Below are 40,517 nucleotides of genomic sequence, written 5' to 3'. Positions count from 1 at the left end.
CGGCTTTTCTTTTCTCTCTCGCTATTTCCTGATTTGCCACTTTTACATGCGTATAAAAAGCAAGTTCATTCACTAACTCATCAGCCGTAAGAAGCTGATTTTCAAAATTTGTCTTTCAGAAATAGTCATTTCGTTGCTTAAATATTTTTCAATTTGTGCTAACATTTGCGTTATTATTTAAGTGGTTAGTATTGACAGAATTATGGATACAATCTGTGTTCAAACTAGGAATAATTTACAAAGAGAGAATTTCAAAATCATTTTCGTTTAGTTGCTGGTTCATCGGCCATTTCTATATTTTATACAACTCTTTCAATTTATCCATACAACGTAAACGACTAACTTTTACTACATTGGCGGTTTGATAACCCAAATCTTCCGCAATTTTACTATCCGCAAAACCTTCACCCCAAGCCATCAACATTTGCTGACATTTTTCGCCCAACAATTTCACTTTATCTTTCATCACGTTTACTTCGTGTTCAGAGATAAGTTTTTGTAAGGCATTTTTAGTATCATCGGACATGTATAAAACCCAATCTTGCATGGGTTGGGTTTCGTGCACGCTCATTTTGTTAGTCGTGGTTTTACGAATATAGTCAACACATTTATTAGAAAATATTTGATATAGATATGTTTTTAGCGCAGATTTTCCCTCAAAACGGTTGTTTTTAACGTTTTCGATAAATGCCAGAATTGTGTCAGTGTATAAACTGGCCGCTTCATCTTCCGAAAGTTTGTGTTTGAAAGTTGCGTCTTTGATGAGGTAAAAAAATTGCTCATAAAGTTTGTTTTCGGTGGTTCTTTGGAGAATTCCATCACCGATAATCCCTTTTAAAATAGCTTCATCAGATAGGGTAACACGACTAAAAATATTCATCAGCACAAGGGTTTAAATTGGGTTATGATTTATTTAGCGGTACTGATGTAAATATAGTAGGTTTGAATGATTTGGACTAATCCCTTTTCAAAAATTTAGGCTTCAATGCATTGATTTTAACGTAATTTCCAGAGACCGTGGCATTATTGCCAAAACCGCAATCATAACTATCCGCCACGTATTCTACATTGGCTCCATTTTGAAGAAATGTAATTTTAAACTTACATTTTCCATATTCTGTATTACTATAAACTACTTGATTACCAGACAATTGAATAACAGTTTTGTCAATCGTTGCCATATTATAAGAAGGTCCTCCACGAACACAATCGAACGTAATGGCAACTTTATTTTTCCCAATTTGTTGAACGTCCAATAAACCACTTCCGCCGTCATTGCCATAAAAATAGCTGTACGAACCCGTCACATCAGGAATTGCAGTTTTAGGTACCGTTGTTTCTGATACTTTTTTCAGCGAAACGGATAGTTCTTTTCCATCTATTTTGCCAACTTCATACCAGCTACCATTCATTATTTCATCTTTAAGTGTAACAGTATAAGCACCAGTAGCGTGTCCATCTTTCAAAAGTTCGGTGAAAAATAAAGTGCCATCAGCGTCTCTCTTACCAATTAAATTGATGGGAACGCCTTTCTTTTTGTAAACTACGCTACCCGAAACCACATCATTATCGAAAGTGAGGGTAATTATTACGGGTATTTTTTTATTAAGCGTACCCTCAAAAACCTTTTGGGTTAAATTCTGAGAAAATGCTAATGTGCTGATAAACAGTTAGGTGAGGATTATAAATAGCTTTTTCATGTTTGTGGTTTTTGTGTGGTTTGGGAAATATTAGGACTTTAATTTTAATAAATAGTTGGTGCGTTGCTTACGCAAAGGTGTTTGAAGAAAACTCCAACGACGGCGTTAAAGTTTTGTAATATCTATTTTTCATAGTAGGCCATCTCCTCTTCAAATGATAACCTGTAAGGTTTAAAAAATACAGGGTTAGCACCCTTTAAAGAAAAATAATCATCTTGATATTTACTTTTCATCTTACTAAAAAAACCCAAAGAAACGAGGCTTTTTAATATGACATAGATTTCATCTATTTCATCAAAATTTCCGAGGTCATTGTTGAATTTTGAGTTAGATTTAATATATTTCAAGATAGACCAAGGTTGAAAAGCATCAGTCCTACCCTTACTATAAAAATCACAGTCAACCTTTTTTTCTGGACTTCTTAGATAAATTCCTATTCCATGAAATGAATAATAAAGTGTTTTTTCTTTATCAAAATACTCTATTATTTTATAAACCTGATACCCTTTTATATTTTCACTTTGTTTGTTCATTAGTTCAGTAAAAAATTGGACATCTTCAACATATTCCCTGATTAAATTCAAGATTTTCAGTTCGTTTTCTTGCATGTTGGTTCTTCTTTTTATTCAAAGGTTAAAATTATTTTTTAGTTTAAACCATTCCCCTTAACCGCCTCAAAATCAATCTCTTCCAAAATTACCCCATTCTCAAAAACTGTCCGCAAAATATCTTCTCCGTCTTCGTGGAGGGCTTTTGTGCTGTATTTTTCGTTTTCTTTTACCAATTTCAATCTACCTCTTTTGCTCTTTTTATCATGGTCGGTGATGGGGTCTTTATACACGGCTCGGTCTTCTCCATTGATGGTGGCACAACTACATTTGAAGGCAAATTTTTGGGTGTCTCGGTGTACCTTTTGCAATAATGCCCCTCCCATCCCAAAAGCAACATTATCGGCACTCCAACCGTGTTTTTTTAAGTGTTCCAAAATCTCGCCGATGCTCTCATAGTTCACGCCATCGCCTTGAATAATTCTAATTTTTGGATTTAGCACTTTATACCCTTTTTCGTTGACAGTAAAGCCAATTTTTTCGCCCAAAATCTCCGTACATTTTAAGACAACATCCTTCGGTTCACCACTGTCTGGACGAACAACTAAGGTGCCATTTCTTCCCAAAATCTCCGCCTTTAAAACCTCTCCCCAAAGGTGTTCACAGGCGTTATAAATATCGTAACTATCACTCACCACCGCCACTAATCCATCGGGATATTGCGTTAGCATATTTCGGTACGCATCTACCTCATTTTCTTTGCCCCAACTCGTAATCGTACTGTGTTCAGCGGCAGGAATACTGAACCCAAACATACCGTCAGTATTGTAATATTCCTGAATAAAAGTTAAGGCAGCAACCGTGTCAGTTCCCATAAAATTAACTAAATGAGCCGCTCCACCAATGCCAGCACTTTCAACACTACTAACGCCTCTAAATCCAAAATCGTGGAGTTTAAAATCTATCGTTGTTGGGTCACCAGTTTCAGTTAAATATTTGGTAATCAAAACCTTAACTTCTCTACTAATCGTAGCTACGGTGCAAGGATACCATAATTGAAGTAATAAAGTTTCCAAGAAATTAGTCAGCCAAAAGCAATTTGGGTCGGTATTTTCGATGGTCAACATCACGTTATGCGTAGGAATAACCGTTCCCTCTGGCACTGCTTTTATGCGGATGGGAAGGTGTCCATCGTGGGTGTGTAAGATATATTCCCAGCCTTCTTTATTAAACAGTGTTGAATTGCCAAAATGAGCCGCATATAACTTAGCAGCACGGTCAATTTTAGCTTGACTTACTACTTTTCCTTGCAAATATTCCTTCAATAAATACTGTAAACCAAAGAAAGTTACACCCTCAAATTCGCCTCCACGACTCTCGAAATAACTATAAATTTGACTTGTTCCCGCAGGATATTGTTTGTAGTGGCTGAGCTTGTAGCTGTCAGTCAAAAGCATGATGTTTGGTTGCATTTTTTTAAAATTTTAAATTTTATTTCTCTGTATAAATGATTTCACATAAAACTCATTATTTTTGTATTACAGAGAGATTATACTTTTATATAATAGAAAAGAAAATGGTAGCAGAATATAATTCAGTCTATGATGAGCTTGCATTTTTCCTTGCGAGCCTTTCTCCACGTCGTGTTATTTCTTACAAGTCTTCTGTTAAAGCACAAGAACGAGTAAATTTATTATTAGAAAAAAACAAAGTGGAAGGTTTAACATCAGATGAAAATTCCGAGATGGAACGATTCATGACCGTTGAACATATTGTCCGATTAGCTAAAGCAAAAGCCCTTCAAAAACTAAATTCCTAATGAGTACATATATTTCTCGTGCTACTCGAAAATTAGTAATGGCAAGAGCAGGATACCGTTGTGAATATTGTCGTATCTTGGAATATTTATCAAGTTTTGACTATCATATTGATCATATTATTGGTATTCAACACGGTGGATTAAATTCACTTAATAATCTTGCCTACGTTTGCTCTACTTGTAATTGGAAAAAAGGTCCAAATATTAGTACGATTCTTCATATTGATGGTCCATTAATTCCATTGTTTAACCCAAGAACTCAAGACTGGTTTGAGCATTTTGAAGTTAAAAAAGGAATTTTAGAAGCAAAAACAACAATCGCCAAAGCAACTATTAAATTATTAGAACTAAATCAAGATAACAAAATAGAAGAGCGCTTCGAAATGATGCTTGCTGGCTTTTATCCTTAATTTAAAAGAAATTTCCACTTCAACAATCCCCACAAAACCCGATGCTCAACCACGAAATCCTCCGCCGTTAAATCATTGATTTTAGACCATTTGATTTCAGCAATATCATCCTGAGCAATGGCATCTCCAGCAACATAATCGGCTGTGAATAAAGTAGTTATAATTTTATCTACTTCGTGTCTATATCGCCAATCGTCAATTCTTGCGGTACCAACGTATTGCAAATTATCAACTTCAACGCCCGTTTCTTCTTGGGCTTCTCGTTGGGCGGCCTGCTCAAAATTATCATCAGTTGGATCTACGAAACCGCCAATAAATCTAAATAAAATTTGATGAGATTTGCGTCCCAAAAGCACTTCATCGCCTCGCATAATGGCCACATCCACCGTTGGAAAAACCTTTGGATATTGATTATAAGCCGCAAAAATTACCCCTGCCCGAAAATCAGGACTTGCCTTAGTTTCCAGACTTACCTCTTTACGCATTTCGGTACCCGAAAAATTGGCAATTTGTTCAATTTCAGTCGTATCAAAACTTCCAGAATAAGCGCTTCTAAAACTATCTCGCCCACCGTATAAAAGTGCCTCTCCAATCGGAAAAACTTCTCTAATTCGCTTGTCTAATTCTAAACTCCAATCCGAATCATTGGGTTTATCGGGCAAAGCCAAAATGGTAATGTTAGGAAATACTTTCAAAATCATTTCCTTACGAGTAATGAAATCAAGCGGGTTTTTCTTGGTAACCAGCACGGGTGTAACGCCTAAAAAAATGGCCACTCGTTTATGATTATCCACCACTCTTTGAATTAATTCTACGTGTCCAGCGTGCAACTCAGGTACTTGAAAACGTCCGACGATAACGCCTATTTCTTGGGTATTTTTCATATTTATAGCAATGAGTGATGAGCTTTGAGCAATGAGATTTAAGAAAAGTATTCAACGTTTTTAGCTCATTGCTCACGGCTCAAAACTCATTGCTTATTAAACTAACTCCAAATAAATTCCTTCTGTCATCAAAACCTCATAACGTTCTTTATCAAATTCGTAATAAAAAGCCGCTTTATGCGCTACATTTTGTTGTTTTTCGGGTAATTGTTTCAGAATCTGCATGGATAATAATTTCTTTCTAAAATTACGCCTGTCAAGTGATTGTCCCAGAATGGCTTCGTATAATTGCTGCAATTGTGGCAGGGTAAACTTAGGGTTCATCAGTTCAAAACCAATGGGCTGATACCTAATTTTACCTCTAATTCTATCAATGGCCGTTTGTAAAATTTGCTGATGGTCGAACGCTAAATCGGGTATTTCTTTCACGTCTCGCCATTCGATTTGCAACTCGTCATTCCCTGCAATTAATTCAAAATCAGCCGTTTTTACCAAACCCATGTACGCTACCGAAATCACTCGTTCACGGGGGTCACGGGCGGGATTTCCAAACGTAAAAAGTTGTTCTAAATACACGCCAGAAATATTACATTCCTTCATTAATACTCTTTCGGCACAACTTTCTAAGGATTCAGCTTCATCGATAAATGCGCCTGGTAAAGCCCACATTTTTGCGAATGGCTCACTTTTCCGTTGAATAAGCATCACTTTTAAATTTTGTCCATCAAATCCAAAAATAATGCAATCAACCGTAAGCGCAGGATGGGGATATTGATATGTATAAATGGCTTTTTTCATCTCTTTGTGTAATTATAACACAAAGATTGAGAATTAATATTTGACTTCCAAATATCAATGCGTAAATTTTACATAATGTATTTTAGAAACAAAAAAACTACCATTTTACAATGGTAGTTTCAAAGTAGTACAGGTTTCTAACTTGCTTATATATTTGATGCCAGAAAAGGAATTAGTCTTACATTTTTACTGCAAAAGTTTATCACCACTTTTTGCAAAAATAATCTTCAAACCTGGATCTTTTGTGGTACTCACATTTTGAAGCAATAATTCATTATCTGTTCCTGCTAATTTCCAAACGGTCATTTTTGAGATGCCTTTTCCTATTCCATATTTTTTATCAAAATAACCTTTAAATTCATTCATCAGACTATCAACAGAAGCTTGTTTTTCAATAAAAACATCTACCGAAATAGCCCCAATTTTATTTTCCGAATCATTTACATAGAGAATATCCGCAAAATTAAGGTCGGTATCGTCAAAATATTCGGTATAACTTTTCCCTTTATCAGGTTGTGTTTCTGAAAGCGGAGCAGATTCTACGATTGAGTTCATTTCATCCCCAATACTCAAACCACGAACCATTCCAGCATCCGTTTTAAGAATCGCATTAAAAGCAGCGCTATAATTTTCCAAGGAAGGAATATTAGACGTTGAATCTACCCTAACGGAAGTAGTTTCGGGAGTTTGTTTTTTATCCTGACAAGACGTTAAAGACATCACAAGAAACAACAAGGCAAAGTAAGCGTAAGAGTTTTTCACGGACTAATGGATTTTAAAGAGTTTACGACCACATAGAAATTAGAGGAAACAGCAGAAAAAATTTTGAAATCCTGATAATGAAACTTAATTATAATTTTCCATGTCTCTTCTATGTTGATGTGGTTACAAAATTATCAAAAAAATAGCAAAATGTAAGTTTATACCTTACGCTATTCTATTATTTTTAATATCAACTATAAGGAAACTCAGTTTTTATATACCCTAATAATATTGATCTGATTGCAAAATATCACCCAATCATGTGATACCGAAACATTAATATTTTTTGTAATATTGTCATACAAACGCAAAGAAACTTTGCTCACCACATGAACCCATCCGCAATAAGAATAATAGTTTATGAAGATAATCCTGATTTAAGAGAAAGCCTTTCAGTATTATTGCGTGGTTCGATGGGGTTTGAATTGATTGGCGCATTTGTGAATTGTGAGCGAATCGCAGAGCAAATGGTGGAACTTCATCCAGATGTTGTTTTAATGGACATTGATATGCCCGTTGTAAATGGATTAAAGGGGTTGAAAACCATTAAACAAATCGCACCGCAGGTAAACGTATTGATGTTTACGGTTTTTGAAGATAATGAGAATATTTTTGAGGCAATCTGTTCAGGAGCAGTGGGTTATCTATTAAAAAGAACACCTCCTGTTAGACTTTTAGAAGCCATAAATGATGCTTATAATGGTGGAGCTCCTATGACTTCCAGCGTTGCTCGTAAAGTTTTACAAATGTTGCCACCTCAACCAAGAGTTGCTGATAACGTTTCGTACAAATTAACTGAACGTGAAACAGAAATTTTAAATTTATTAGTAAAGGGAAATAGTTATAAAATGATTGCCGACAAATGTGGTATTAGCATGGATACAGTGCGATCTCACATCAAAAAGATATATGATAAATTACACGTTCATTCGCAGACTGAAGCAGTAGCAAAGGCAATTCATGAGAATATAGTTTAGAAATATCACCTTATCATGTGATTGTGTAGTATAAATAAATCTTGCAACTTTGCATTAACACTAACCACAACGATAGATAATATTTATGTAACTAAACTGAAAACTATCATGGTAACAGCCTTAACTAATGTGAACTCTTTTGGAATTTCAAATATTAAAAGGGATTTTAACGCTTATACGAAAGAAAATTTACCTCTAAAAGAAGCCAGTATTTCATTACCAATTTCGTGTAAAAAAACAATTTTAGTAGCCTGGAAAGATATTAGCCATCTCGAAGCCATAAGCAATTACACGATGTTTTATTTCAACAACGGCAAGAAATTGCTCGTTTCACGTACGATGAAGGATTTTTTAACAAGATTAGATGCGGAGTTATTTGTAAGAGTTCACAAATCGTTCGCCATCAACTTGAACTACTTAATCCAGTTTGACGTTAAGGAAGAAATGTTTGTACAACTGAAAGATGGTAAAAAAATTTCAGTATCGAGAAGAAAGAAAAAAGATTTTTTAGAAAAAACTAAGAGTTATTTAGGGAATTTAGACTTTTGTTAGTTAATATTGTGTTGTGAAAGCACAATAGTCAAAAAGAAATTAGTGGTTAGGTATTTAGGAAACGGGGGCAACCTTTGTTGCCCCATGTTTTTAAACCCCGACCAATAAAGATATTTAAGATAATAGGTGTAGAACTATTAATTTGCACAGGGGGACGTTTTTAACGTCTCCTTTTGTCTTTTATATCGGTCTGGATGAGTTATGAGTTATGAGTTATGAGTTATGAGTTATGAGTTATGAGTTATGAGTTATGAGTTATGAAAAATGCCGATTCGGAATTATAAGTTCCAAATCGGCATTTTTTGTTTACTGATAACTGCTTACTGTTAACTGTTAAAACTCCCTCCCAATACTAAATACAAAATTCCTTTCTTTTCGGTCGTTGAATGAATAGTTAAAACGAACTACCATGTTGTAATACGTTACAAAATCAAGTCCGAAACCTCCTCCATAGATTGACCGATTCGCCAATTTGCTTCTACTTTCAGTGGTGTTAAAACTTTGTACGTATCCGTAATCCACAAAAACGTTTGGATAAATGCCAATTGGTACGGTATTGAATTGCTTTATTTTCAAGAATTTGAAATGAACTTTGCTGTTCACTAATTGATATTTAAAGTTATTTCTCGCCAAGAAAAAAGAATTTCCATCCACTACATATAATTCATAACCACGAACTAATTCCTGAAAATAGCCTAATCCACGAGTATTATAAAACGATTGTTTTTCGGGAAAGGAAATTTTTGCTTTGAGATTTAGTCCATAAAATAGCTTTTTTGTAATAGGTTTATACCAAGAATATCCCCCTGTAATTTCTAATTGATTTATATCATCATTCGGCAAAATCCCTAATTTATTGATTAACAGTTCATACCGCCTGCCACGCAAAGGATACGCAACGTTATCACGAAAGTCATAATTGAAATAATAGCTCAGTTGAAAGTATTTTTGAGTAGTTCGACCATTCAAGAAATAGTCGGGATTTAGTTTGGCAATCGTATCGGCAATTACATTGTTGTTATACCTTAATTCAAGGGTATGAAAATCGTAAAATCCGTATCTCTTTTTCAAGAAAATAGCTCCCGAAAATCGTTTTCTCAGTACTTCTGATGAACTTTTAAAGTAAAATAAGGTATCATATAAACTTTTGAAAGCAAGATTTTTATTGGTAATGTAGGATATACTAAATCCCGCACCCGTTTTTTGGGCTTTGTCGATGTACGGAACTCGATAACCAAAATCAATTCTTTGGGTAAATCCTGTTTCGAGACGAAGATTTATTCGTTCGGCTTTTCCTCTAACATTGCCGTGAATTAGGTCAATTCCGTAGGTCGTTCTACTCAAATCTGCTCCCCGCTGCCACCATTCTGCATAATTTCTATCAATAATTTGAAAGATTGGATAACCTAAAATATACCATTGTTCTTGCAGTTTAATATCAACAACTATCTGATTATTAACAGTTTGAATAGTTTTTACTTCAACCGTTACAAAAAGATTGGTATTTATTAACTTTCTACGATTGAGGTCTAAACGTTTATCCAAATCTTGTTTTTTAATAGAATCGCCTTCTACTAAATCCAATTCTCGAAGAATAATAGATGACTTCGTTTTTTTATTGCCAGCAATATTTAATTGCTTGACAACAAGTATCGTATCAGCATCTTGGGATGGCGAATTATGAGTAAAGAACGAGAATAAAAAAACAAGAAGTAGCATAGCTCGATGATAAAGGATTAAATTAGACCACAGATGAGAAGGATTTACACGAATTTCCTTTTCAATGTAAAATACAAGAGCGTGTAAATGATTGGATTGACACTTTATCAGAAGATATCCAAATCATTTTTAAGCGTACTCGTACTTACAGTTTAAACTTAGCTTATTGCTTACTAATAGCTAATATGTTTACCATCCTTACGCCTGCTCAAAGTAGTGGAGTGGATACGCCTTAACCAACCGTAATCACTGTAATCACTAAGTATATACCACATGATTAGTTTATTACGAAGTCAATCAACGCACTGAAACGCCTCAATTTGAAAGCGAATTATTACATCATTTACGACAAAAAAACGCAAACATTTAACTTGCTTAATGAAGCAAAGGCAGGTGGTTAATAATCAGTTACAGGCTTTAACTTTTGACCTCAAAGCAGATGTATGTAAAAATTAGTAGAGATTTTATGGCTTCTGCAAGCCACCTACAAGAAATATTCTCTTTGATTCAACAACGATATGACCCTATTTATCAGTTGATGATAAGCGTAGTGGGTATGCTAATGCTATCATCATCGCCACAAATGGTTTAGAGAACTTTTCCATTGTAAAGCAAGTGCTTAAATTATTAGGCGTTGTTCCCAAAAATGATTCGGGCAAAACCGTTCGTAGAAATATAGCATTGCTAAATAAGGCGTTTCTTACGTTAGATTATGGTCTAATTTATAGGTAATTCTTATTTAATTTCGATCAAAAATATCTTCTCAGTTTTATCAGTTACCTTAAATCTATCATCTAATCTATGACCAACAACCCACACAATTGAGCCGTTTGAAGTCAAAACATAGACCTCTTTTTTTAGATTTAAAGGCACTTTTGTATCAATCAAAAAATCGCTAATTAATTTCTTTTTATTCATTCCCAAAGGACAAAACCAATCGCCCTCTTTCCACTTTCTGATTTGTAGCGGAAAACGAACTTTATCAGCATCCAAACAAGCTTTTTTCTTGGCATTTGGTACGATAAAATTTTCCGTTCTTTCAAAAGATTCACCAATGGTTAAGTTAATATTCTCCGATAAAAACTCTCTAATGCCAGATTCAATTACTTGACTTTCAAATACTTGCAAGTTCTTTTTGGTAATTACTAACTCCGTTCTGTCCTTCACCAATGTATGTGTAGGAGAGAGGAATGTACGTCCAGGTTCTTTGTCAAATGCCTCAAAAATATCTTGGCATTGTTGGTAAGTAAAATGAAAAGGTTTCAACATTTCCGACAATTTTATCATCGGTTGCGAAAGCGCTTGAATTGCCTTATAATTCACAAAAGTAGCCTGTGCATCCGACCAAGTAATTTGCTTACGGAGCATCTCTATTTCTTGCTCGAAAATTTCCTCAACCGCCGAAATTCTTTCAACGGTTTGCTGAATGGTATTTTCCAGATTTGGATTGATTTTTTTCAATAAAGGCACCACTTCATTGCGGATCAAATTTCGTTGATATTTATTGGATTCATTCGAGGAATCTTCTCGCCAAATTATCTGATTTTCAACCACATACTCAAAAATATTATCTTTTTCAGTGAATAACATTGGACGAATTAGGCATCCATTTTTTGCCTTGATTCCGTGTAAACCAGCAATTCCTGTCCCTTTTGTAAGGTTTAAAAATACGGTTTCCAAAACATCATTTTGATGGTGTGCGGTAGCAATATAATCGCAATTATGCTCTTTTCTTACTTTCTCAAACCATTCATAACGCAGAATTCTTGCCGCCATTTGCGTGGATATTTTCTCATTATCCGCAAATTCTAAGGTCTGAAAAGTGGTAATGATAAACGGAACTTTATATTTAATGGATAATTTTTTCACAAACATTTCATCCTCATTTGATTCTTCAGCACGAAGCCCGAAATTGCAATGAGCAATCACAAAATCGAATTTTGCTTTACTAAAAAGGTCGCACATCACCACGGAATCCATGCCGCCACTGACCGCTAAAAGCACCTTTTGGGTTGGCTGGATGAGATTTTGTTTGTTAATAAAAGTTAAAAACTGGTCAAGCATCGTATTATTTGAGTAATTTTGTCGTAAATAATAAATATGAAATATTCCACAAAAATACATCAATTATTAGCAAATTTGCTTGTATCTCGATTTTGTAATTTTTTCTTCGTTTTTTTTATAACGATTAATTTTATTTGTGCCCAAACCCCAGCAATTTATCCCATTACTCCAACCAACCCGAATCAAGTAGAAATTATTAAAGCGGATAGTTTAGTGGGTCAAAATACGCCTTTTATGTCGGTGAGGAGATTGATGGGAAATGTGGCACTTCGACAAGCTACTACCTTGTTATACTGCAATTTAGCTATCTTGAATGAGACAACAAATATCTTAGAAGCCTACGGAAAAGTAAAGATTATTCAAGCTGATACGGTGACTATTACGGGTGATACTGCTTATTATTTTGGGAACGATCGAAAAGCAAAAATTAATGGGCGAGTAAAATTAGATGATAAGACTATCTTGCTGACTACCAATAAGTTAGATTATGATTTGAACAGTAATGTCGCCTATTATAACACAGGTGGAAAAGTAGTGGATAAGAAAAGTGTTTTGACCAGCAAAGAGGCATATTATAATACCGTTACGAAATTAGTGAACTTCAAAACCAACGTAAAAGTATTGGATAAAGAGGGGAATTTAACCGCTGATTCCTTGCATTATAGTACGCTTTCAAAAGAAGCTTATTTTGTTGCTCCAACCTTAATTGTCAATGGGAAAGACACTACGTACGCCAACCCAGGCAGTCAATATAATACAGTTACGAAAATTGCAAACCTCAAAGGACGTTCAACTGTAAAAACCGACGATTATATCATGATTGCCGACACGATGATTTATGACCCGCCCACCGAAATTGGGGTTGCCAATGGAAATATTGTGTTTTTATCTCGAAAAGATAAAGCCATTTTAACGGGTGATAAAGGGCGTTATTCAAAAAGAACGGGCGTTACCAGAGTATTTGGACACGCACTTTTGAAAAATATCATGGATAATGATACCCTCTTTTTGAATGCGGATACGCTGGTTTCTTTAGATAATAAAGAGACGAAAGTAAAGAAAATGTATGCTTACAAAAAGGTTTTAGTTTATAAGTCTGATATGTCGGCTAAGTGTGATTCTTTGAGTTATAATATGTCAGATTCCACGATTTACTTTTATCAAAAACCGATTCTCTGGAATAATAAAAACCAGTCTGAAGCTGATTCTATCAATGTTTTGTTGAAGAGAAACAAAATAAAAACGATGAATATGAAGGGTAAATCATTCGTAATTTCGATTGATACTTTGATTAATTACAACCAAATAAAAGGGCGAAAAATGCTCGTAAATTTTACGGACAGTTCAAGAATTGAGAAAGTAACGGTGGAAGGAAATGGCGAAAGCATCTACTATGCCATTGACGAAAAGAATACCGTCACGGGTATGAATCGAGTGCAATGCGGGAAGATGAACATCAATTTCAAGAAGAATAAAGTGAGTAAAATCGCTTTTATGGCTAAACCAGATGGACGTTTTATTCCTCCCAAAGAAATTAAAACGGATGATAAAGAATTGGATGGATTCCGTTGGAGAATTGCTGAAAGACCCACAAAAGAATCAATTATGAAAATTGTAGCTCCCCCTATTTTAGTAAAATTAACTATTGCTAAGAAAGATTCAGTCATCATAAAACCTGTTAAGAAAGAAGCGAAAAAAATACCGTTGAATAAAATTAAGAAAAAATTAAAGTCAAAACTTTGAAAATTGAACAATTTTAATATATTTTTGTTTAACCCTTTCAAAGAATAAGTGTTTGATTATCAGTCGGTAAGAAATAAAAGAAAATTTTATATTCACATTTACACAATAATTAACACTTTTTAAGAATCCTTAATGCAACCTTTTCCGTAGTTTTATGGTCTAATGATTATAAGTGATACCCTCGCACAGTTTTTGTATATTAAATTTCGCTGGAAATCAGTACTTAAAATAAAAAAATACTTGAAGAAAATATTTACAATGCAATGAAACCTATACTAAGAAATTCGCTGATGTTGTTGATGCTGACAGTCTTGCTGTCGGGCTTACAGACATCTGCCCAAACCGATAACCGGCATAAAAGCCGTTTGGAAATAAAGCCTAAAGCAAAGACCCTTTCGTCTTCTGTTTTATTTAAGAAAACATCATTTTCTTTTTTTCAGCCAACATTTTTATCTCTCGATAGAAATACCAATTACCAACGTTCAACCGTAATTAATCAATATTTTACTAATTCATTTTTGCTGCAACCTGTTAAAAATCAAGTCGTTAAAGTTGAATCACTTGGTATTCAGCCAGTTGCTAATCTTGTAGAAAAAGAAAATAAAGTAGAAGAATTCATCAGTTCAGAAGATAGATTGTTCTCAAATGATAAATTAACGGTTTCAAATATTTATCCTAATCCAGCTGATGACCATGCGGATATTGATTATGTGATTTCATCGCAATTTGGTGAAGCAAAAATTACATTTTACAACGTTTTAGGGAATGAAATGAAAGAAGAAGTTTTAGATAAAGACCAAAAGAGATTGAGAGTTTCAACAAAAGAATGGAACAATGGAATTTATCTTTATCAATTATCTTCAGAAGGTAAGTCGTTGGTTACTAAGAAGTTATTAGTGAGACATCAATAAAAACATTTTATATTTCGAATTTTAGAAGCTATGCCTTTTGGGGTATAGCTTTTTTGTGTGTACTACTAACAAATCATACAATTCCAAAACTTGCTCCACTACAGGCTTTTTATCATCATTTTCAATCACATAATCTGCAATTTTTAATCTCTCCTCTTCCGCAATTTGTCGTGCAATAATTGCGGCAATTTCTTGTTCAGAACGCTTGTCTCTTGCTTGTATTCGCTTGATTCTTAGGTCAACTGGCGCATTTACAACAATTACTTTATCGAATATATTGTTCTCCCCAGCGGCTTTCATTAAAGCGGCTTCGTAAAGAAGAAATGGGGATTTTGGGGATTTTTTTACCCACTCGTGTGCATCTTTATGTACACAAGGATGCACCAGTGAATTTAGTTTTTTGAGTAAATCTGGATTATTAAAAACTTGAGAAGCAACCCAAGCACGGTTGTATTCGTCCGCAGGGGTATATGCATTTTCGCCAAGAAGATTTTTGATTGATTTTTTTAAGGATATATCCTTATTAATTAAATATTTAGCTCGTGAATCCGCATCGTAAATTGGAATATTCATCGTTGAAAAAATCTTACAAATGAGGCTTTTCCCAGCGCCAATCCCGCCTGTTATGCCAATGATTTTTTGGGAGTTGTTTGTCTGAATCATGATTTTAATCTTACTACTCACATTTTCTATGTTACCTATCTTCTCTATGTGGTGATTGCACTATTTCAACAATTCCGCTACCTCAAAGCTCACAGTAACTCGGTCTTTATTGGCTTTAATTAAAGAATTTTTTGGAAGGGATAATTTTATCTCATCATCAAAGTTTTCTTGCAATCTTCGGGTGGGTACTTTTACTAAAATCGCACTTCCCATTTCATCTAAAACTGACTCGGGGCCTTGTAAAGTAATCGTTCTTGGATTCACGTTAATCAAACTCGTAATAACGTAACGGTCTTTTAATGAGATATTTGAGCTATCCACTTTTACGGTAAATTGCTTAGAGACTTTACGGTCAAATTCCAACTCGAAACGGTCGGCAACAACGTAATTTATTTTAACATCTTTAATATATTCCGACAATGAATCTGTTAAGGAACCTGTATTTAAAATTCTGGTTTTCAGTGGTTTACTGATTGAATATTTGATAGGCGTAATATCCAAGGCAAATGCTTTACGCAATAAATTCCAACCGTTTCCCGACACATTCACCGATATTTTTTCGGGTAAAGGTTGTGTGGGAATATACAGCGAATCGTTATACGAAAATTGGAGAGGAAATGATATTTTCTGAGAATAACCCTCTTTATTCAAGGCGTTCATAACCCAGAAAATGATGGCAGCCAAGAGACAAATAAAAATGGCTTTATAGTCGGTTTTTGAAGGGGCTGGTTTCATGGATTATTGTAAAAAGTTAAAAAGTTAAAGAGTTATAGAAGTTTCAAAACCTTTAAACTTCTATAACTCTTTAACTAATAAATAACTACTCTCCAATCTGAGCCGAAGAATCTTTTGAAATGGCAGTTTTCAAGAAAACCATTTTAATGCCCTTGCTTGAATCGACTTCTAAAACAACCGTTTTTTCACGAACAGATGAAATCGTACCGTGCAATCCACCAATAGTAATTACTTTGTCTCCCGCTTTTAATGAATCCACGTAAGCTTGTTGGTCTTTTGCCTTTTTTTGTTGTGGACGTATCATGAAAAAGTACATGATAACGAACATTCCTCCGATTAAAAATAATGAAGAAGCTCCGCCTCCGCCAAATCCTTGTAATAAAATACTATTGTACATGGTTAGTTTTTTGTTAAATTTTATTTGAAAATTACTTCTTAATCAATACCTCAATTTTGAAAGAAACCGTATTATCCGAAGGTTTTGTATTGGCATACGCCGTTACGGTTTTGTTTAATTTACCTTCTTTCCCTTTACTGTTAAATTTAACGGTAATAAATCCCCTTTCACCTGGAGCAACTGGTTCTTTTGAATACGAAGGCGTTGTGCAACCGCATGAAGCATTTACATTACTCAATACTAAGGGTATATTTCCCGTATTTTTGAAATTATAAACGTGCATAATGGTATCGCCCTGTGTAATCGTCCCCAAGTCAACCGAAGGCGTATCAATTGCCATGACTGGAAATTTGTCTGCAGTGGGTTGAAGTGCTTTTTGATTTTCTTCAATCGTTTGAGCATCCGTACGTTGCTTGTTTTCGCAAGCCGTAAATACGCAAACACAAAGTGCCAATATTACTAATTTTTTCATAGATTATTAAATCGTTTTTTGTTCGACATTCGATAAAATGGTGCTTTTGGATTTCAACTAAACGAATATCTAACATCCAAAACCAAACAGCGAAACTACGCTTTAGCTTTTATTTGGCTCATCATGGTTTCGACGTCTTCTAAAAGGCGTTCGGCTTTTTCACGGGCATCATTTACTACTTTTTTCCCTTCCGTTTTTGCCATTGTTTCAGGAATTTCTTTTCCCTCAATCAAGTCAGAAATCAAATTTTGCAATTGATCACGGTTTTTTTGGAGTTGGTAAAAAAGTCTATTGCGGGTGTTTTCACCTTTGTCGGGGGCATATAAAATTCCCAACACAGCACCAACGGCTGCACCTGTCATAAATGCCCAAAATGTTTTTGATGACTTATTCATGTCAATTATCAGTTTTCAGTAAGCAGTTATTAGTAAACCGTTACTTTAATTTGTTAAAAAAAATATTTGTAAGGAACTCAAAATTCAAATGTGTAATTTCCCCTAATCCCTATTTATTATCAATTAAACCACGTCCAGATTTTCTGATAACGCCTTCTTTTTGTAATTTTTGGGAAAGTACATCCAAAAGACCATTAATAAATTGTCCCGATTTTGGGGTTGAATAATTCTTTGCTAATTCAATATATTCATTAATTGAAACTTTCGTGGGAATGCTTGAAAAATTAATCATCTCGGCTAAACCCAATTTCAAAATTAATAAATCAGTCATTGCCAATCGGTCGCCGTCCCAGTTTTGTGTTTGGTCGATGATGATTTTTTCGTAATCTTCATCATTATCCAATACATAGTTGAAAAGATCCAAGAAGTAAACTTTATCATCTTCCCAATTCATGGCTAAAGGTTGTAATTCTAAATCCTCAACACCTATAATTTTGAATGTTTTGACCATCATACTCTTCAAAACCTCTCTATTTTCACCCCAATTTAAGTCTTTTTCTTCAAAATAATCGGTAACTATATGATGTTTTAAGATAAAAGTTTTAACCAAATAAATGACTAACGCTAAATCTTGTTCAAAAGTTGGTTCGGTAATACGAAGGTACGATTGGAATTCGGTATCAGGCAAGATGGCTTCCAAGAAAAGTTTTCGGAGAAAATTCTGTTCGTCAGTTGTCCAATTGACATTTTTACGAATGGACTCAGTTTCGAGTGTTTTTTGATTTTTAAGCGCAATTAATACGGAATTATTGGCTAGTCTGGCAGTTCTGAAATCAGTTTCAACTAAACGACGTTGTTCATCCCAAACGGCAATTTCTGTGATTTCAAGTAGCAATTGGAGCATTTTGAGATAAACATTGTAGATATTTTCTACTTCATTCACCATTGCATTCGTAATTCTATTTCTATCTCTTTTTACGGCATCACGATACATTAAAAGGGATTTTTTGGCAGCAACTTTAGATTCTGCGGGAATATCTTCATTGGCATCTTTCTTATGAAAAACTTCATCATAATGTATTTCAGAAAGTTTACGGAGCATATCTAATTTAATAATTTGTTCCTCTTTAGGAATCATTAAATCAAGATTGGGTAGGAAAGATTCGGCAATAATGTCGTTGTAATGTTGATAATCAGCACGTTCCGCTGTGCGGAAGGCGTATAGGTTTTGGAAAGCCTTAGTTCGGAGAAGTCGTCTGTTTACCATCGTGTGTATGAAAGAACGTTTTTTGGTTGCTTTAAATTTTATACAAAATTAGTATTTTTTTAAGAAAAAGAGGGCGTTTCGTGTAAAAAGATTGTTTTATTAAAGGAAATTTGTAAACCTTATCCTAAAATAATCTTTTGCTCGGGTTGATATTTTTTTTTAAATTGCACAAACTAAACATTAAAAATCATGGTTGCAACAGAAGGAACAAATGAAGTAATTGACACGTTCAATATTATATGAAATACCTAAAACATCTCAACAAATATTTTCTCACGTATAAATGGTACTTAATTTTGGGTACAATTTTCACCGCCGTTTCCAATTTATTTGGGGTAGTTCCCGCTCAAATTGTGCGATATGCCCTTGATTTAGTCAAAGAAACCATCGATTTATACTTCCTTTTTGAAGGCTTCAAACTCCAAACTTCCGTGTATGAATTCTTTGCTTTTTCAATTCTGTTATACGGATTGATGATTTTGGTATTAGCCTTGCTGAAAGGAGTGTTCCTATTTTTAGTTCGCCAAACTTTAATTGTGATGTCTCGGCACATTGAATTTGACTTGAAAAATGAGATTTATCATCATTATCAAACACTTCCACTGAGTTTTTATCGCAAAAATAATACGGGAGATTTGATGGCTCGAATATCGGAAGATGTCAATAAGGTAAGGATGTACGTTGGTCCTGCTATCATGTACGGACTGAACTTGATTACGGTGTTCATTCTCGTGATTTGGTATATGCTTTCGGTGAATCAAAAATTGACTTTGTGGGTGCTTTTGCCCGTGCCATTTTTATCGTTTAGTATTTATTTTGTAAATACGATAATCATGCGAAAATCGGAGCAAATTCAAGCCAATTTGTCAAAGATTTCGACTTTTACGCAAGAGGCTTTTTCGGGAATTAGGGTTTTGAAATCATTTGTACAAGAAGAACCTTCAACGATTGCTTTTACGAAACAAGCGAATGTTTACCGTGAAAAGTCGTTGGATTTGGTGAAAGTAGATTCATTATTTTCACCTTTGGTATCGGTTTTAGCTGGTTTAAGTTCGGTAATTGTGGTCTATGTAGGGGGTTTAGAAGTAATGGCTGGACGGTTGACTCCAGGAAGTATCACTGAGTTCATCATGTACGTGTATATGCTCACGTGGCCCATGATTGCCTTAGGCTGGACAGCTTCACAAATTCAACGGGCGGCGGCTTCTCAACAACGGATTAATGAGTTTCTGAATATTAAAACAGACATTGTTTCTGAACAAAATATTAGCAAGGAAATTGAAGGTGATATTGAAGTCAAAAATGTTCATTTTGTCTATCCAGATTCCGGAATCGTGGCTTTGAAAGACTTTTCAATGAAGGTTTCAGCGGGTGAATCCGTGGCAATTTTGGGTACAACAGGTTCTGGAAAAAGTACGATTGCTAATCTTTTATGCAGAATGTATGACGTTTCGGAGGGAGAAATAAAAATTGATAAATTACCCATTAAAAATTTGAATGTCAATGGTTTACGTGCTCAAATTGGTTACGTTCCCCAAGATGTTTTCTTGTTTTCAGATTCCATTCGAAATAACGTAAAATTTGGGGACGATGAAATGACCGAAGCTCAAATTATCCAAGCCGCCAAAGATGCAGATTTGTATGATAATGTGATTGATTTTCCAGAAGGATTTGATACTGTTTTGGGTGAACGTGGTGTTACGCTTTCGGGCGGGCAGAAGCAACGCCTTTCAATTGCCCGTGCGATTGCTCGTGAACCAAGAATTTTGATTTTGGATGATTGCCTTTCGGCGGTTGATACCAAAACCGAAAATCAGATTTTGAATAACCTTCAAGGTATTATGAAAGGTCGTACTTCGGTGATTATTTCGCACCGTGTTTCTTCGGCAAAATTGGCGGATAAAATCATCATGTTGGATGATGGATATATCGTTGAACAGGGAACACACGAAGATTTGATGGAGGCGAATGGCGTTTATCGGGAGTTGTATGATAAGCAGATGTCGGTGGAAGAAGTTTAAATCTAACCTAAAATAATATGAAGAAAACACTTATTCCTAATTCAATTATACTTTTTAGTCTCATTTATTTAACCATTATGATATGGGGTTTTATATCAACGGGAAATAGAATTGGCTTCTTATTTTATGCAGTTGTTTTAGCTATCTTCTCTATTGTATTTATTTATGAAAGAGATAAATTTGCTTGTATTCTAAAGATAGAAGACTACAGATTAAAGTTTAAATATATCTTTCCCAATATAAAGAATGTTGAAATAGATTTGTACAAAATACACGGTGATATAACCCTAAAAAGATTTCATGGAAGAGATTTTGCAGGAGGATTTCCAACTTTATCAAATTACCTTAATTACAGATGGTATTTCTCTGCTGATAGATATGAATTAGAATTTTGGTATGAGGGGAAACTTAAAATAGTCCCTTTTCAAGCTAATATAATCGGTTTAAAATCTTTTTTAGATTCGGTTATTTACCATGCAAACGTCATCAATAAAGGTGAAATCCGTTACAATAAAAGCAATTTGGGAAAAGCTGAATTAGTAACGGAATTATCAACTTTGGCTATAAAATTACTGATAAAATCGTAGCATCAGTCCAATATCTTACTACTCAATCTCAACAATTCAATCTCCGTAATTTTTGCATTGAATTCTGATTCAATTAAACGAGTTTCAGCGGCTACGGCATTGCGTTGAACCTCACGAAGTTCATACGCCGTTGAATTTCCTACTTTATATCTTTCAAAAGCAATATCAATGTTTTGACGAGCAATTTTGTAATTTTCAGTCTCTAATTGAATCAATTCCAAGGCATTTTTATAACTCAAAAATGTTCTTTCCAAGGCCGTATTTAATTGATTTCTAAGGTCGCCTTCTTGATAATTCGCTATTTCCTGACCAATTTTGGCATTTTGAATTTTTTGTTTTTGATTGTAGCCATCAAATATGTTGATGGAAGCTCTCAATCCGTAGTTGAAAGCAAAACTTTGTAGAGATTTTGTGGCTTGCGGTTGTCCAGCACCACTGTTAGTAGAGTTATAATTATAGCCAGTCAGCAAGTCGATTTGTGGATACTGAGCCGCTTTTTGAAGTTTCAAGTCCAATTCTGCCAATCGTTTATTTTGCTCCGCTAATACTAAAGAAGGATTCTGTTTTAAGGTAGCCTCCCGAAGAATTTCGAGCGAAAGATTTTTATCATAAACGATGGTATCAAGCGTATTAAATTCTGTCTGTAAATTCCTGATTAACAAAGAATTAAGGTTTATTTTTGAACTTTCTAATGCCTGTTCCTGAGCTATCAGAGCGGCCCTATCTTCATTAAAATCCACTTGTGCTGAAAGAAAGTCCACTTTTGAGCCTTGTCCAACTTCGTATCTATCTCTTGAAAGTTTCAGTCGATCATTTGAAATATCTAAGCCTTGTTTTAAATTTTTCACCCTTCTTGATTGCCGAATAATGTCATAGTAAGCATTACTAACTTGAGCAATTGAGTTTTCGATGGTACTTTCTAACTGCGTAACCGTGGTTTTTTGTAATTCACGCAAACGGTCACGAGCCACAAACATTCCTAAGCCATCATACAAGGTCCAAATGGCATTTACTCCGGTAGCACCATTATTATTGAGTACGTTTGAGCGTTCGATAGTAGGAAAGGTTGCATCGAAAGGTTGAAGGGTTAAACCATTAACAGAGTAATTTTTATTAATACTCCCCGTCACAGTTGGTAACATTCCAGCATTACCAGCCGTGTTATTATTTTCGGCAATTTTTTTGCTACTTTTCGCAATTTTAATGGAATATGTATTCTCCAAAGAAATTTTTATGGCTTCCTCGTGCGAAAGAATTCCTTGGGCATCGACGTTATAAACAAGTAAAAATAATGATAAAATTAGAGGCAGTTTCATTTTTAACAATGGTTTTGTTGATGTTATTTTCGCTTTTTGCCAATACCCATAAAAGGCTTCCATTCCTTGTTTTCAGGCTTTGAATAGACTTTTTTCTTCTTACTATCTTTGTCTAAATTTCCTGCATTATTAGGAATTGATTGATTTACCACGATTTTTCTTTCCTCAAATTCTTTACCATTCAATCCTTTAATGGCGGCTTTTGCTTCTTCCTCATTTGGCATTTCAACAAAGGCAAAACCTTTATTTTGACGAGTAAATTTATCTATTACAATTTTGGCAGAATGTACTTCTCCGAATTCTCCAAAAATTTCTACCAATGTTGAATCCTTCCATTTGAAAGGAATACTACCTACGTATATATCCATTTTTTTATTATTTATTGATTTACAAAGGTAGTAATTAGGGATTAGTTTTTAGGGAATGGGATTAGTTTTTATTGATAAATGAATGGGGAAGTCATTTATTGGTAATTACTGGTTCAAGTCTCCAGACTTAAATCACTCAGGGTGTCTACCTTCAAATCGTATATAAAAATGCAATTTCTATTTCATCAATCTTTTCCAATCGCCCAAGAACTTTTGAAGTAATACTCTGCCTAAATTCTAATTCAATCACACATTGATTATCAAATTGTTGATTTTTTATTTTTAAGCCAAAATCCTTCACCACTTTCATGATATCGTTCATCTGAACGTATCCAAAAGTCACTTGATGAACGTCATTGATTGTTTTTTCGATGATTTCAGCGTTGATTAGCGCTTCTTCGGTAGCGGACTTATAAGCGTTTATTAAACCTGGAACGCCCAATAAAGTACCGCCCCAATAACGGACAACTACGACCAAAATATTCGTAATTTCTTTCGATAAAAGCACGTTCAAAATAGGACGACCAGCTGAGCCGGCGGGTTCACCATCGTCATTAACTCTGAAATTAGTTCTGTTTAAACCTATGCGATAGGCATAACAAAAATGAACCGCTTTGAAGTGTTCCTTTCTAAGCGGTTCAATGATGTTTTTTATTTCAGATTCATTTTCAAAAGGATAGGCAAAAGCTAAAAACTTACTGCCTTTGTCTTTGAAAAGCCCTTCTGTGGGAGATTTTATTGTTTTGTAAGTATCCATTTATTTTTAGGTATGCGTTATGAAGTCGTAGGGTATGAGGTAAAAAATACAACAACAATTAAATTTAGCTTCCAACAAAGCTACGATTTAATTTTTTTTACCTCATACCTACGACCTTATACCTAAAACTAATACTTAAACACCTTCTTCCCTGCCATCACTTCCTGTGTTTTGGTGTCAAAAGTAACTTTTTCGCCCGTTTTGTAGGCGGCATTTGCCATGATATTTGCAATAGAATGTTGGTATCCAGCCTCAATTGGAGCATTTGGCGTTTTGCGTGAGCGTACACAGTCCATCCAGTTTTTAATGTGAGCCGTTGTTAATTGGTCATATCCCGTATTGGCATTTGTCTCAATTTTAGTTACATCACTCAACTTCATCTTGGGTAATAAATTGGCTTGCAATCCCATTGCTTTTGCTTCCCGATCGCCCATTCCGCCTGTTGGAGAAATTTCGTTAGTGTCCAAATTAATCATACCACCATTCGAGTAGTACAACTCCTTCGTATCACCCGCTCCGTTAGAAAAACGACTGGTGAACTGTACTTGAAAACCTGTCGTCAAATCATCCAGAGGGCCATAATCAAAAACTACGGTCATAGTATCGGCATTTTTACGACCGTCTTTCCACTGATATATTCCGCCATTGGCTACTGCACTTCGTGGGTGAGGCAATCCCGAAAACCAGTGAACCGTATCAATTTGATGCGACATCCACTGACCAGGAATTCCTGAAGAATAAGGCCAGAAAAGTCTGTATTCCAAGTATTTACGTGGGTCAAAAGTATCGGCGGGACGGTTTACTAAAAAGCGTTTCCAGTCAATGTCTGACTCTTTTAAATCTTTGGTTAAAGCAGGTCTTCTCCAACGTCCAGGTTGATTGACATTCCATACCAATTCCACCATCACTATTGGTCCAAATTTGCCCGACTTAATAAAATCTTCTGCTGCAAAATAGTTTGCACCACTTCTACGTTGAGAACCAATTTGTACGATTTTGCCCGATTCTCTTACCGCTTTTAATACCGCACGATTATCCTCCATTGTTTCGGCAAGTGGCTTTTCTACGTAAGCATCACAACCGCCTCTAACTGCCTCAATGGCATGAGAAGCGTGTTGAAAATCAGCCGTTGAAAGCATTACTGCATCCACAGATTTAGAAGCGTATAGTTCGTCATTATTACGAAAAACTTTTACGTCAGAGCCTAACTCTTTGTCAATGAATGCTTTCCCTTCATCACGACGACGATTCCAAATATCCGATACCCCAACCATTTCAAAATTCATTTCTTTCTGAAATTGTTTGAATGGAGGAATATGTGATGACCTAAAACGGTCAGAGAAACCTACGCAGGCAACCCGTACACGGTCATTTGAGCCAATGATTTTGGCATAAGATTTTGCGGAGAAACCCGTGGCTAAACCCGCTAAAACTGTACTTTTTACAAACTCTCTCCTTGTTGTCATTGTTAATAAGAATTTTACTGTAAATATTTTATTTCAATTCCTTAATTTTAATATTTTTAAACGAAACATTATTTCCGTGGTCTTGCAAAAGGATATGTCCTTTATCGCCCGCTCCGAAACCTTTGAATTTTTCGTATTTACTTCTTGCTACCAGAGCATCAAAAATATTGCTTTTACGCTCATATTCGAGCACTTTAAAGCCATTTAGCCAATGTTGAATAATGTTATTTGGCATCGCAACAACCCTTGCCTGATTCCACTCACCAATTTTTCTTTGGAAACGTTTGTCTAATTTATACGAAGGAATTAAATCATATAAACTCGCCATTGTACGATTGCCAGCTGCTCCTAACTTGGCGTCGGGATGTTTTTCGTCGTCTAAAACTTGGTATTCTAACCCAATACCAGATTTCCCACCCGAATCAAAATCTTCGTTTACGAAATATTTTACGCCTGAATTTGCACCGTCTGTAAGTTTAAATTCAAAAGTCATCTCAAAAGCTCCGTATTGGTCATTTGTTACGATGTCGTTGCCCGTTTCAGAACCGTTCGATAAGGCAATATTGACTTCTCCATTTTGAACCGACCAACGGTTTTCGGGCATTTTGTCTCCGTGAACTGCTCGCCAGCCGGTGTAATCTTTTCCGTTGAATAATAATTTTACGCCTTGAGCTTTTTCTTGGTCAGATAAAGTGTTTAACGTCAAATTAATAACGGGAATATTGTCGGTTGGTCTAGGTTTCATATCCGCCCCTGTCTGGATTCGGATATTTTTCCAACGAATTTGCATTCCCTCCGTCATGGTTGCATAAATAGCATGAACTTGAAGAGCAATAAAACCTTTAGCAGTCATATCATCTACTAAATTTGATACTGGAACATCATTTACCCAGGTGCGAATAATATTTCCAATTGCTTCAACTCTGTACTTATTCCATTGTCCATTGCGTTTAAAAGCCATTTTCCCTGCTGGGTTAATGTTTGGAATGTACAACCAATCACGACGACTTTCGTCATAAATTCCACCCGACCAAGCACGGTCAGAGGGGTCAACTTCTACTTGATAGCCGTGAACTGTTCCATTTTTATAATCTGGTTTTGAAAGACTTCTAAACTGGATTCCAGAGTTCATTCCTTCGGCTACGTTTAGTTCGAGTTCGAGGATAAAATCACCGTAATCTTGTTCGGTTGCTAAAAATGAATTGGGCGTATCTTTTACAGTTGTACCCACGATTTCACCATTTTTAGCTTCATATTTGGCTTTTCCACCTAATTGTTTAAAGCCATTTAGCGTTTTTCCATCAAAAAGATTCGTCCACTGTTCCTTTTGAGCAAAGGTTTCGGCCGATAAAATGGTGAAGATTAATAAGAGACTTATCGTTTTTTGTTTCATAAGAATTTCTGAAATATTGATTTATTGGAAAAAGACGAAGATGATATTTTTATACTTGATTTCAAATGGCTATCTTCATAGATTATTAAGCACAACAATAAAGATAATTTTGCCACCAAGATATCCTTTCTAAAAAAGGTAATTAAAGAATTTTATTAACTTTTACTTTGCGTGCCAGTGTCTGAGTGGCAAAACTCATCATCAACCCAACAATTCCATGAAAAAAATAGTAATCCTGCTTCTTTTTGCCACTCAGATTTTCGCTCAAAAATTTACTAAAACTGAAATTACTCGTTTTCAGCAACAAGCTAAAAAAGTTGAGATTATCCGTGATACCTGGGGCATTCCACACATCTACGGAAAGTCGGATGCTGATGCGGTTTTTGGTCTATTATACGCTCAATGCGAAGACGATTTCAAGCGTGTAGAAATGAATTATATCGAAAAATTAGGAAGACTTTCTGAAATTAAAGGGGAGAAAGAATTATACAACGATTTACAAATCAGATTATTAATTGATTCCGTTGATGCCATTGCCGATTATAAAAAAGCCGAACCGTGGTTAAAGAAATTACTCAATGCCTACGCCGACGGAATTAATTTTTATCTCCATAAACACCCCGAAGTGAAACCAACTTTATTGACTCGTTTTCAGCCTTGGTATCCACTTTTATGGACGGATGGCAGTATCGGAGCGATTTCGACGGCGGATATTTCTAATGATGAAATCAAGAAATTTTATTCGGGGAATCAATTGGAAGGAATTTCAAAAAGCAAAACTTCTAATGCTTCAGCAGTATTTGGAGATTACCAACAAACAGGCTCAAATGGCTTTGCGATTGCTCCTTCAAAAACAGCTTCGGGCAATGCCATTTTGTACATCAATCCGCACGTAACTTTCTATTTTCGTCCAGAAGTACAAGTGGTTAGCGAAGAAGGTTTGAACGCTTACGGCGCAGTTACTTGGGGGCAGATGTTTGTTTATCAAGGATTTAATCAATATTGTGGTTGGATGCACACCTCAAGCAACGTGGACGTAGCGGATATGTACGCCGAAAAAATCGTGAAGAAAAATGATAAAATTTTCTACGAATACAACCAGAAATCACGCCCCGTAACGCAGAAAAACGTCACACTCAAATACCTCGAAGGTGGCAAATTAATTGCGAAAAACTTCACTACGTATTACACGCATCACGGGCCAGTAATGGCCAAAAGAGACGGGAAATGGATTAGTTTAAGGTCGTATAATCGTTCGATGACGAGTTTAGTTCAGTCTTGGAAACGTACCAAAGCCAAAGGTTTTGACGATTATAAAAAAGTGATGAATTTGAAAGCAAATACCTCCAATAATACCGTTTTTGCGGATACTAAAGGAAATATTGCTTATTGGCACGGCAATTATGTACCTGTGCGAGACACCAACTATAATTGGGGCAAAGTAGTTGATGGCACGACCTCAAGAACCGAATGGAAAGGTTTGCACGCCGTTGATGAAACCGTGCATAGTTATAATCCAGTAAATGGTTGGCTACAAAACTGTAATTCAACACCTTACACGGTTGCGGGAGAAAATAGCCCTAAACGAGCCAATTTTCGCCCCTACATGGCGCCCGATGGAGAAAATTTCAGAGGAATTAATGCCGTGAGAGTATTGAGCAGAGACGAAGATTATACCATTGAAAAAGTGATTGCGGCGGGTTATGATACGTATTTATCAGCTTTTGCCATTTTGATTCCTGCCATCACGAAGGCATTTGAAAAAGTGCCACCAAACGATACTTTATACCAAGCCTTAGCAGAACCAATTGCGACGTTGAAAAACTGGAACTATTACTCTTCGGAAAATTCTGTATCGACAACTTTAGCCATTGAAACGGCACAAAAATTAAATACGCAAATTACCAAAGTTTACATAGAACAAGGCGAAACCGACCAAGTAGAAAGCACCAAACATTTTGCCGCCAATGCCACCAAAGAAGATTTATTATTACCCCTTTTAAAAACCGTTAATGAGCTAAAAAGCAAATTTGGTACTTGGCAAAAACCGTGGGGAGAACTCAACCGTTTTCAGCGACTTACGGGAGAATTTCAAGAAAAATACGATGATAGCCAAGCGAGTTTACCCGTAGGTTTCGCATCGGCTTTATGGGGTTCGTTGCCATCTTTCAACAGTCGATATTATGGTACGGAAAAACGTTACGGATTGGGTGGTAACAGCTTTATTTGCGCCGTAGAATTTGGTAAAAAAATCATCGCAAAATCCTTATTAGCAGGTGGCGAAAGTGGCAATAAAAACTCCAAACACTTCACCGACCAAGCCCTCATGTACACGCAAGGAAAATTCAAAGATGTGCTATTTTATAAGGAAGATGTATTGAAAAATGTGGAGCGGAGGTATTGGGTTGGGGAGTGAGTTGCTGCATAATAACTATAAAAGGAGGAGGCAAATTCTACTTATCGGGTAATTCTGCAAAAGCCAGAGGAATATCTATTACGAATTTACAAGGCAAACCCGTTGAATTTGCACTGCCAACAATATTAGTGAAGTTGGCGACTGAAAGTAATAAAGTATTTACTTATTAGGTAGGTTTTAGCTATTCGGAGGTAAAGGGATGAAGCACTTTCACAAGAACACAATTAGTGTAATCTTAGTCACAAATCCAAAAAGGCCGAATCCACTTTCACAAGAAGATTCGGCTTTTCATTTCCCAAGGAATTCATCTTATAAACAACTTTTCCTATGCTAACAACGTTTTTCTTTAAATCAACAAATCATGAAAATGGAAAAATTCATTCTTGCCTTCGCAACCTTATTGAGTACACTATCCTGTGATTCTTCCAAAGATGGTACTAATGGGGGTACAAATCCAACACCAGTTGGTGATAATATTACGCTAACCCAAGAAACGGTTTTCTCCAACCGTGGAATTATTTGGGGTTTTGAATTTCTGCCTAATGCTGATATAATTTTTACCGAAAAATTAGGAAAAATGAGCATTTATTCTGGTGGAAAAATTACTGAATTATCGGGAGTTCCCAACGATATAAACACCGAATCGCAAGGTGGATTGTTAGACATTTGCTTGCATCCAGCTTATGCAAATAATGGTTTAGTTTATGCCAGTTATTCAAGCTCTGTGGGTGGAAAAGGGCTTTTGAATTTAATTAGATTCAAAATTGAGGGGAATTCACTCAAAAATGTGGAAAATATTTTCAAATCTTCCGCTACCAATCAATGGAAGGGACATTATGGCAGTAGGATTGTTTTTGATAAAAGCGGATTCTTATACTTGTCAATTGGAGAGGGTGGTTCAACTACTTACGGAGGAGAAAATTCGCCTAATATGAATGCTCAAAACGTTAAAGAAGCATGGGGAAAAGTACACAGAATGACGGACTCTGGAGGAATTCCAACGGATAACCCAATTTTAGCGGGAAACACTTCCCCTTCAACCGTTTTTTCCTACGGACACCGAAATCCGCAAGGCCTTATCCTGAATACTGATACGGGTGAAATTTGGGAAACCGAACATGGTCCCAAAGGTGGCGATGAACTAAATTTAATTCAAAAAGGGAAAAATTATGGTTGGCCCTTGGTCTCTAATGGCGTTAATTATGATGGAAATTCCATTTCGGTTTCGCACAATAGAACTGGTGTTGAAAATCCTAAATATTCTTGGACACCTTCCATTGGTGCTTGCGGATTGGCCTACGTTTCTTCTGATAAATATGGTTCTTGGAAGGGGAGTTATATTGCGGGAGGTTTAGCGCTCAGAAATCTTTCAAGAGTAGAAGTAAATGGTTCGGACGTTAAGCCAACTACCATCATGGAAAATACTGGAAGAGTTAGAGATGTGAAAATGGGACCCGATGGTTATTTATATTTATCCATTGAAAGCCCTGGAAGAATTGTGAAACTTTTATCGAAATAATTTTACCTATTCTTGAATAGTAAAAGTCGATTCTACTTTTTGAGAAGTAAATTCGGCTTTTATTTTCCATGACAATAATTTTCCTATAAATACAAGACCCTCTTATCCACCACCGCAGGTAACGGCCCTTTGGTTACCAATTTCAGAGCCGCTAAATTCCCCCCTGCATTGGCACAAATTTCTACCGATTTTCCTTCTGTCAAAGCGGTCAAAAAACCTGCCCAAAAAGCGTCTCCTGCTCCTGTTGCATCAATTACGTCAATTGGTTTTACGACCAAATAAATTTTCTTTATGCCCTTTTCGTAAGAAATCGTTGAGCCGTCGCCTCCTTTTGTAAAGCAAACTAAATCGGCTCCCATTGCGTGAAAATCTTGGATTACTTGCTCTTCTGAAACCTTTTGTCCGTAAATTCTCTCAGCATCGTCTTCGCTCAATTTTACCAAAGCCTTGTGCGAACAATACGCTGAAATCGTCTCCCAAGCCTGTTTCCTGTCTGGCCAAATTTGGGAAGCATAATTGGCATCCAAACTCACTCGACAACCCAAATTGTTGGCTCTTTTTGCCGCATCCACAATGGCAGATTGGGCTGGGTCTTGGCTCAAAGCAAAGCAAGTAGTATGAAAAATGGCTGATTCTGCCAGTAAATTATCTGGAATATGATGCGACTGAATCATACGGTCTGCTGTGCGGTAAGCGATAAAATCAGGCGTACCTTGCGTACGAGACACGATGACAATACTCGTGGGTTGGGATTCGTCGGTGGCAATATGGCTAATGTCGATGCCCGTTTTGGCTACTTCATTTTTTAAGAAAATGCCTAAATTATCATTGCCAACGCAAGAAACGATGGCAGAACTCATGCCCAAACGAGCCATATTTGCCGCCATATTGGCTGGACTTCCACCTTGAAAACGCTCAAAAGCAGCAGTATCCAAAATACTATTCTGAATTTCAGTCCCGATAACATCAACTAATAATTCCCCAACGGAGAGCATTGCATATTTTTTCATGTATTGATACAAAAATGGTTTGTTTATGACTGCAAATTACCGATAAATTCGTTAAATTGAATATACATTTACTAACCTTTCGGAACACATTTCGGAATTACAATATATCAATATGAAAAATTTATCCAAATTACTTTTTGCATTTCTGTTTTTGACGAGCTCATGGGCTTATTCATTTCCCAAACCAAAGCCTCAAAAAGCTAAAATTGTGGACGAAGTAACGCTTCGCAAAAAAGCCGATGTATTGGCTCACAAATTTATCATCGTTGATGGCCACGTAGATTTACCTTATCGTTTGAATGGCAAAATGGAAGACGTTTCTGTGCAAACCACAGGAGGTGATTTTGATTATGTTCGGGCAAAAAAAGGTGGACTTTCTGCCCCTTTTATGTCGATTTATGTACCCGCAAATTTGCAACAGAAAAAAGGTTTTTCAAAGGCGCTGGCAGATTCGTTGATTGATTTAGTCGAAAATTTAACCAAACAATATCCTGATAAATTTGCCTTAGCAAAAAGCCCGCAAGATGTAGAAAAAAACTTCAAAAAAGGCTTGATTTCTTTCCCAATGGGCATGGAAAACGGCTCGCCAGTAGAAAGTAATTTGGCGAATTTAAAGCACTTTTATGATAGAGGAATTCGCTACATTACGCTTTGTCACGGAGAAGATAATTTTATTTGTGATACTTCTTACGATACCACCAATACTTGGCGAGGACTTAGCCCGATTGGTCGGCAAGTGGTCAGAGAAATGAATCGTTTGGGCATTATGTTGGACTGTTCGCATATTTCGGATGATACATTTGCCCAAGTCGTTGCCTTGTCGAAAGCTCCAGTAATTGCCTCTCATTCGTCTTGTCGCACGTTTACGCCTGGATTTATCCGAAATGCGCCCGATGATTTGATTATTAAAATGGCGAAGAAAGGAGGCGTAATTATGATAAATTATTCTTCGATGTTCTTGGATTCAGTTTCCAATAAAACCAACGAAATCAAGCGTTTACATTTAAAAGCTTGGCAAAAAGAACATAACCTAACGTCAGATTCTCCGCAAGCACGTGCTTATGAGGCAGAATATTCAAAAGCTCATCCAACGCCCTTAACAACGGTAGAAAAAGTAGCCGACCACATCGACCACGTTAAGAAAATTGCGGGTATTAATCACGTAGGTTTAGGGTCAGATTTCGATGGTGTTGGGCCAACCTTACCCGAAGGTTTGAAAGATTGTTCACAAATCCCAAATTTGATTTATGTGTTGTTGAAAAGAGGATATACTGATGAGGAAATTGAGAAGATTTGCAATAAAAATGTTTTTCGGGTTTGGAATAAAGTAGCGGAGGTAGCTAAAAATTTTAATCAGTAGTTTTACCTAAAATTGCCTCACAAAAAAGGCGTTCAAAGTTAATTTGAACGCCTTTTTAAAGTTTAGTCTCAACTAATTACTCAGCATCTTTATCCTGACTTGGCAAAGTGTAAGTGAATTTATTTTCGATAAATTCATCAATTGCCAAAGAGGTTGGTTTTGGTAAACGCTCGTAGAATTTTGAAATTTCGATTTGCTCACGGTTCTCGAAAATCTCTTCTAAATTATCAACCGAAGAAGCAAAATCAGACAATTTATTGTTCAATTCTTCTTTCGATTTCAAAGCAATTTGTCTTGCTCTTTTTGAAATAATTGCTACTGCTTCGTATGTATTGCCACCAGCGATTTCTGCTAATTCAGCTACGTTTCTGGTAATGATTGATGGATTTGTTGCCATTTTGTTTGTATTTGGTTTTAGGTAATTATAGTCTCTTTTTTAAGCAATTAGACGGATATAAATCTAATAACTAATTATTGATAACTACAAACTGCCTACTGTTTATCTGCTGCCCCAACTTTGACAGTATTTGATTTTTCTTTGTCACGCAAAGCTTTATAATCGGCTTCTAATTTTGCAATTCTATCACTTTCTTTAATACTCACATCATATAATTTCTCTGCTTTTTTCAAGAAATTACTCTGAGGATATTTATCAACCAAAAGTTGATAATAAGTAATAGCCTCATCAAAACGCTCTTTTTGCTTACTTTCAATCGTACTTTGTGCCAAATTATACTGAGCTTGCACCTTCAAATAAGCCATTTCTTCGTTGTAATTAGAATCTGGATATTCTTTCTGAAAGTTATTAATTTCAATGACCGCAGATTTTAAAGTAGCCACATTAAAAGCACTCGTTTTCAAATATAACTTTGCCTTTTCATAGCCTTTACGCTCCAACTTTACCCGCAAAGATTTAATAATATCCGAAGCTTCTTCTCTAAATTTACTATCAGGATTGTTATTAATAAAACTTTGTAACTCGTTTATGGCCGTAATCGTTCCACTTTGGTCAAGATTGAAGTCGGGCGAGTTTTTATACAACGAATACGCCGACATATAAACGGCTTCTTCATAATATTCACTACGAGCAAAAGTTTCAGCAAAACGCTTGAAATGAAAATTTGCTGTTTCGTAACTTCCCGTGTGATAATCACAATAGGCTTGATAGAAAGTAGCGATTTCTTGCTGGTCTGTTCCCGTCAAAATTGGCAATAATTCCTCAAAAAGTATGCTCGCTTTGTCGTATTGACCTTTTTTGAAGTATCTAACGGCGGCTGCGTATTTTTTCTTTTCGTCAGTCATTTTTCTGACTTTCTCGAAGTTACTACAAGCGGCTAAGGTTACTGCAAAGAGTATAAATAATATAAATCTATTCGTTTTGTACATAAGGATGCAAAGTTAAGGTTTTTTTGGTAGATTGAAAATCAAGCCAGTAACTATTATCAAATTTCGTAATTAAAACGCTGAAAACAGGAAGAGTAACATGAAGTTTAACAAAATTTAACATGAATAATTTAGGTTTTAGATTTCTGGTGTTAAATTTTAGCAATTCATGTAGCCAATTCAGTATTTTTATTGAATCTCTAAATCTCAATCTTTAAAACCCACCACCTTTTTTGGAAAGATGAGCAGACTTTTTTAATTTTCGTGAGAACATAAACAAGTTTACTAAAAAGATGAATTCAGGAAGTCTTAAATCTCGCCTTTTTGTTGGGCTCATCATGGCAGCTATTGCCTTATTTTCGTATTTTTCTAAAATGCAGGTGAATCCAATTACGGGTAAAAGCCAAGCCGTAACGATGACTCCGCAACAGGAAATAGCCACGGGTTTGCAATCTGCACCACAAATGGCGGCCGAATTTGGGGGTCTTTACGAAGGACAAAAAGAGCAAGATTTGGTTAAAACGGTGGGAATGAAAGTGGTAGATAATTCGGATGCCGCAAAATCTGAATACCAATTTAATTTTCACTTACTCGCTGATCCTGAGACGATTAATGCCTTTGCTTTGCCAGGAGGACCGATTTTTATTACCGTAGGATTATTGAAAAGACTCAAGACTGAAGACCAATTGGCGGGTGTTTTGGGACATGAAATTGGACACGTGATTGGCCGACATTCTGCGCAACAAATGGCAAAAGATCAACTTACCAACGGACTTTTAGGAGCCACCGTAGCCGCTACGTCCGACCCGTATAATCCCAATAATTCAGGAGCGATTGCTCAATACGTGGGTAAAATGATAACCATGAAATATAGTCGTTCAGATGAATTGGAAGCGGACAAATTTGGTATAAAATATATGATAGAAGCAGGATATAATCCACAAGAAATGGTTGAGGTGATGGAAATTTTGAAAGCCGCTTCGGGTGGTGCCGACCGTCCTTCAGAGTTTCAAAGTACACATCCAGATCCTGAACACCGTATCATCGAGATTAAAAAGGCATTAGAACAGTATAAAAAGACTGGTAAACTGGAGTGGTAGGTAAGAAGGAAGGCTTCGCTCAAAGCCAAATCTTCCTTCTTACCTACCAATTTTTCTTAATGCCCATTCGACATTTTAATTTCAGTTGAATTAGAAATTTTTCCTGACTTCATTAACATCGTTGCCCCCGCCGCAATCAACAAGAAGACTGCTCCAAAATAAATAGCATTTACAGGCTCTTTATTTAGCAAAGAATTAAAAATTTTACCAAATATTAGCGAATATATCAACATGGGAATAACAATCATCATATTTATTATTCCCATATAAACTCCATAACGTTCTTTTGGTATGTCATTAACAATGAGTAAATATGGAACCCCCATCATACTTGCCCACGCAATACCAAAACCAATTAGCGGAACGAGCATTAAGTATTTATTTTCGATGGATGGAAATATAAAGAGTGCTAATGCAGCTATAATCAAACAAGTAACATGAACCCATTTTGCCCCATATTTTTTGGCAAATCCTACCAATAAAAATGCGGATAGGAATGTGATAACGTTTGTAAAAGAACTTACTGCACCGCCCCATTGCACTGCTTCTTTATACATTTCGTTGGCGACACTACTATCCGAAGTCCTAAAAACAGATTTTGCAATAGTCAAATCTTTATAATCCCAATAGCACTTTAAAGCGAACCATTGAAACATATATACCATAAACAGTTGCCACATCGTTTTTGGCATATCTTTAATTGCATTAAAAATTTCGATAAAAGGAGAAAATAAACTGAATTTATGTTTTCTTATTTCGATTAATTCCTCTTCCGTGGGTGGAATTTCAGGTGTTGTACTTGTACTCCATAGTACGCTACCTATACTGCATATGGCTCCAACAAAAAAAGCTCCGAAAACCCAATACGGAATATGGTTTTTTGTTTCTTGATTAAAAAAATTTATAAACGGAAATAGGTACAAGCATAATGTTCCCAATGATTGTCCTAAGCCTGTGAAAAAACTTTGAGCCAAAAAGCCTGTAGGTCTTTGTTCATCATTTAACTTATCAGCTACAAAAGCTCTATAAGGCTCCATCGCAGTATTATTTGCAGCATCCAGAATCCATAATAAACTTACAGCCATCCATAATTGTGAACTAAAAGGAAAAAGGAACAAGCCTAAGCTACAAAATAACGCACCGATTAAAAAGTAGGGTTTTCTTCTTCCCCATTTTACACTCCAAGTTTTATCACTTAAAGCCCCAATGATAGGTTGGATTAATAAGCCAGTCAATGGGCCTGCAATTTGCAGTATAGGTAAATCACCATTATCGGCTCCTAAAAATTTATAAATAGGATTGACAGCATTTTGTTGGAGAGCAAAACTGTACTGAATCCCAAAAAAACCGACATTCATGTTGATAATTTGAGAAAAGGTTAAAAGTGGTTTTTTCATAAATTTTGTTTGATAAAAATGGACTTTCTGTTTCACAATATTAATAAATAATTGACTTTTATGAAGATGAAGTCAAATTTTTCTTTTGAAAATTGACTACGATTTAACGGATTTACAGAGATAAATAAAATTTAATTACCAAAAAATATAGACTACGAGTTAGCTTATCAGAATTGACTTCAAGTAATTCGCCTCAACTTCCCGAAATAGTTCCATTATGGGTAAACTTTCGAGAAGTTCTAATTCCAATAGGTTATAGCATTTCTCTATAATCATTGTAAATAAGTTAAATTCGTGAAATCTTTGGTCTAATCTGTAATTCTACCCATCCCCAAACGACTAATCCCCAAAAAACCAAAAAATTGAATCAATCCACTGAAAATCAGTTTGTTGAAATGATCAAAACGCATCAAGGAATCCTCCATAAAGTTTGCGGAATGTATCGGCACGACCCTGACGATAAGAAAGATTTATTTCAAGAAATAGTGATTCAATTATGGCGGGCATTTCCAAAATTCAGACAAGAATCTAAAATTTCGACGTGGATTTATCAAATTGCTTTAAACGTGGCGATTTCTGATTTCAGAAAGGAAAGCCGAAGACCAAAACGGGTTGAATTGAGCGAAAATTTGCTGAATATTTCGGACAATATCTACGACAATTCTACCGAAGAACAAATCAAAATTATGCACCATGCCATTGCCCAATTATCCGAAATTGAAAAGGCAATTGTGATGCTTTATTTTGAGGAAAAAGACAATGAAGAAATTGCTGAAATTGTAGGAATTACCCAAAATAATGTACGAGTAAAAATGACCAGAATTCGGGAGAAATTGAGGACAATTGTATCAAAAAACAACGAATAAAACCGTGGAATTAGACGATTTAAAATATATTTGGCAACAAAATCAAGCGTTATCAACTAATCAACAAGTTATTGATAATGAAAAAGTTATGGAGATGACTCGTCAAAAATCCAAGGATGTTATGTCAAAATTGAGGAAAAATTTAGACTTTGACATTTGGGTTAGTAGTCTTTTTATTCCTCCGCTGATTTGGGTATTGTTTCAGAAAAATATTGCCACTTATCATAAATATGTAGCGGGATTTTTTATTATTTATACGTTCGTCGGAGTATTTTTTTATTGGAAGGAATTTAAATCATATAAAGAATTAAATTTGAAAAATGATTTACTTTCTATGTTAAAATTTACTGAGGAAAACTTTAGTAAAAGAGTAAAATTATTGATTATATATAACAACATTTCGATTCTTCCTTTGATGTTTTATGGTTCAGTAATGGGAAATGAATTTATAAATTATAGAAATCCTCATCATGAAACGTCTTTAATGGCATTAATTATTTCAACTATTTTTGTTACGCCAATTGGATACTTTTACATGAAATTTATCATCAAAAAATTTTACGGAGAACACCTCCAAAAACTCAAAAAATTACGTGCTGAATTAGAACAAAATTAAACCAAAAATATCATGACAAATCCTATTAAATTATTCCTCATTTCCTTGATTTTTAGTTCGTTATATTTCACACAGATATACGGACAAAAGGAAGACAAATCACTTTTATACGAAATTTCGGGCAATGGACTTCCTCAACCTTCTTACATTTATGGAACAATTCACATCATTTGCAAGGACGATTTTGTCATGAATGAAGCCACCAAACAGAAATTTTCGGAAACTCAACAGATTTATTTAGAATTGGATATGGACGACCCAAAAATGATGCCCGAAATGATGAAAAGTATGTACATGACGGACGGCTCAACGCTCAAAACTTTAATGTCAGAATTTGATTACCAGAAGGTTAGTCAATTTTTCAAAGATTCTCTCAAAACAAATATTGGTATGATGGACAAGATGAAACCATTCGTTTTGAGTTCAATGACAATCCCTAAATTGATTGCTTGTCCAAGTCAAAGTTATGAAGAGACTTTTGTAAAAATGGCTAAAAATGAAAATAAAGAAGTGCTTGGTTTAGAAACAGTTCAAGAACAATTTGGGGCAATGGACAAGATGGGCATGAAAAAGCAAGCGGATTTGATGTTAGTAAAAATGATTGAAAACTGGAACGATGGCAAACAAGAATTAAAGCAATTAATTACCGATTATAAAAATCAGGACGTAGAAGCGTTGTATGCAGATATGGCTGATTCTAAAACAATGGATGCAGAGTTTGAAGGTAGTTTATTGGAAAATCGCAATAAGAATTGGATTTCAAAAATTAAAACAATTACTAAAGAAAAACCCACTTTCTTTGCGGTTGGGGCTGGTCATTTAGGTGGCAAAAAAGGCGTAATTGCTTTGTTAAGAAATGAAGGTTTTACAGTGAAAGCAGTTAAGAATTAATTGTAGAGATTTGATGGAACACGGATTAGACACGGATAAAATTATTAAATCCGTGTCTAATCCGTGTTCCATTTAGTAGATTTGTAAAAATTCAATAAATCATGCTCAAATTATCCGAAATCTATATTTATCCCATAAAATCATTGGGGGGAATCCGTTTAGATGTTGCCAATATCACCACTCGAGGTTTGGAAAATGACCGCCGTTTTATGCTTGTGGATGAAAATGGACGTTTTTTGAGTCAAAGAGAACATCCTCAATTAGCAGTTTTTCAAACTGAAATTGAAGCAGAATCTTTAAAAATTACCCATAAAAAAAATGGTAGTACGCTTCAAATCTCCCTCCAATACTCCCTAAATCTCAAAGTTACTCAATCATTAAATGTACAAATTTGGGATGATGAAACTTCGGCAATCGAAGTCAGTCCTGAAGCCTCAAGTTGGTTTACACAAGCAATAGGCATTCCCGCTCGCCTTGTGTATATGCCCGAAGAAAGTCAGCGAAAAACCGATGCGCAATATTCCCTAACTGGCGAAGAAATTACCTCATTTTCAGATGGTTATCCCATTTTAATCATCGGGCAATCATCCCTTCATGATTTGAATAATCGACTCGAATATCCTGTAAACATCAATCGTTTCAGACCCAATTTTGTGTATACAGATGGTGAACCTTTTGAAGAAGATGCTTGGCATGAATTCACCGTTGGCAACGTTCGATTCTTTGGCGTAAAACCTTGTGCCAGATGTATTATGACCACAATCGACCAAGAAACGGGCGAGAAAAAAGGCAAAGAACCACTGTTGACTTTAAACAAATATCGAAAAGTGGGCAACAAAATTTTATTTGGTCAAAATGTTTTAATTAGTCAATTAGGAACGGTTTCGGTCGGTGATGATGTTACGGTATTGAGCCGTAACAAATTAGCTAAATTCGAGATTGTCTAAACTATTTAAAATATTACATTTATTGAGTTTTGACGTAGTGTTGGGGGCAGTTGTCTGCAACGTTATGTTCTGGAAATTGAATAAAATTCCTCCTGAACATTCATTTTCAGTGGCCATTATTTTGGGCTTTTCAGTTTGGATAATCTATGTATTGGATAGATTATTAGATAATCAAAAAATAGATAATCACCCGACGGAACGTCATGTTTTTCACCAACACAATGCTCAAATTTTATGGTATTTTATTGGTTTTTTAACCCTTATTTGCTCTATTTTAATATTTTACCT

At 35.5% G+C, this 40,517-nt stretch carries 41 protein-coding genes and 1 pseudogene; 18 read left to right on the top strand and 24 right to left on the bottom strand.

Going from position 1 to position 40,517, the window contains the following annotated elements; genetic code table 11:
• Window positions 1–292: 292 nt before the first annotated feature.
• From AC1W31_RS12410 to AC1W31_RS12395, 4 genes are all read right to left on the bottom strand, one after another.
• A complete protein-coding gene (locus AC1W31_RS12410) occupies window positions 293–880 on the bottom strand; it encodes an RNA polymerase sigma factor (RefSeq protein ID WP_481734770.1) in 588 nt (195 codons plus the stop codon).
• A 76-nt stretch (window positions 881–956) separates the two neighbouring features.
• Window positions 957–1,562 carry a hypothetical protein gene (locus AC1W31_RS12405; protein ID WP_481734769.1) on the bottom strand — a complete coding sequence of 202 codons (606 nt, stop codon included), beginning with the start codon at window positions 1,560–1,562 and terminating at the stop codon, window positions 957–959.
• 260 nt (window positions 1,563–1,822) lie between these two features.
• Window positions 1,823–2,308, bottom strand: a complete 486-nt coding sequence (locus tag AC1W31_RS12400) for a DUF6896 domain-containing protein (RefSeq protein ID WP_481734768.1) — start codon at window positions 2,306–2,308, stop codon at window positions 1,823–1,825.
• Window positions 2,309–2,346: 38 nt separating this feature from the next.
• The gene (locus AC1W31_RS12395; protein ID WP_481734767.1) at window positions 2,347–3,720 is read right to left on the bottom strand and encodes a nicotinate phosphoribosyltransferase; all 1,374 of its coding nucleotides are present in this window, start codon (window positions 3,718–3,720) and stop codon (window positions 2,347–2,349) included.
• A gap of 104 nt (window positions 3,721–3,824) precedes the next feature.
• On the opposite strand from AC1W31_RS12395, the gene AC1W31_RS12390 reads away from it, so the two are divergent.
• Together AC1W31_RS12390 and AC1W31_RS12385 are read left to right on the top strand one after the other, a co-directional pair.
• Window positions 3,825–4,067: a hypothetical protein gene (locus AC1W31_RS12390; RefSeq protein ID WP_481734766.1), complete on the top strand. Its 243-nt coding sequence runs from the start codon at window positions 3,825–3,827 to the stop codon at window positions 4,065–4,067.
• Window positions 4,067–4,477: an HNH endonuclease gene (locus AC1W31_RS12385; RefSeq protein ID WP_481734765.1), complete on the top strand. Its 411-nt coding sequence runs from the start codon at window positions 4,067–4,069 to the stop codon at window positions 4,475–4,477. Before AC1W31_RS12390 ends, AC1W31_RS12385 begins: the two co-directional genes overlap by 1 nt.
• Here AC1W31_RS12385 and AC1W31_RS12380 read toward each other — a convergent pair.
• From AC1W31_RS12380 to AC1W31_RS12370, 3 genes are all read right to left on the bottom strand, one after another.
• Window positions 4,474–5,361, bottom strand: coding sequence for an NUDIX domain-containing protein (locus AC1W31_RS12380; protein WP_481734764.1), 888 nt, complete (start codon window positions 5,359–5,361; stop codon window positions 4,474–4,476). The two genes, AC1W31_RS12385 and AC1W31_RS12380, sit on opposite strands and share 4 nt — an antisense overlap.
• Before the next feature lie 96 nt (window positions 5,362–5,457).
• The gene (locus tag AC1W31_RS12375; RefSeq protein ID WP_481734763.1) at window positions 5,458–6,159 is read right to left on the bottom strand and encodes an NUDIX hydrolase; all 702 of its coding nucleotides are present in this window, start codon (window positions 6,157–6,159) and stop codon (window positions 5,458–5,460) included.
• 186 nt (window positions 6,160–6,345) lie between these two features.
• A complete protein-coding gene (locus AC1W31_RS12370; protein ID WP_481734762.1) occupies window positions 6,346–6,921 on the bottom strand; it encodes a hypothetical protein in 576 nt (191 codons plus the stop codon).
• 329 nt (window positions 6,922–7,250) lie between these two features.
• On the opposite strand from AC1W31_RS12370, the gene AC1W31_RS12365 reads away from it, so the two are divergent.
• Both AC1W31_RS12365 and AC1W31_RS12360 read left to right on the top strand, forming a co-directional pair.
• A complete protein-coding gene (locus AC1W31_RS12365; protein WP_481734761.1) occupies window positions 7,251–7,898 on the top strand; it encodes a response regulator in 648 nt (215 codons plus the stop codon).
• A 108-nt stretch (window positions 7,899–8,006) separates the two neighbouring features.
• Complete coding sequence (locus AC1W31_RS12360) at window positions 8,007–8,450, top strand: LytR/AlgR family response regulator transcription factor (RefSeq protein WP_481734760.1); 444 nt, start codon at window positions 8,007–8,009, stop codon at window positions 8,448–8,450.
• Between the two features lie 333 nt (window positions 8,451–8,783).
• Here AC1W31_RS12360 and AC1W31_RS12355 read toward each other — a convergent pair whose 3' ends face one another.
• Window positions 8,784–10,169 carry a BamA/TamA family outer membrane protein gene (locus tag AC1W31_RS12355; RefSeq protein ID WP_481734759.1) on the bottom strand — a complete coding sequence of 462 codons (1,386 nt, stop codon included), beginning with the start codon at window positions 10,167–10,169 and terminating at the stop codon, window positions 8,784–8,786.
• A gap of 439 nt (window positions 10,170–10,608) precedes the next feature.
• Here AC1W31_RS12355 and AC1W31_RS12350 point away from each other — a divergent pair, with 439 nt between their 5' ends.
• The gene (locus AC1W31_RS12350; RefSeq protein ID WP_481734758.1) at window positions 10,609–10,761 is read left to right on the top strand and encodes a hypothetical protein; all 153 of its coding nucleotides are present in this window, start codon (window positions 10,609–10,611) and stop codon (window positions 10,759–10,761) included.
• A gap of 143 nt (window positions 10,762–10,904) precedes the next feature.
• Here AC1W31_RS12350 and tilS read toward each other — a convergent pair whose 3' ends face one another.
• Window positions 10,905–12,233 carry a tRNA lysidine(34) synthetase TilS gene (gene tilS, locus AC1W31_RS12345; RefSeq protein WP_481734757.1) on the bottom strand — a complete coding sequence of 443 codons (1,329 nt, stop codon included), beginning with the start codon at window positions 12,231–12,233 and terminating at the stop codon, window positions 10,905–10,907.
• Window positions 12,234–12,269: 36 nt separating this feature from the next.
• Here tilS and AC1W31_RS12340 point away from each other — a divergent pair, with 36 nt between their 5' ends.
• Together AC1W31_RS12340 and AC1W31_RS12335 are read left to right on the top strand one after the other, a co-directional pair.
• Complete coding sequence (locus AC1W31_RS12340) at window positions 12,270–13,976, top strand: OstA-like protein (protein ID WP_481734756.1); 1,707 nt, start codon at window positions 12,270–12,272, stop codon at window positions 13,974–13,976.
• Window positions 13,977–14,239: 263 nt separating this feature from the next.
• On the top strand, window positions 14,240–14,887 hold the full coding sequence (locus tag AC1W31_RS12335) for a T9SS type A sorting domain-containing protein (RefSeq protein WP_481734755.1): 648 nt from the start codon (window positions 14,240–14,242) through the stop codon (window positions 14,885–14,887).
• A gap of 21 nt (window positions 14,888–14,908) precedes the next feature.
• Here AC1W31_RS12335 and coaE read toward each other — a convergent pair whose 3' ends face one another.
• The 6 genes from coaE to nusB form a co-directional block, all read right to left on the bottom strand.
• Window positions 14,909–15,550 carry a dephospho-CoA kinase gene (gene coaE, locus AC1W31_RS12330; protein ID WP_481734754.1) on the bottom strand — a complete coding sequence of 214 codons (642 nt, stop codon included), beginning with the start codon at window positions 15,548–15,550 and terminating at the stop codon, window positions 14,909–14,911.
• Window positions 15,551–15,610: 60 nt separating this feature from the next.
• Window positions 15,611–16,285: a YbbR-like domain-containing protein gene (locus AC1W31_RS12325; protein ID WP_481734753.1), complete on the bottom strand. Its 675-nt coding sequence runs from the start codon at window positions 16,283–16,285 to the stop codon at window positions 15,611–15,613.
• Between the two features lie 85 nt (window positions 16,286–16,370).
• Window positions 16,371–16,682, bottom strand: coding sequence for a preprotein translocase subunit YajC (yajC, locus tag AC1W31_RS12320; protein ID WP_481734752.1), 312 nt, complete (start codon window positions 16,680–16,682; stop codon window positions 16,371–16,373).
• 31 nt (window positions 16,683–16,713) lie between these two features.
• Window positions 16,714–17,154, bottom strand: coding sequence for a DUF1573 domain-containing protein (locus AC1W31_RS12315; RefSeq protein WP_481734751.1), 441 nt, complete (start codon window positions 17,152–17,154; stop codon window positions 16,714–16,716).
• 95 nt (window positions 17,155–17,249) lie between these two features.
• Entirely contained in the window at window positions 17,250–17,549 is a 300-nt protein-coding gene (locus AC1W31_RS12310; protein WP_481734750.1) for a YtxH domain-containing protein, read from the bottom strand.
• A 109-nt stretch (window positions 17,550–17,658) separates the two neighbouring features.
• The gene (nusB, locus tag AC1W31_RS12305) at window positions 17,659–18,816 is read right to left on the bottom strand and encodes a transcription antitermination factor NusB (RefSeq protein ID WP_481734749.1); all 1,158 of its coding nucleotides are present in this window, start codon (window positions 18,814–18,816) and stop codon (window positions 17,659–17,661) included.
• A 239-nt stretch (window positions 18,817–19,055) separates the two neighbouring features.
• Between nusB and AC1W31_RS12300 the strand changes: the two genes are divergently transcribed.
• Both AC1W31_RS12300 and AC1W31_RS12295 read left to right on the top strand, forming a co-directional pair.
• Window positions 19,056–20,837, top strand: a complete 1,782-nt coding sequence (locus AC1W31_RS12300; protein ID WP_481734748.1) for an ABC transporter ATP-binding protein — start codon at window positions 19,056–19,058, stop codon at window positions 20,835–20,837.
• 17 nt (window positions 20,838–20,854) lie between these two features.
• The gene (locus tag AC1W31_RS12295) at window positions 20,855–21,424 is read left to right on the top strand and encodes a hypothetical protein (RefSeq protein ID WP_481734747.1); all 570 of its coding nucleotides are present in this window, start codon (window positions 20,855–20,857) and stop codon (window positions 21,422–21,424) included.
• A gap of 2 nt (window positions 21,425–21,426) precedes the next feature.
• Here AC1W31_RS12295 and AC1W31_RS12290 read toward each other — a convergent pair whose 3' ends face one another.
• From AC1W31_RS12290 to AC1W31_RS12270, 5 genes are all read right to left on the bottom strand, one after another.
• Window positions 21,427–22,740, bottom strand: a complete 1,314-nt coding sequence (locus tag AC1W31_RS12290; RefSeq protein ID WP_481734746.1) for a TolC family protein — start codon at window positions 22,738–22,740, stop codon at window positions 21,427–21,429.
• Between the two features lie 23 nt (window positions 22,741–22,763).
• On the bottom strand, window positions 22,764–23,108 hold the full coding sequence (locus AC1W31_RS12285) for an RNA recognition motif domain-containing protein (RefSeq protein WP_481734745.1): 345 nt from the start codon (window positions 23,106–23,108) through the stop codon (window positions 22,764–22,766).
• Window positions 23,109–23,259: 151 nt separating this feature from the next.
• Window positions 23,260–23,865 carry an IMPACT family protein gene (locus AC1W31_RS12280; protein ID WP_481734744.1) on the bottom strand — a complete coding sequence of 202 codons (606 nt, stop codon included), beginning with the start codon at window positions 23,863–23,865 and terminating at the stop codon, window positions 23,260–23,262.
• Between the two features lie 128 nt (window positions 23,866–23,993).
• Window positions 23,994–25,331 (bottom strand): Gfo/Idh/MocA family protein, encoded by a 1,338-nt coding sequence (locus tag AC1W31_RS12275; RefSeq protein WP_481734743.1) that lies wholly within the window; start codon window positions 25,329–25,331, stop codon window positions 23,994–23,996.
• Between the two features lie 28 nt (window positions 25,332–25,359).
• Window positions 25,360–26,724 carry a 3-keto-disaccharide hydrolase gene (locus tag AC1W31_RS12270; RefSeq protein ID WP_481734742.1) on the bottom strand — a complete coding sequence of 455 codons (1,365 nt, stop codon included), beginning with the start codon at window positions 26,722–26,724 and terminating at the stop codon, window positions 25,360–25,362.
• Between the two features lie 217 nt (window positions 26,725–26,941).
• Between AC1W31_RS12270 and AC1W31_RS12265 the strand changes: the two genes are divergently transcribed.
• Together AC1W31_RS12265 and AC1W31_RS12260 are read left to right on the top strand one after the other, a co-directional pair.
• Window positions 26,942–29,140 carry a penicillin acylase family protein gene (locus AC1W31_RS12265; RefSeq protein WP_481734741.1) on the top strand — a complete coding sequence of 733 codons (2,199 nt, stop codon included), beginning with the start codon at window positions 26,942–26,944 and terminating at the stop codon, window positions 29,138–29,140.
• 367 nt (window positions 29,141–29,507) lie between these two features.
• Window positions 29,508–30,659: a PQQ-dependent sugar dehydrogenase gene (locus AC1W31_RS12260; RefSeq protein ID WP_481734740.1), complete on the top strand. Its 1,152-nt coding sequence runs from the start codon at window positions 29,508–29,510 to the stop codon at window positions 30,657–30,659.
• An 83-nt stretch (window positions 30,660–30,742) separates the two neighbouring features.
• Here AC1W31_RS12260 and AC1W31_RS12255 read toward each other — a convergent pair whose 3' ends face one another.
• Window positions 30,743–31,669 (bottom strand): carbohydrate kinase family protein, encoded by a 927-nt coding sequence (locus AC1W31_RS12255; RefSeq protein WP_481734739.1) that lies wholly within the window; start codon window positions 31,667–31,669, stop codon window positions 30,743–30,745.
• 112 nt (window positions 31,670–31,781) lie between these two features.
• Here AC1W31_RS12255 and AC1W31_RS12250 point away from each other — a divergent pair, with 112 nt between their 5' ends.
• Entirely contained in the window at window positions 31,782–33,029 is a 1,248-nt protein-coding gene (locus AC1W31_RS12250; protein ID WP_481734738.1) for a dipeptidase, read from the top strand.
• Between the two features lie 76 nt (window positions 33,030–33,105).
• Here AC1W31_RS12250 and AC1W31_RS12245 read toward each other — a convergent pair whose 3' ends face one another.
• The gene (locus AC1W31_RS12245; RefSeq protein ID WP_481734737.1) at window positions 33,106–33,426 is read right to left on the bottom strand and encodes a DNA-directed RNA polymerase subunit omega; all 321 of its coding nucleotides are present in this window, start codon (window positions 33,424–33,426) and stop codon (window positions 33,106–33,108) included.
• A gap of 95 nt (window positions 33,427–33,521) precedes the next feature.
• A complete protein-coding gene (locus AC1W31_RS12240) occupies window positions 33,522–34,415 on the bottom strand; it encodes an outer membrane protein assembly factor BamD (RefSeq protein ID WP_481734736.1) in 894 nt (297 codons plus the stop codon).
• A gap of 290 nt (window positions 34,416–34,705) precedes the next feature.
• Between AC1W31_RS12240 and AC1W31_RS12235 the strand changes: the two genes are divergently transcribed.
• On the top strand, window positions 34,706–35,512 hold the full coding sequence (locus AC1W31_RS12235; RefSeq protein ID WP_481734735.1) for a M48 family metalloprotease: 807 nt from the start codon (window positions 34,706–34,708) through the stop codon (window positions 35,510–35,512).
• Window positions 35,513–35,568: 56 nt separating this feature from the next.
• Here AC1W31_RS12235 and AC1W31_RS12230 read toward each other — a convergent pair whose 3' ends face one another.
• A complete protein-coding gene (locus tag AC1W31_RS12230) occupies window positions 35,569–36,909 on the bottom strand; it encodes an MFS transporter (protein ID WP_481734734.1) in 1,341 nt (446 codons plus the stop codon).
• A gap of 362 nt (window positions 36,910–37,271) precedes the next feature.
• Here AC1W31_RS12230 and AC1W31_RS12225 point away from each other — a divergent pair, with 362 nt between their 5' ends.
• The 5 genes and pseudogenes from AC1W31_RS12225 to AC1W31_RS12205 form a co-directional block, all read left to right on the top strand.
• On the top strand, window positions 37,272–37,775 hold the full coding sequence (locus tag AC1W31_RS12225; protein WP_481734733.1) for an RNA polymerase sigma factor: 504 nt from the start codon (window positions 37,272–37,274) through the stop codon (window positions 37,773–37,775).
• Window positions 37,776–37,779: 4 nt separating this feature from the next.
• Window positions 37,780–38,391 (top strand): hypothetical protein, encoded by a 612-nt coding sequence (locus AC1W31_RS12220; RefSeq protein ID WP_481734732.1) that lies wholly within the window; start codon window positions 37,780–37,782, stop codon window positions 38,389–38,391.
• A 12-nt stretch (window positions 38,392–38,403) separates the two neighbouring features.
• A complete protein-coding gene (locus tag AC1W31_RS12215) occupies window positions 38,404–39,282 on the top strand; it encodes a TraB/GumN family protein (protein ID WP_481734731.1) in 879 nt (292 codons plus the stop codon).
• A gap of 101 nt (window positions 39,283–39,383) precedes the next feature.
• A complete protein-coding gene (locus AC1W31_RS12210) occupies window positions 39,384–40,229 on the top strand; it encodes an MOSC domain-containing protein (RefSeq protein WP_481734730.1) in 846 nt (281 codons plus the stop codon).
• Window positions 40,230–40,251: 22 nt separating this feature from the next.
• Window positions 40,252–40,517, top strand: a pseudogene (locus tag AC1W31_RS12205) (hypothetical protein); the annotation flags it as partial.

Source organism: Arcicella sp., from assembly GCF_964672035.1.
The sequence above is the reverse complement of the archived record's forward strand: the minus strand, read 5'-3'. Positions and strand labels throughout refer to the sequence as shown.

What these genes read in the sequence shown, in the direction of transcription:
- AC1W31_RS12410 (WP_481734770.1), bottom strand. Translation starts at nt 880, where the DNA reads ATGAATATTTTTAGTCGTGTTACCCTATCTGATGAAGCTATTTTAAAA.
- AC1W31_RS12400 (WP_481734768.1), bottom strand. Translation starts at nt 2,308, where the DNA reads ATGCAAGAAAACGAACTGAAAATCTTGAATTTAATCAGGGAATATGTT.
- AC1W31_RS12395 (WP_481734767.1), bottom strand. Translation starts at nt 3,720, where the DNA reads ATGCAACCAAACATCATGCTTTTGACTGACAGCTACAAGCTCAGCCAC.
- AC1W31_RS12390 (WP_481734766.1), top strand. Translation starts at nt 3,825, where the DNA reads ATGGTAGCAGAATATAATTCAGTCTATGATGAGCTTGCATTTTTCCTT.
- AC1W31_RS12385 (WP_481734765.1), top strand. Translation starts at nt 4,067, where the DNA reads ATGAGTACATATATTTCTCGTGCTACTCGAAAATTAGTAATGGCAAGA.
- AC1W31_RS12380 (WP_481734764.1), bottom strand. Translation starts at nt 5,361, where the DNA reads ATGAAAAATACCCAAGAAATAGGCGTTATCGTCGGACGTTTTCAAGTA.
- AC1W31_RS12375 (WP_481734763.1), bottom strand. Translation starts at nt 6,159, where the DNA reads ATGAAAAAAGCCATTTATACATATCAATATCCCCATCCTGCGCTTACG.
- AC1W31_RS12365 (WP_481734761.1), top strand. Translation starts at nt 7,251, where the DNA reads ATGAACCCATCCGCAATAAGAATAATAGTTTATGAAGATAATCCTGAT.
- AC1W31_RS12360 (WP_481734760.1), top strand. Translation starts at nt 8,007, where the DNA reads ATGGTAACAGCCTTAACTAATGTGAACTCTTTTGGAATTTCAAATATT.
- AC1W31_RS12355 (WP_481734759.1), bottom strand. Translation starts at nt 10,169, where the DNA reads ATGCTACTTCTTGTTTTTTTATTCTCGTTCTTTACTCATAATTCGCCA.
- AC1W31_RS12350 (WP_481734758.1), top strand. Translation starts at nt 10,609, where the DNA reads ATGTATGTAAAAATTAGTAGAGATTTTATGGCTTCTGCAAGCCACCTA.
- tilS (WP_481734757.1), bottom strand. Translation starts at nt 12,233, where the DNA reads ATGCTTGACCAGTTTTTAACTTTTATTAACAAACAAAATCTCATCCAG.
- AC1W31_RS12340 (WP_481734756.1), top strand. Translation starts at nt 12,270, where the DNA reads ATGAAATATTCCACAAAAATACATCAATTATTAGCAAATTTGCTTGTA.
- AC1W31_RS12335 (WP_481734755.1), top strand. Translation starts at nt 14,240, where the DNA reads ATGAAACCTATACTAAGAAATTCGCTGATGTTGTTGATGCTGACAGTC.
- coaE (WP_481734754.1), bottom strand. Translation starts at nt 15,550, where the DNA reads ATGATTCAGACAAACAACTCCCAAAAAATCATTGGCATAACAGGCGGG.
- AC1W31_RS12325 (WP_481734753.1), bottom strand. Translation starts at nt 16,285, where the DNA reads ATGAAACCAGCCCCTTCAAAAACCGACTATAAAGCCATTTTTATTTGT.
- yajC (WP_481734752.1), bottom strand. Translation starts at nt 16,682, where the DNA reads ATGTACAATAGTATTTTATTACAAGGATTTGGCGGAGGCGGAGCTTCT.
- AC1W31_RS12315 (WP_481734751.1), bottom strand. Translation starts at nt 17,154, where the DNA reads ATGAAAAAATTAGTAATATTGGCACTTTGTGTTTGCGTATTTACGGCT.
- AC1W31_RS12310 (WP_481734750.1), bottom strand. Translation starts at nt 17,549, where the DNA reads ATGAATAAGTCATCAAAAACATTTTGGGCATTTATGACAGGTGCAGCC.
- nusB (WP_481734749.1), bottom strand. Translation starts at nt 18,816, where the DNA reads ATGGTAAACAGACGACTTCTCCGAACTAAGGCTTTCCAAAACCTATAC.
- AC1W31_RS12300 (WP_481734748.1), top strand. Translation starts at nt 19,056, where the DNA reads ATGAAATACCTAAAACATCTCAACAAATATTTTCTCACGTATAAATGG.
- AC1W31_RS12295 (WP_481734747.1), top strand. Translation starts at nt 20,855, where the DNA reads ATGAAGAAAACACTTATTCCTAATTCAATTATACTTTTTAGTCTCATT.
- AC1W31_RS12290 (WP_481734746.1), bottom strand. Translation starts at nt 22,740, where the DNA reads ATGAAACTGCCTCTAATTTTATCATTATTTTTACTTGTTTATAACGTC.
- AC1W31_RS12285 (WP_481734745.1), bottom strand. Translation starts at nt 23,108, where the DNA reads ATGGATATATACGTAGGTAGTATTCCTTTCAAATGGAAGGATTCAACA.
- AC1W31_RS12280 (WP_481734744.1), bottom strand. Translation starts at nt 23,865, where the DNA reads ATGGATACTTACAAAACAATAAAATCTCCCACAGAAGGGCTTTTCAAA.
- AC1W31_RS12275 (WP_481734743.1), bottom strand. Translation starts at nt 25,331, where the DNA reads ATGACAACAAGGAGAGAGTTTGTAAAAAGTACAGTTTTAGCGGGTTTA.
- AC1W31_RS12270 (WP_481734742.1), bottom strand. Translation starts at nt 26,724, where the DNA reads ATGAAACAAAAAACGATAAGTCTCTTATTAATCTTCACCATTTTATCG.
- AC1W31_RS12265 (WP_481734741.1), top strand. Translation starts at nt 26,942, where the DNA reads ATGAAAAAAATAGTAATCCTGCTTCTTTTTGCCACTCAGATTTTCGCT.
- AC1W31_RS12260 (WP_481734740.1), top strand. Translation starts at nt 29,508, where the DNA reads ATGGAAAAATTCATTCTTGCCTTCGCAACCTTATTGAGTACACTATCC.
- AC1W31_RS12255 (WP_481734739.1), bottom strand. Translation starts at nt 31,669, where the DNA reads ATGAAAAAATATGCAATGCTCTCCGTTGGGGAATTATTAGTTGATGTT.
- AC1W31_RS12250 (WP_481734738.1), top strand. Translation starts at nt 31,782, where the DNA reads ATGAAAAATTTATCCAAATTACTTTTTGCATTTCTGTTTTTGACGAGC.
- AC1W31_RS12245 (WP_481734737.1), bottom strand. Translation starts at nt 33,426, where the DNA reads ATGGCAACAAATCCATCAATCATTACCAGAAACGTAGCTGAATTAGCA.
- AC1W31_RS12240 (WP_481734736.1), bottom strand. Translation starts at nt 34,415, where the DNA reads ATGTACAAAACGAATAGATTTATATTATTTATACTCTTTGCAGTAACC.
- AC1W31_RS12235 (WP_481734735.1), top strand. Translation starts at nt 34,706, where the DNA reads ATGAATTCAGGAAGTCTTAAATCTCGCCTTTTTGTTGGGCTCATCATG.
- AC1W31_RS12230 (WP_481734734.1), bottom strand. Translation starts at nt 36,909, where the DNA reads ATGAAAAAACCACTTTTAACCTTTTCTCAAATTATCAACATGAATGTC.
- AC1W31_RS12215 (WP_481734731.1), top strand. Translation starts at nt 38,404, where the DNA reads ATGACAAATCCTATTAAATTATTCCTCATTTCCTTGATTTTTAGTTCG.
- AC1W31_RS12210 (WP_481734730.1), top strand. Translation starts at nt 39,384, where the DNA reads ATGCTCAAATTATCCGAAATCTATATTTATCCCATAAAATCATTGGGG.